Here is a 57,671-nt window from a genome sequence, read left to right on the forward strand (position 1 = left end):
GGCCGCCCGCCGGGATCGAGAGCTGGGCGGGGCTCGCGGTGTAGCCCAGGAATTGCGCCGCGTTGGCGGCGCCGAAGGCGGCGGTGCCGTCGGCACGGGCGGCGCTCATGGAGGCAGCCATGGAGGCGCCCAGCAGCAGCGCGGCAGCCAGGGCCAGGGGAGCGTGCTTCGACATCGGGCGGGCTCTTCGGTGCATGCGGTCTCCGGGCAATCCCGGAACGGGCGGAAGGCTCCCGGAAAGCTCCCACGGGCGGTCGATCGGCTGCGGCCGGGGCGCGGCATCGCACCGGCCATGATGCATCCCGTCGATCGGCGCCGCTCTGGCTCCCGCCGCGGCGCGCGCGCAGCCGTCCCGTCAGAGACCCAGCCCGAGCTGCCGCGGCCCCTCCGGCGCGTCCTGCGCGAACCCCGACAGCGACACCCCGATCAGCCGCGCGCTGCGCCGCAGGGGGAACAGGCCGGCGAGGAGGTCGAGGCCGATCCGCTCCAGCCCGGCCCGGTCGGTGACGGGTGCGGTGAGCGACTTCGCCCGGGTGACCTGGGCGAAATCCGAGAACTTGAGCTTCAGGGTCACGGTCCGGGCGCGCATGCCCTTGGCGTCGGCCCCGGCCCAGACCTTGTCGAACAGCGGCGCCAGCCGGGCGGCCAGGACCTCGAAGGCGGCCGTATCCTCCGAGAAGGTGGTCTCGGCTCCGATCGACTTGCGCACCCGGTGGGCGCGCACCGGCCGCGCGTCGATCCCGCGGGCGACCGCGTGGTAATAGGCGCCCGCGGAGCCGAAGGTCTCGCGCAGGCGCTCCGGCGTCCAGGCGCGCAGATCCGCCCCGGTCTCGATCCCGAGCCGCTTCATCTTCGCCTCGGTGACCGGGCCGACCCCGTGGAACCGGCCGATCGGCAGCGCCGCCACGAAATCCGGCCCCATGGCGGGGGTGATGACGAACAGGGCGTCGGGCTTGCGGTGGTCGGAGGCGACCTTGGCGAGGAACTTGTTGTACGAGACGCCGGCCGAGGCGACGAGCCCGGTGCGCTCCAGGATCTCGGCCCGGATTGCCTTGGCCACGGCCGTCGCCGTCGGAAGGCTCAGGAGATTCTCGGTGACGTCGAGATAGGCCTCGTCGAGGGCCACCGGCTCGATGAGCGGCGTGTGCCGGGCGAAGACCGCCCGAATCTCCTCCGAGACCGCCCGGTAGACTTCGAAGCGCGGCTTCACGAACAGCAGGTCCGGGCAGAGCCGCCTTGCGGTGGCCGACGGCATGGCCGAGCGGACGCCGAACTTGCGCGCCTCGTAGCTCGCCGCCGCCACCACGCCCCGCTCCCGCGAGCCGCCCACGGCCAGCGGCCGGCCGCGCAGGGCGGGATCGTCGCGCTGCTCCACGGAGGCGTAGAACGCGTCCATGTCGATGTGGATGATCTTGCGGAGGGCGACCTCCGGATCCATCGCCGCCTCGGGTCCCGACCAAGTTCCTGATCTGTTCTGAAAGACCGTGCGGGGCGGCCGAGGTCAAGCCGCGCCGGACGCGGCGTCAACAGGAGTCCGGTCCGCGCCCGTCATCGCGAGCGCAGCGAAGCGACCCAGGGCAGCGGGAGGTTTCCGAGCGCCGCGCCTCCCTGGATTGCTTCGCTACGCTCGCAAAGACGGTGTTCCGCCTCAGGCGACGGTGCCGTACAGGTCGTAGGCCTCGGCCCGGTCGATCTTCACGGTGACGATGTCGCCGACCCGCACCGGGCGCCGGAAGGCGGCGTGGACGGTGCCGTCGATCTCCGGCGCGTCGGCCTTGGACCGACCCCTTGCCACCCCGCCCTCGACGGCGTCGATGATCACGGGCAGCCGCTTGCCCACCTTGGCCCGCTGCAGCCGGAGCGCGATCCCGTTCTGCGTCTCCATGAACCGGCGCTTGCGCTCGGCCTTCACCGCCGGCGGCACGAGGTCGCCCAGCGTGTTGGCGGTGGCGCCGGCCACCGGCTCGTACTCGAAGCAGCCGACGCGATCGAGCTTGGCCTCCTGCAGCCACGCCAGCAGCTCCTCGAACTCGGCCTCGGTCTCGCCGGGGAAGCCGACGATGAAGGTCGAGCGGATCGCGAGGTCCGGGCAGATCTGCCGCCAGCCCCGGATCCGGTCGAGCTGCCGCTCCTGGTTGCCGGGCCGGCGCATCCGCTTGAGCACCGAGGGGCTCGCGTGCTGGAGCGGCATGTCGAGATAGGGGAGCACCTTGCCCTCGGCCATCAGCGGGATGACCTCGTCCACGTGCGGGTAGGGGTAGACGTAGTGCAGCCGGACCCAGGCCCCGAGCTCGCCGAGTTCCCGGGTCAGGTCGTAGAACTTCGCCCGGACCTGGCGGTCGCGCCAGGGGCTCTCGGCGTAGCGGATGTCGACGCCGAAGGCGCTGGTGTCCTGGCTGACCACCAGCAGCTCMTTCACGCCGGCTTTGACGAGCTTCTCGGCCTCGCGCAGCACGTCGGCGGCGGGGCGGCTCACGAGATTGCCGCGCAACGACGGGATGATGCAGAAGCTGCAGCGGTTGCTGCACCCTTCCGAGATCTTCAGGTAGGCGTAGTGGCGCGGGGTGAGCTTGATCCCCTGGGGCGGCACGAGGTCGAGGAACGGGTCGTGGGCCGGCGGCACCGCCTCGTGGACGGCGGCCACCACCGATTCGTAGGCCTGCGGCCCGGTCACCGCCAGGAGATCGGGGTATTTCGCGCGGATCTCCTCGGGCTGGGCGCCCATGCAGCCGGTGACGATCACCCGGCCGTTCTCCGCCATGGCCTCGCCGATGGCCGAGAGCGATTCCGCCTTGGCCGAATCCAGGAAGCCGCAGGTGTTGACGATCACCACGTCGGCCCCGTCGTGCCGGCGGGCCAGCTCGTAGCCCTCGGCGCGCAGATGCGTGAGGATCCGCTCGGAATCGACCAGCGCCTTCGGGCAGCCCAGCGACACGAACGAGATCTTGGGAGCCGCGCTGTTGGGGGCCGCGCTCTTGGAGTCGGCTCCGGGAGCGGGGCCGCTTGGGGCAGGTGTGGCGGTCATGACATTCGGGTCGGACAGGCCCGGCGCGGGCAACCGAGGATCGGTCGCCCGGAGCGCCAGGAGGGGAATTCGGGATCGCGCTCCCTATACAGGCTCCCGCGCCGCCGCGCGAGACCGGCCGCCGCAGGGGTGACCGGACTGGCGCGCGACGCTGACGCGGAACCGGAAACTTGGCTGTTCACCAGGACTTTGCGCGTCTGCCCTGACACCCCACATGAAGCTGACAAACGGCGGCCTGCGTGGGGGACACGCCCTGTCTGCCCCCCGGGGCGGCCCCTGCGTGCAACTGCCGCTTCCCCCGCGGCATCGCCTGTGCGACGGCAGCGTGACACGATCTGCCCCGCCCGCGCCCAGGACAACAGCCCCGAACCCGGTCATGTGGACCCGAGAGATCCCCTTCATCGATCCCGTCGCGGCGGCCGCCCGGCTGCGCGCCCTGCCCGGGCTCGCCTTCCTCGACAGTGCCATGCGGCACGACTCCCTGGGGCGCCATTCGATCGTGGCGGCCGAGCCGTTCGCGCGCTTCCGCTACCGCGACGGGCGCGCGACCCTGGACGGGAACCCGGTCCCGGGCGGTCCGTTCGCGGCTTTGCGGGCGTGCCTCGCGCCGTACCGGATCGAACCCGACGCCGAACACCCTTTCCCCGGCGGGGCGATCGGCTACTTCGCCTACGATCTCGGCGCGGCACTGGAGCGGGTCGCGGCGCCGGCGCGGCGGGCGGGGCTCACCGACGACATCGCCCTGAACCTCTACGACACGGCCCTGGTGATCGACCACGCCGCCGGCACCTGCCGGCTCGTCGCCACCGGCTTTCCCGAACGCGTCCCGGAGAACCGGCAGGCCCGCGCGGCGGCGCGGCTCGCCCGCTTCGCGGATCGGCTCGGCACCGCGGAATCATCCCTCGGGGCTTCCGAAGCGCCGTCGGAACCGCTCACTTGGCACTCGAACTTCGACCGACAAGGTTATGAAAACGCTGTCGAAACGGTCCGATCCTATATCCGCGCCGGCGACATCTACCAAGCCAACATCGCCCAGCGCTTCACCGCCGATCTGCCGGCCGGCTTCGACCCGTTCGCCCTCTACCGGCGCCTGCGCGCCACCAACCCGGCGACCTTCGGCGCCTACCTGGAGCTGGAGGGGCTGAGCGTCGCCTCGTCCTCGCCCGAGCGCTTCATCCGCCTCGACGGCCGGCACGTGGAGACGCGGCCGATCAAGGGCACCGCCCGCCGCGCGGACAACCCCTTGGACGATCCGGAGGCCGACCGGGCCGCCGCGGCGGCGCTCCAGGCCAGCGTCAAGGAGCGGGCCGAGAACGTCATGATCGTCGACCTGCTGCGCAACGACCTGTCGCGGGTCTGCAAGCCGGGCAGCGTCGCCGTGCCCACCCTGTGCGGCCTGGAGACCTACGCCAACGTCCACCATCTGGTGTCGGTGGTGACGGGAGACCTCCGCGACGGGCTCGACGCCCTCGACCTCCTGGAAGGGACGTTCCCGGGCGGCTCGATCACGGGCGCCCCGAAGATCCGCGCCATGGACATCATCACCGAGATCGAGGGCGACGCCCGGGAACTCTATTGCGGCGCCATCGGCCGGATCGGCTTCGACGGGGCGCTCGACACCTCGATAGCGATCCGCACGGTGTTCATGGACGACCGACAGGCGGTCCTGCAGGCCGGGGGCGGGGTGACCCTGCTGTCGGAGCCCGGCCCGGAATACGACGAGACCCTCGCCAAGGCCGCCCGCGTGTTCGAGGCCTTCGCATGATCCTCGTCCTCGACAACTACGATTCGTTCGTCTTCAACGTCGTCCGCTACCTGGAGGAGCTGGGCGCGGAGGTCCGGGTCGTGCGCAACGACGCGCTGGACGTGCCCGGCATCCGGGCGCTCGCCCCCGAGGCCCTGGTGGTCTCGCCCGGACCCTGCACCCCCGCGGAGGCCGGCATCTCCCTGCCGGCGATCCGGGAGCTGTCGGGGGCGGTGCCGATCCTCGGCGTCTGCCTCGGCCATCAGGCGATCGGCGCGGCCTTCGGCGGCACGGTCGTGCGGGCGCAGCGCCCCCTGCACGGACAGATGACGCCGATCGCCCACACGGGCGAGCGGCTGTTCTCCGGGCTGCCGGCGCCGATGCCGGTGGGGCGCTACCACTCGCTGGTGGTGACCCCGGGTCCCGAGATGGACCGGCACCTCTCCGTCGACGCGGTCTCGCAGGAGGGGGAGGTGATGGCGCTCTCGCACCGGACCCACCCGACCTACGGCATCCAGTTCCACCCGGAATCGGTCCTGACCGAGGGCGGCCACGCCCTGTTCGCCAACTTTTTGGGCCTGGCCCGCGCGTGGCGCGAGAGGCCGGAGGGACGCCGCGATGCTGTGGCGTGACGGGGTGATCGCGCCCGGTACCACGGCCCCCTTCGACCTCACCGACCGCGGCCTGACGCTGGGCGACGGCCTGTTCGACACGGCGCTGGCGCTGGGCGGCCGCGTGGCCTTCGAGGACGCCCACATCGCTCGGCTCGTGGCCGCCGCGGGGACGCTGGGGATCCCGGTCGCGCCGGAGCGGATCCGCGCCGCCATGCGGGCGCTGGCCGAGGCGGGGGGCGACGATGGCGGGCGGCGCGCGATCCGCACCACCCTCACTCGCGGCTCCGGCCCGCGGGGGCTGAAGCCGCCGGAGGCTCCGAACCCGACCCTGTTCGCCACCGCGGCGCCGAGCGCCAGGAGCGCGGCCTTCGCGCCCCTGCGCCTGTGGCCCACCCCGATCGCCCGCAACGACACCTCCCCGGCCGCCCGGCTGAAGACCCTGGGCTATGGCGACGCGGTGCTGGCCGCCCGCGACGCCGCGGCGGCGGGTTTCGACGAGGCGTTGTTCTGCAACACGCGCGGACGCGTCGCCTGCGGGGGCACCGGCAACCTGTTCGGCCTGTTCGGCGGGATCCTGGTGACGCCGCCGCTTGCCGACGGCGTCCTCGCCGGGATCGTGAGGGCGGAAATCCTGGCGCTCGCCGCCGGATGCGGGCTCGAGGCGGAGGAACGGTCGCTCACCCTGCCCGACCTCCGCGGCGCCGAAGCCGTGTTCCTGACCAACTCTCTGCGGCTCCTCGCCCCCGTGACGGCGGTCGGCGACGCGACCTTCGCGGGCGGCGGACACCCGGCGATCGCCCGCCTGACGGCCGCGCTCCGCGGGTCGGTGGCCCGCTCCTGCGGCGTGTCGGAGGCGGCGGTCGCGTGACCGGGCAAGCGACAGACCGAGCGACCGGCCGAGCGGCCGAGACGGGGCGCCGGCGGCTGCGCTACGCGCTGGCGGCACTCTACGCCGTCATCGGAATCGTGCACCTCGTGGCGGCCGACGCGATGCTGCCGCTGATGCCCGACTGGGTGCCGGAGCCGCGGCACGTCATCCTGGCGACCGGCCTGTGCGAGCTCGCCGGCGCCGCCGGCCTGCTGTTTCCCCCGCTCCGTCGCGCCGCCGCGATCGGCCTCGCCCTCTACGCGGTCTGCGTCTACCCGGCGAACCTCAAGCATGCCTTGGACCACGTCCACGTGGACGGCATTCCCGATTCCTGGTGGTACCATGGCCCGCGTCTGGCGTTTCAGCCGGTCTTCGTCTGGGCGGCGCTCTGGGCCGGCGGCCTGATCGACTGGCCGTTCGGCGGACGCCGGAGATCTGGCGAAACTGCGGGCAAGATCTCCGAGGGTCCACGGCAGCCCGGCCCGGCTCTGCCGACGGCGCCGCCAGCAACCATCCGGGAACCTTGATCACAGGATCCGGGGATCCGAGGATCACGGCAGGCTTTGATCCCGGGATCACGGTCGATACACCGGCCGTCAGCCGCTCCGCGCGCCGGAAGACCGCGCCGCCCGGCTCCGAGACAGGCGGACGACATGCCGAAGCGCCGCGACCCGGACCAGAGACCGCCGCGCCCCGACGCGCCGCCGGACCGCGCCGCGGTCGAGCGCGCCCTGGAGACCATCCTCGACCGCCTGCGTCCGGTAGCGCCCGTCGCCAAGGCGACCGGCAAGGCGAGTGGCAGAGCGACCGGCAATGCTCCCGGACAGCGGGCTGCGCAGGCGGACCGGCGCGGGCGCGCGCCGCGGCCCGGACGTCCGCACGGCGAGGAGACCTGACCACCGAAAGGTTCCTCCCCAGGACGGCGATATCGTCCGGATACCGGCGGCCGGACCGGCGTTCCCAGTGCGGAGGCCGCGGACAGAAACGGCGGCCGTTCAAGGGAGACTGACCGCCATGACCAAGCAGAAGACGCTGCACGACGCCTTCTACGAGACCCTGAAGGACGTCTATTACGCCGAGAAGCAGTCCGTGAAAGCGCTCAAGAAATCCGCCAAGGCGGCCGAGCACGCGGAACTGCGCCAGGCCTTCGAGACCCATGCCGAGGAGAGCGCCCAGCAGGTGGAGCGCCTGACGCAGGTCTTCGAGATCATCGGCAAGCCCGCCCGGGCGAAGACCTGCGAGGCGATGCAGGGCATCGTCTCGGAGATGGAGGAGGATCTCGACGACTTCGAGGGCAGCCCCGCCGCCGACGCGGTGCTGGCCGCCTGCGCCCAGGCGGTGGAGCATTACGAGATCGCCCGCTACGGCACCCTGAAGACCTGGGCCGGCCAGCTCGGCTACGCGGACGCCGCCAAGCTCCTGGACGAGACCCTGCAGGAGGAGAAGAAGACCGACGCGCGGCTGTCCGAGATCGCCGTGTCGATCAACGCCGCGGGCGATCCCGAGGATGCGGAGGGGTCGAAGGGCAAGGGCCGGAAGGCCGCCTGATCACGGACGGATCCGGCGCCCCTTCCGGGCGCCGGATCCGTCCGGACCGTCGCCCAAAAGGCGTCAGTGCGCCGTCTCGATGGCGCTGAGGGGCGTCCAGTAGCAGCTGTCGTGCGAGTCCTTCAGGGCGAGGCAGCCGTAGGTCATCGTCCGGCTCTCCAGGCGGACCTCCTCGCCCTGCTTCCAGGACCGGCACTCGCCGTTGGCGAGGCTGCCCTGCAGCAGCTGGCCGAATCCCGATTCGTCCCCCGCCATGACCAGCTTGAACAGGCGGTCCGTGACCTCCTGGCTGTGGCAGCCGAACCGATCCTGGACGATCGTCTCGGCCCCGGCGGGCCGCGACAGGGCGGCGGTCAAGACGAGGGCGGCGAGGGCGGGGAGGGCAAAGCGCATGCGCGGAACATATCCGCCCGCGTCCAGCTGTCGAGCCCCCGGGGCGGCGGGGCACCGCGGAGGATCGCCGCGCCTACGGTCGGCCCGTCGCCTCGTCGCGCTTGGCCGCCTGCCACGCCGCCTCCATGGCGGCGAGGTCGGACCGGCCGAGGGCGCCCCCGGAGGCCGCGAGATGCCGCGCCATGGCGGCGAAGCGGCGCTCGAACTTGGCGGTCCCGTCGCGCAGCGCGGTCTCCGGGTCGATCCCGGCATGCCGGGCGAGGTTCGCCACCGAGAACAGGAGGTCGCCGATCTCCTCGGACAGGGCCTCCGGATCGCCCGCCGCCAGAGCCTCGGCGACCTCCGCGGTCTCCTCGCGGACCTTGTCGACGACCTGGGCGGCGTCGTCCCAGTCGAAGCCGTAGGCGGCCGCCCGGCGGGAGATCTTCTCCGCGCGGGCGAGGGCCGGCAGCGCCCGGGCGACGCCGCCAAGGTGGTCCGGCTGGGGGTCCGGCTCGGCGTCCGGCTCGGGGGCCGCGGCCCGCCGCTCGGCCCGTTCCTGCGCCTTGATCGCCGCCCACTGGGCCTCGACCTCCGCGGGATCGCGCAGGGGCGAGCCCGCGGGCAGGGGCGCGCCATCCGGGGTGAAGACGTGGGGGTGGCGCCGGACCAGCTTGTCGCCGATGGCGCGGGCCACGTCGTCGAACGCGAAGGCGCCCTGCTCCTCGGCCATGCGGGCCTGGAACACCACCTGGAGGAGCAGGTCGCCGAGTTCGTCGCGCAGGTCGCGCAGGTCGCCCCGCGCCACCGCGTCGGCGACCTCGTAGGCCTCCTCGATCGTGTAGGGCACGATCGAGGCGGGCGTCTGCGCCACGTCCCAGGGGCAGCCGCCGACGGGATCGCGCAGCGTCGCCATCAGGTGCAGGAGCCTGCGCAGGGATGGGGTCTCCCCCGCCTCACCGCCGGTCACGCCGGACCGGGCCGCCTCGTCTGCCTCGCTCATGCGGCTGGCGTTAGAGCATGACGGGGCAAAGGGAAATCCGCCGGCCCGGTGCGGGCGGGCACCGGAGCTCAGACCCGGGCGTCGCGCTCGCGCACCTGCTCGGCCTGCAGCCCGTTGAGGTAGCCGGTCAGCCGGCCGCTGACCGCCGGATCGGCGCATTGCACCCAGAGGGGCGCCGGAAGGGCGCGGGCGGGCAAGCGCAGCAGGAAGGCCTCGGCCGACAGGGCCGCCTCCCGCTCGGACGCGGCCGCCAGCAGGCGAGCCCCCGCCTGCGTGCCGATCAGGATCGCGATCGTGGTCATGGCATCTCCCTCGCGGGACAACGGCGCGCGGGCCGTGGGCGTTGCACCGCGCTCAGCTCGTCGGCCGGACGCAGAGCGGCTCCCGGGCCAGCGCCAGGGAGAACGACCACAGGATCCGGCCGCACGCGTCCGTCAGCACCGCCCCGGTCAGGAGCATGCCGGTCGCGGTCCCGCACAGGGTCCGGGCGGCGCGGATCGCCGCCTCCACGTCGTCCGCCTCCAGCAGGTCGCTGGCGAAGGCGAGGCCGCTGCGGCCGTCCGCGTGCTCCAGGGTGCGTCGGAGGTGATAGGCCGGCATGCTCGGGCCGCCGCGGGACGACACGCCGGGGCCGCCCGCGCCACGGACGGGAGCCGGCGGCGGATGCTAGCGAGGCCGCCGGCCGGGACGACTGATCCAGATCAAGCGGATGCACCTTCGCCGCCCCCGGACCCGGTGTCGCCGGGCGTCGCAGGGCGCCGGGACCGGTTCAGCCGCCCGCTGCGCGAGGTCCGCGCGAGGCCGTGGCGGGTCTTGTTCCAGCGGACCGGTGCGCGGACCAGCTCGATCAGCGCCAGCCACGCGGCCAGGCTGACCAGCAGGAAGTAGAGCGGCATCCACGGGACCGACTGGGCGAGGTCCCCCCAGCCGCGCCGGGCACAGCCGAGCAGGGCCGGGAGGACCAGGGCGGCGAGCCCCGTCCCGAACAGGGTGATGGCGAGCCCCGTGGACAGGTTGTCCAGGAAGACCGGGGCGGCCGGGATCTCCAGGACCAGGAAGCACCAGGCCGCAGCGACGAGGCAGACCGGGTAGGCGAGGGCCGAGGCCACGGTGCCCGGCACCAGGGCGGCGGCGCAGAGGGTCTCCAGCCCGCCGAGGCGGCGCGCGTTGGCGAGGGGACGCCGCCCGTGGGTGAGGCTCGTCTGGAGGAGGCCCTTCAGCCAGCGGGTGCGCTGGGCGAGCCAGGGGCCGAGGCGGGCCGGGGCCTCCTCGAAGGTGGGGCTGGGCAGGTCGCCGACCGTGTAGCCCGCCAGCGCGAGGCGCAGCCCGAGATCGGCATCCTCGGTGACGTTGTGGGCATCCCAGCTGTGGAGCGCCCGCACCACCCCGGTGCGCAGGTGCATCGAGGTACCCCCGAGCGGCACCGGCAGGCGGCATCGGGCGAAGGCCGGGTTCAGCACGTCGAACAGGCCCGCATATTCGAGGGCGAAGGCGCGGGCGAGGCGCGAATCGCCGATGTTGTCGATCACGAGCCGCCCCTGGAGGCAGGCGGTGCGCGCGGGCAGGCGCGCGAACAGGGAAGCTGCCAGCCGCAATTGCCCGGGATCGGGCACGTCCTCGGCGTCGTAGACCGTGAGCAGGTCCCCGCGGGCCAGGGGCAGGGCGGCGTTGAGCGCCCGGGGCTTGGTGCGCGGGCCGCCCGGCGGCACCGTCACGACCTCGAACCGGGCCGGCAGGGTGGCGCGGGCGAGCGCCGCGGCGGTCTCCGGGTCGTCCGCCTCGAGCAGCAGCTTGATGTCGAGCTTGGCCGCCGGATAGTCGAGGGCGGAGAGCGCCCGGAGCAGGTCCGGCACCACCGCCGCCTCGCGGTGGAGGGGGACGAGGATCGTGTAGACCGGCAGGTCCGCATCGGCGAGCGCCGTCGGCGCCTCCGCGGCCACCGGCGCCGCGATGGCGAGCGCCGCGATCCGGAGGCCCGCCATGGCCAGGAACAGGATCTGGCCGACCACCCCCACCGCCCGCGCGAGCGGTGCCGGCAGCGCCGCGCACAGGCAGAGGGCGGCGGTGAGCGCGAGGGCGAGGACCAGCAGCCAGCGGAGGGCGGGCTCGGGCGCGCTCGCCCGCTCGGGGGCCTGCCGCCGCAGGTCGTGCGCCGCGTAATCCGCCACCTGCCCGGGGATGGCGGCGAACACCGCCTCGCGCAGGCGGGTGGGGCTGGTGATCGCCGGCACGGCGGCGCGGGGCGGGGCGTCGAGGAGGTCCGCGATCGTCCGGCCGCGGGGCGCCTGCACCCAGGGCGCCACCGACCCCGGCGCCAGGGGCGCGAGGCCGGCCACGAGGCTGTCGGGGAAGCGCAGCCCCAGGCCGAACGGGATCGGGCCGTCGAGATAGGGGGCGCCGAGCGCCCGGGCCAGGGCCGCGTAATAGGCCGGTTCCGCGATCAGGCCGGCATTCAGGAGCGCCGTCGCCGCGTCGGTCCCGGCCTTGGCCGCGGCGGCGGCGGCCCGGGTCAACAGCCGGACGTCGACCCCTTCGGCCAGCAGGAACGCGATCTCGGGTGGCAGGGCGGCCTGCTCGGCGGGCGAGCGCTGGAACGACACGCCGCGCGCTCCCCCGGCGGCCCCAGGACGTGATAGAGGAGGGGGGTGAGCCAGTCCCCGCCCCCGCGCTCCGAGAGGAGCACCACCCCTTCCCCGTCGTCAAGAGGCGATAGGACCGCCATCCCATCCTGGGCCGCGGCCGCGGTGATCGCTGCGTTGCTCTGTGGCGGTCCACGGGTCGCCAGCGCGGCGGCGCCCCCGGAGGCTCAGGCTCCCGCCGCCCAGCCGGTCGACACCCCCGTCGTCACGGTGCCGGACTTCTGGAACCCGCGCAGCCGGGGTGAGCGGGTCGAGGCGCCCCAGACCGGCCGGGCCGTCCGCTTCCTCACCGACGACGAGTTCCCGCCGCTGCACTTCGCCGGACCGGACGGCAACCCCACCGGCTTCGTGGTCGAACTCGCCCGGGCCGTCTGCGAGAAGCTGTCGATCCCCTGCACGGTGCAGGCGCGCCGCTTCGACACCCTGCTCGATGCCCTCGACGGCAAGCAGGGCGACGTGGTCGCGGCCGCGATCCCCCTGACCGCAGCCCTGCGGCAGAAATTCCTGGCGACGCGGCCGTATTTCCGCTGGCCGGCACGCTTCGCGGCCCGGACCGACAAGGGCCTGCCGGTCCCCTCGGCGGCGGCGCTGGCCGGCCGCAGCGTCGGGGTGATCGGCAACAGCGCCCATGCGGCCTACCTGAAAGCTTTCTTCCCCAAGGCCGTAGGCAAGGACTTCACCGACCTCGCGGCGGCCGAGGGCGCGCTCAAGCGCGGCGAGATCGACTACCTGTTCGCCGACGGCCTCAACCTCGCCCTCTATGTCGGTGGCCAGGACGCGGAAAACTGCTGCGCGCTGATCGGCGGCGACTACCTGGAGAACCGCTATTTCGGGGAGGGGATCGGCCTGATCACCCGCCAGGAGGACGCGGCCCTGTCCCGGGCGCTGGACGACGCGCTCCAGCGGGTCTGGGACGACGGCCGGTACACCGAGCTGTACCTGCGGTTCTTCCCGGTGAGCCCGTTCTGAGGGCTTTCATCGCCCGCGGGAATCGGGAATCCTGCCCGCCGGGCTTCGGTTGCCGGATTGCAACCTGACGGATCTGCGCGAGAAGGCCGTGGCGAAGGCGCGCGACCTGTCCCCGGACCTTCAGGACGCGATCGCCCGCCTCATGCCGGCCTTCGTGGGCGAAGAGGGCTCGGTCTACCGGTTCACCCCAGAGGAAGAGGCGGAGGTCGACGAATCCGAAGCCCGCGGCGATTACGCGACCGAGGCGGAGATCCGCGCCGTCTGGGCCAAGGATCGGCTCCAAGAGCCTGTTTGACTCGGGACTTCCCATCCTCGCCCTCATCCTGAGGTGCCGCGCAACGGCCTCGAAGGAGAGCTCCAGCCAGCGCAGCGGTCTCTGGATGGCTCCTTCGAAGCCTCCGCTGCGCGGCGGCACCTCAGGATGAGGGCGAGATTCGGAGATCCGAAATTCGGGACTCGTCCTGGCACGATCAGGAAGCCGAGCGGATCAGGCGTGCGTCTGCCAAGCCGAGACGAGGTGCGCTGTCACAGGCCTCACGCGCGGGCCGGCGATGGAACCCCGCAATGCACCACCGGGCGTTCCGCTCCGGCGCGAACCGCTCTAGGGTGCGCCCTCCCAAACACGCATCCCCGAAGACATGCCAGCCGCTCCCCCAGCCCTGACCCTCGACGCCGACGTGATCGCGGCCGCCGCCACCGCCGCCGCCTGGCCCTTCGAGGAGGCGCGCAAGCTCTTGGCGCGGATGGAGAAATCCGGCAAGACCGAGGTGCTGTTCGAGACCGGCTACGGCCCCTCGGGCCTGCCGCATATCGGCACGTTCGGCGAGGTCGCCCGCACCTCCATGGTGCGCCACGCCTTCCGGGTGCTCACCCGCGACGCCGTGCCGACCCGGCTGATCGCCTTCTCGGACGACATGGACGGGCTGCGCAAGGTCCCGGACAACGTGCCGAACCGCGCGATGYTGGCCGACCATCTCAACCAGCCGCTCACCCGCGTGCCCGACCCGTTCGGCACCCATGACAGCTTCGGGGCGCACAACAACGCCGAGTTGCGCCGCTTCCTCGACGCCTTCGGGTTCGCTTACGAGTTCCGCTCGGCGACCGAGTGCTACCGCGCGGGGGTGTTCGACGCGACGCTGCTGCGCGTGCTGGAGCGCTACGATTCCGTGATGGAGATCATGCTGCCGTCGCTGCGGGCCGAGCGCTCGGCGAGCTACTCGCCGTTCCTGCCGCTCCACCCGGTCACCGGCCACGTCATGCAGGTGCCGATCGACGAGGTGAAGGCGGAGAGCGGCACGATCGTGTGGCGCGATCCCGCGACGGGCGAGCGCTACGAGACCCCGGTGACCGGTGGCCACGCCAAGCTGCAGTGGAAGCCCGACTGGGCGATGCGCTGGGTGGCGCTCGGTGTCGATTACGAGATGGCCGGCAAGGACCTGATCGATTCGGTCAAGCTCTCGGCCAAGATCGCCCGGGCGCTCGGCGGCGAGCCGCCGGAGGGTTTCAACTACGAGCTGTTCCTCGACGAGAAGGGACAGAAGATCTCGAAGTCGAAGGGCAACGGCCTGACCATCGACGATTGGCTCAAGTACGGCACGCCGGACTCGCTCGCCCTGTTCATGTACAACAAGCCCCGCGAGGCCAAGCGCCTGTTCTTCGACGTGATCCCCCGGCACGTGGACGAGTATATCGGCTTCCTCGACCGCTATGCCGGCCAGGACGCGAAGCTGCGGCTCGGCAACCCGGTCTGGCACCTCCATGCCGGCAACCCGCCGGTGCCGGAGCGGGTCGAGGGCGCGAGCCTGACCTTCGCGATGCTGCTCAACCTCGCCGCGGTGGCCAACACCGAGGATCCGGCGGTGCTGTGGGGCTTCATCCGCCGCTACGCGCCGCAGACCGGGCCGGAGACCCATCCGGGCCTCGACCGGCTGGTGAAGCACGCCCTGACCTACTTCTCGGACTTCGTGCGGCCGGCCAAGACCTACCGGGCGCCGACCCCCGAGGAGCGGGCCGCCCTGGAGGACCTGTCCGAGACCCTCGAGGAGCATGCCGGCTCCACCGACCCGGAGGCCCTGCAGGCGGCGGTCTACGAGGTCGGGCGGCGCCACTTCCCCGACACGTCCGGCAAGGCCAAGAGCCCGGACGGGCGGCCTGGCGTGTCGCAGGCGTGGTTCACGAGCCTCTACAACGTGCTGTTCGGCGAGGCGCGGGGACCCCGCTTCGGCTCCTTCGTGGCGCTCTACGGCGTGGCGGAGACCCGGAGCCTGATCGGCGCGGCCCTGTCGGGCGCCCTGGTGGCCGAGCACGAAGCCTTCGTGGCCGGCAACGCCAAGGTCGCATCCCCGGTCGCGTGAGGGCGCCATGATCGTTGACGATCTCGCCGCGCTGGAGGCGCTCTACAGCACGCCCCCGGCGTCCGCCTCCACGGTGAAGGTGGCGGCCTCGGTCACGCCGGATTACGCGGCGCTGATCGCGGCCTCGCCCTTCGCGGTGCTGGCGACGAGCGGCCCCGAAGGCCTCGATTGCAGTCCCCGCGGGGATCAGCCGGGCTTCGCGCGGGTCGCCGATCCGCGCACGCTGATCCTGCCCGACCGGCGGGGCAACAACCGGATCGACTCGCTCCGCAACATCGTGCGCGACCCGCGGGTGGCGCTGCTGTTCCTGATCCCGGGCTCGGGGACGACGCTGCGGGTGAACGGGCGAGCGGTGATCTCGGCCGATCCGGATCTCCTCGCCACGTTCCGGGTCGACGGCCACGCGCCGCGCACCGCCCTCGTGATCACGGTCGCGGAGATCTACTTCCAGTGCGCGCGGGCGATCATCCGGGCCGGGCTGTGGGATCCGGAAGCCCGCGTCGACCCGGCGACCCTGCCGACGCCGGGGGCGATCCTGGCGGCGCTGACCGCGGGCGAGGTCGGCGGCCAAAGCTACAACGCGCAGTGGCCGGAGCGGGCGGCCAAGACGATGTGGTGAGGGCCGGCCCGCCTGCCGGCGCTACGCGAGACCGAGGAACAGCGCGAGGGACCGCGTCACGGCCAGCAGGGTCGCGTCGTCGAGGCGCCCGATCGGCGGGCCGACCTTCTCCCGCCTCACCGACATGGCCTTGTCGATCTGCACTTGGGACGGCTTGTTCAGGCCGTTCTGAGATGTCGGCTGCAGAGTCGGCCGGATCAGCGGCGCGTCCACCAGCGTCGACGAGAGCAGGAGGACCGTCACCGTGCCGGTCTGGGCGAAGGCGTCGGACTGGATCACGAGCGCCGGCCGCGGCTTTCCGAAATCGCCCGCCCTCGCGACGGTGACGAGATCGCCGCGCGTCACGGCTCGGCCGGATCGTCGAGATCGGTGAGAGCGGCATCGAGGAAGGCATGCAGTTCGCGATCGGCCGCATCGGCCTCGGCCACCAGCAGCGCCTGGCGCCGGCATTCCTCGACGAAGCCCGGCCGGCTCGTGTCCGGAACCCAGATCTGCACAGGTCGGAGCCCGGCGGCGCGGAGAGCGTCCCGACGCTTCCGAACGCGCTCGGCGACAGGGTTGGACATCGCCGTCTCGATTTCTGTTACATGTAACAAATAGGGACTTGGAATGGCGGACGTCAAGACGCGGTGCGTGGGGACCCGGACACCGCCGTCCTGGCGAGCGCCGCGAAGCCTCCCGGGGCAGCGCGACAGCGGCAGGCGATGGGCCGACGCCGCCTCACCCCACCAGCGCGAGGTCCTGCGTCTCGGTGTCGGGGATGACGTCGACCTCGACCTTGAGGCGCTGCTTGCCCGAGCCGCTGACGATGCCGTCCACGGGCGCCACGTCGCCGTAGTCGCGGCCGCGGGCCACCACGATGTGGTCGTCGCGCACCGCGACGCCGTTGGTCGGGTCGAGGCCGCGCCAGCCGTCGCCGCACCAGACCGCCACCCAGGCGTGGCTCGCATCCGCCCCGCGCAGGCGCGGACGGCCCGGCGGCGGCACGGTGCGCAGGTAGCCGCTGACATAGGCCGCCGGCAGCCCCATGCCGCGCAAGCCCGCGATCATCACGTGGGCGAAATCCTGGCAGACCCCGGCCCGCAGGGCGAAGGACTCGGCGAGGGGCGTGTAGACGGTGGTGGCCTTGGAATCGAACCGGAAATCCTGGCCGATGCGCAGCATCAGGTCGTGGGCCGCCCCGTAGGCGCCCCGGCCCGGCGCGAAGCTCGCCCTGGCGTAGTCGGTGACGGCGGGCAGCAGCGGCACCCGGCCGCTCGGGTACAGGAAGTGCACCGGCGCCCGCCCGCCGAGGTCGCGCCCGGCCACCACGGCGTCGCGGACCCGCTCCCAAGGCATCCCGGATTCCGGCGGCGGCGGGGCCTGGCGCTCGACGCGCACGGTGGAGAGCGCCTCGACGCTGAAGGTGGTGTGGGGGGTCTCCAAGGTGATCGCCAGCGCGTCGATCCCGAAGTAGTCGCGCCGGATCACGGCGGTGGCCGGGCTCGGGTCGATCGTCACGGCGCTCGCCAGCACGCTCTGGCCCTCGCCATCCTGCGGCTTGAGCCGCAGGGTGCAGCGGGCGAAGTGCACCGGCTTGCCGTAGCGGTAGGTGGTGCGGTGGCGCAGCGTGTAGATCATCCCGGCGCCCGCCCGTCGCCCGCGGTCGCCGGCAAGAGCGCAGGCGCGCCGCAGCCCAGGCTGCGGATCGTCCTCGAGGCGGGAGCGTCAAGGACACACAGCATCAAGCCAGCCCCATCAGCTTCTCGGGGCGCAGCGCGTTCGGCCCGGTGGGGAAGTAGCGGGCCGCGATGCCGTCGGCGAGCCGCTCCAGGTCGGTCGCGAGCGCGGTGAGGCGCACGGCGTCGAAATCCGCGGCCTCGCCGCTGCGCAGATCCGACAGGATCCGGGTGGCGAGGCGGCAATGGGGCTCGGGAATGCCGTCGGCGGCCAGCGCCGGCAGGTCGGCAAGGTGCCGGGCGATCGCCTCCGCCTGGAAGGCGATCGAGCGGGGATTGTAGGGATCGAGCAGGACCATGTCGCGGACCGGGTCGAGGGCCGCCCCCTGCAGGTAGCGACGGCCGTAGCTGATCTGCGAGTCGCAGAGCGACAGCATCACCCCGAGGCAGCCCGGGGTCGCCTCGTCGTTGGCGAAGGCCAGGGCGAAGGCGCCGGTGTTGATCGCCCGCTCGATGCGCCGGCCGAGTTCGATGAAGTGCCAGCCCTCGGCGCGGCTCATGTTCTCGTGGGTCAGGCCCGCGAGGGCCGCGAGATGGCTCAGCGCCCGCTCGGCCCGGCCCGCGAGCTGCGACTCGGTCAGCGCCCGCTCGGGATCGAGGGACAGGAGTTCGTTCAGGTCGGCCAGGACGCGCCAGGCCTCGCCGGAGAGGCGGGCGCGCAGGGCGGCGGCGTTGCGGCGCGCCGCGATGATGTGCGCGCGGGCCGAACCCGGCCGCTCGCGCCCGGAAAGCGCCTCCTGGGCGAGGCGGGCGGTGGGCAGGTCGGCTGCGCCGGTGGCGCCCCACTCGTGCAGGAGGGCGCGCAGCGCCAGGGCCGCCGGCGTGTCGAGGGCGCCCGAGATGTCGGCCCCGACCGCGTCCCCGATGCTGCGCAGATGAGCGAGCACCAGCCGGATCACCGCCTCGCTGCGCTCGAGGTAGCGGCCGAGCCAGAACAGGCCGTCGGCCGCCCGGGCGGGGAGGTGGCCGCCGACCCGGCGCACCCGCGGGGCCGCGTGCAAGCCGATCAGGGGCGCGGCGACAGGCTTCTCCGACAGGACCCAGACATCGGCGGAGCGGATGCCGAGCCGCAGCTCGATCGGGTCGACGTCCTCGCGCTCCGAGACGCGGCAGAAGCCGCCGGGCATGACCTGCCAGCCGAGGGGCGTCCGGGTGGCGAAGACGCGGACCGCGAAGGGGCGTGGCACCAGGGAGAGGCCGGCCTCGCCGCGCTCCCAGCCCGGCATGGTCGAGAGCGGCGCCGCCTCCTGGGCGACGTAGTCGAAGGGCCGGTCGCGCAGGGCCGCCACGACCCGCGCGCGCTCGGCCGCCAAGACCGGCCCCGCCAGGATCGCGTCGCGCCCCGCCCCGCGCTGGGGCGTGGCGGCCGGGCGCAGGGTCAGGCTGTCGAGGTTGGCCTGGGCATGGGCGAGGCCCTCCAGGTCGCCGCACCACCACGTGCGCGGATGGCCGAGCCGCAGGGGCTCGCCGAGCACCCTGCGGGCGATGCCGTCGAGGTAGGGGGCGAGCGCCGCCGATTCGACGAGGCCCGAACCCGGCATGTTGGCCATCACCAGGGAGCCGTTGCGCAGGGCGTCGAGGATGCCCGGCACGCCGAGCCGCGAGGCCGGGTTCAGTTCCAGAGGGTCGAGGAAGTCGGCGTCGATCCGCCGCCACAGGGCGTCGGCCCGCTTCAGCCCCGCGACGGTGCGCACGTGCAGGCGGCCGTCGCGCATGACGAGGTCGTCCCCCTCCACCAGCATCAGGCCGAGATAGCGGGCCAGCGCCGCCTGCTCGACATAGGTGCTGCTGTAGGGGCCGGAGGTCAGCAGGCAGATCCGCGGGTCGACCCGCTCCGCCCCCAGGGCCAGCCCGTCGCGGAACGCCTGGAAGAAGGCCGGCAGGCGCTCGACGTGGAGGTCCTGGAAGAAGTCCGGGAAGGTCCGGGCCAGGACCATGCGGTTCTCCAGCGCCCAGCCGAGCCCCGAGGGCGCCTGGGTCCGGTCAGCCAGAACCTGCCAGCGCCCGTCCGAGCCCCGGCCGAGATCGGCGGCGTAGAGCTTGAGGTAGTGGCCGCCCGGGGGGGCGACGCCGTGGAGCGGATGCAGGAACTCCGGCGTGCCGGCCACGATCGCGGCGGGCAGGAGCCCCTCGGCGACCAGCCGCCCGTCCCCGTAGACGTCGGCGAGGATCGCCTCCATCAGCTCCGCGCGCTGGACGATCCCGGCGCTGAGCGCCGCCCACTCGGCCCCCTGGATCACCAGGGGCAGGCAGCCGAGCGGCCAGGGATGCTCGCGCTGGTCGCCGGCGATGCGGAAGGAGATGCCGGCGTCCCGGATGTGTCGCTCCGCCGCGACGAAGCGGGCCGTGATCTCCGGCTCGGTGAGGGCGCCGAGACGGTCGAGCAGGCGCGGCCACGCCCCCCGGGGCTGGCCGTCGGAGCCCAGGAACTCGTCCGGCCGGCCGGGTTCGGGGCGATAGCCCGCGACCCAGCGCGCGACGCGCGCCTGCGGGCTCTCCGCGGGCTCTCCGCGGGCGGTGCTGGCCGCGAGCGCGGCGTCCATCACGGGGTTCCGGTCATTGCGGGGCCGGCGTCCGCAGGTCGAGGGTGAGGGGGAACTCGGCGCTCGGTTCCGGAGGCGGCATGTCGATCCGGCCGGGGGTGTGGCCGTTCGGCTGGAACCGGGCGAGGCGGCGCCCCTCCGCCTCGTAGGCGTTGACCGGATGGGTCTCGTAGTTGCGGCCGCCCGGATGGGCGACGTGGTAGCGGCAGCCGCCCAGCGACCGCCCGCTCCAGGCATCGAGGATGTCGAAGGTGAGCGGCGAGTGGGCGGGGATGGTCGGGTGCAGGGAGGAAGCCGGCTGCCACGCCTTGAAGCGCAGCCCCGCCACGGCCTCGCCGCCCCGGCCGGTTCCGGTCATGGGCAGGCGGCGGCCGTTGCAGGCGATGACGTGCCGCTCGGGCACGAAGCCCTCGACCTTGACCTGCAGCCGCTCGACCGAGCTGTCGACGAAGCGCACGGTGCCCCCGCTGGTCCCTTCCTCGCCCATGACGTGCCAGGGCTCCAGCGCCTGGCGCAGCTCCATCCGGACCCCGCCCTGCTCGACCGTGCCGAAGACCGGGAACCGGAACAGGGCCTGCGCCTCGAAGGCGACCGGATCGAAAGCGTACCCCGCCGCCCGGAGATCCTCCAGCACCGAGAGGAAGTCGGACCAGAGGAAATGCGGCAGCATGAACCGATCGTGGAGGTTCGTGCCCCAGCGGACACAGCCCCCGGTCTGCGGCTCCCGCCAGAGCCACGCCACGAGGGCGCGCAGCAGCAGCTGCTGGGCGAGGCTCATCCGCGCGTCCGGCGGCATCTCGAAGGCCCGGAACTCCAGGAGGCCGAGGCGCCCGGTGGGCCCGTCCGGGGAGTAGAGCTTGTCGATGCAGATCTCGGACCGGTGGGTGTTGCCCGTGACGTCCACGAGGATGTTGCGGAACACCCGGTCGACGAGCCAGCGCGGGATGTTGGGCGCGTCCGGGGCCGGGATCTGGGCCAGCGCGATCTCCAGTTCGTAGAGCCCGTCGTGGCGGGCCTCGTCCATGCGCGGGGCCTGGCTCGTGGGTCCGATGTAGAGGCCGGAGAACAGGTACGAGAGCGCCGGATGGCGCTGCCAGTAGAGCACGAGGCTCTTGAGGAGGTCGGGCCGGCGCAGGAACGGCGAATCGTCCGGCGTGACGCCGCCCATGACCACGTGGTTGCCGCCGCCGGTGCCGGTGTGGCGCCCGTCGGTCATGAATTTTTCCGCGCCGAGCCGGGTTTGCCGCGCATCGGCGTACAAGTCGGTGGTGATGGCGACCGCCTCCCGCCAGGAGGCGGCCGGGTGGACGTTCACCTCGATCACGCCCGGATCGGGGGTGACCTTGATCACGCCGATGCGCGGGTCGTAGGGCGGCTCGTAGCCCTCGAGGTGGATCGGCAGGCTCAGGGCCGCGGCCGCGGCCTCGAGATGGCCGGCGAGTTCGAGATACTCGTCCACGCGCTGCACCGGCGGCATGAACACCCGCACCACGCCGTCCCGGGGCTCGATCGACAGGGCCGTGCGCACCGCCACGCCGGTGATGCCGGAGCCGTTGACGGTGGCCGCGCCGGGATGCCCGTCGGGGAGGGGCGGCCGGGGCTCCAGGGGATCCTGCGGCTGATAGTAGGGATAGTGCTCCGGCGGCACGTAGGGCAGGGACGACAGGGGCAGGCGGAAGCCCACCGGAGAGTCACCCGGGACCAGGAAGGCGTCGCCCCGGCGGAATGCCCAGGCCTCCGAGATCCAGACCCGGTCGGAATCGCCGTCCGTGCCGGTGGGCAGGCTCGCGAGCGGCAGGACGTAGCCGGCCGGCTCCCCGAGGCCCCGCTCGTAGACCCGCCTGATCCGGGCGTCGAACTCCACGGAGCCGGACCGGGCCGCGTCGGGCGTGACGTTGACCGGCAGGTCCGCGGCCTTCTTCTCCCAGAGGTCGCCGTCCTCGAAGGCCGGGATGACGTAGTCGACGAGGCCGAGGCGGCGGGCCACGGTGTCGGCGAGGGCCTTGGCCTGCGCGATCGTCGCGGCGCCCGCCTCTCCGGGGGCGGCCTCCGGGGCGATCAGGTCCGGGTTCCGCCAGATCGGCTGGCCGTCCTTGCGCCAGTACAGCGCGAAGGCCCAGCGGGGCAGGCTCTCGCCGGGATACCACTTGCCCTGGCCGTAATGGAGCAGCCCCCCCGGGCCGAACCGGTCGCGCAGGCGCCGGATCAGCTGGTCGGCGAGGCCGCGCTTGGTCGGGCCGACGGCGGCGATGTTCCACTCGGGCGATTCGAAATCGTCCACCGACACGAAGGTCGGCTCGCCGCCCATGGTGAGCCGCACGTCCTGCGCGGCGAGGTCGGCGTCGACCCGCTCGCCCAGCGCGTCCATGGACGCCCAGACCGCCTCCGAGAACGGCTTGGTGATCCGCGGCGTCTCGGCGACGCGGGTGATGCTCATCCCGAAATCGAAGGTGGTCTCGGCGGGCTCCATCGCCCCCGAGATCGGCGCGGCCGAACGGTAATGCGGCGTCGCGGCCAGCGGGATGTGGCCCTCGCCGGTGAGCAGACCCGAGGTCGCGTCCATGCCGATCCAGCCGGCGCCCGGCAGGTAGACCTCGGCCCAGGCATGCAGGTCGGTGAAGTCCGACGCGGTCCCGGCGGGGCCGTCGACCGCGGTGGTGTCGGGCACGAGCTGGATCAGGTAGCCGGAGACGAACCGGGCGGCGAACCCGATCCGGCGCAGCACCTGCACGAGCAGCCACGCCGAGTCGCGGCAGGAACCACTCTTGAGCCGAAGGGTCTCGGCGGGCGTCTGGACGCCGGGCTCCAGGCGCACGCCGTAGGCGGTCTCCCGGGCGATCTGGGCGTTCAGCGCCACCAGGAACTGCACGGTACTGGGTTCGTCCGGAAGGCGCGCGAGCAGCGCCTCCATCTCCGGACAATCCGCGTCGACCGGCGCCCGGTAGGGGGCCAGTTCCTCCGCGAGGTCCGGGTCGTACGCGAAGGGGTGGGTCTGGGCGTAATCCTCGACGAAGAAATCGAACGGGTTGATCACCGCCATGTCGGCGGTGAGGTCGACCTCGATCTTCAACTCGTCGGTCTTCTCCGGGAAGACGAGGCGGGCGAGCCAGTTGCCGCTCGGATCCTGCTGCCAGTTCAGGAAGTGGTTGGCCGGCGTCACCGTGAGCGCGTAGGCCGGCACCTTGGTGCGCGCATGCGGGGCCGGACGCAGGCGGATCACCTGGGGGCCGAGGCTGATCGGCCGGTCGTAGCGGTAATGCGTGACGTGGTGCAGGGCGGCTTTGATCGACACGATGGCTCCGTCTGAAGGATCGAATGCGGCCTCGTAGCCGGTACCGGACATCGCGGCAGGTCGAACGTCGGCCCCCACCGCGCGGTTATGCGACACAGATCGGGCCACAAGCAATTTTCGTGCGGCGGCGCGCGCCCGTCGGGCGTATGGCAGGAACTTTGCCGCCCGGCCCCGCTTGATCGCCAGATGGGTCGGCCGCCGGCCCGGGACCGCACGATGAAGATCTTCCAGTGCCAAGCCTGCGACCAGCCGGTCACCTTCGAGGCGACCGGCTGCGAGAGCTGCGCGCGGCAGCTGGGCTATACCTGCGCGGTCCACGAGGTCTCGGCCCTGGAGCCGCAGGGTCTCTCGGCCCATCCGCGGATGGGCGGGGCGCAGGTCTTCCACGCCTACGCGGATCCCGGCCAGCGCTACCGCCTGTGCAACAACGCCCTCTCGGAAGCCTGCAACTGGCTGGTGCCGGAGGACAGCCCGGACATCTACTGCACCGCCTGCCGCCACAACCGCGTGGTGCCGGACCTGTCGCAGCCCTGGAACCTCGCCCGCTGGCGGCAGATCGAGGCGGCCAAGCACCGGCTGTTCTACTCGCTGCTGCGCCTGGAGCTGCCGCTGGCCACCCGCGCCCAGTACACGGACGGGCTGGCCTTCGATTTCCTGGTCGATCCCTCCGAGAGCTTTTCCGGGGGCGTGCCGGTGCTCACGGGCCACATCAACGGCCTGATCACCATGAACATCGCCGAGGCCGACGACGTCGAGCGGGAGCGCCGCCGGATCCTGTTCGGCGAGCATTACCGCACCCTGCTCGGCCATTTCCGGCACGAGATCGGGCATTACTTCTGGTACCTGCTGGTGATGAACAGCCCCACCATGGACTCGTTCCGGGCGCTGTTCGGCGACGAGCGCCTGAACTACGTCCAGGCCCTGCAGGCCCATTACGCGCGGGGTGCGCCCGCCGACTGGGGCGAGGCCTACGTCTCGGCCTACGCCACGGCCCATCCGTGGGAGGACTTCGCCGAGACCTTCGCGCATTACCTGCACATCGTCGACACGGTGGAGACCGCCTCGACCTTCGAGCTGCACGTGCGCCCGCGCCTGCGCCACGGGCAGGCCGCGCCGACCGTGATCGACTTCGACCCCTACAACACCCTGGATCTCGACCGGCTGATCGCGGCGTGGCTGCCGCTGACCTACGCGATCAATTCGCTCTCCCACAGCATGGGCCAGCCGGCGCTCTACCCGTTCAAGCTGACCCCGACGGTGATCGCCAAGCTCGCCTTCGTGCACGAGCGGATCTACGCCTCCCGCACCGGCCTCCTGCCGGATGCCGGCGAGGCGGGCGCCGAGATGCTCCGGGCGGTGATCATGGGCCTGCGCCAGAAGGTGCCGGCGCCGACGGTGTGAGGGCAGGACGGGCGACGCCGACAGCCCGCCTCTGCGAGCCGAGCGACGCAATACCCGTTGCGCGGCGCTGATCGCGGTGGCCGCGCTGGGTCGCTTCGCTGCGCGCGCGATGACGGGAGGTCGGTCGGACGGGCGCCTCACGCCCCCCCGTGCCGCTCCGCGAAGGCGCGGAACGCCGCCAGGGTCTCGGCGCTGACATGGTGCTCGATCCCCTCGGCGTCGCGCCGGGCCGTCTCGGGGCTCACCCCCAGCGCGCACAGGAAGCGCTCGACGATCCGGTGGCGCTCCCGCGCCTGGGCGGCGAGCTGGCGCCCCGCCTCGGTCAGGAACACGCCGCGATACGGCCGCTGCTGGACGAAGCCGTCCTCGCACAGGCGCTTGAGCATCTTGGCGACGGTCGGCTGCGCCACGCCGAGGCGGGCCGCGATATCCACCTGCCGCGCCTCGCCGCCGTCGCCGATCAGGTCGTCGATCAGCTCGACGTAATCCTCGACCAGCTCGGAGCGCCGCGCCTCGCGGGCCTGGCGGAAGCTCTCCACGTGGCGCTCGGGATCGACCAGCACGGTCTCGGGCGAGCCCTGCTCGGACGGTTCCTGCATCGGCTCTCCCCCTCGGCACGCACACGCCGCCCCGCCCCTCTCTAGCAAAGTCCACCCCTGGGAGGGGAGTCCCGTACGGTCCGCGCCACCCCCTTGAATCCGGCGGGCGATGCCCTGAATATAGCTCGGGCTATATCTTTGAGGAGACGCTGAGCATGGTGGCGCCGAACGCCGCGACGGTCCCGGGGAGCGCCGCGCCCGGGGCGATGAGCCGGCGGACGGAGGACGCCATCCGCGACGTCCTCGACGGGCGGAGGGGCGGACGAGGCCGGTTCCTGCTGTTTGCAGGCCCCGCCGTGACGGCGTCGATCGCCTACATGGACCCGGGCAACTTCGCCACCAACATCCAGGCCGGCGCCCGCTACGGCTACGGGCTGCTCTGGGTGGTGCTGCTCGCCAACCTGACGGCGATGCTGTTCCAGGCGCTGTCGGCCAAGCTCGGGATTGTGACCGGCAAGAACCTCGCCGAGCATTGCCGGGACGCGACGACGCGCCCGGTGCGCCTCGGCCTCTGGGGCATCAGCGAGGTCGCCGCGATGGCCACCGACCTCGCGGAATTCCTCGGCGGCGCCATCGGCCTGTCGCTGCTCACCGGCATGCCGCTCATGGCCGGCATGGCGGTCACCGCCATTGTGACCTACGCGATCCTGCTCCTGGAGCACGAGGGCTTCCGGCCCCTGGAGATCGCCATCGGCGCGATGGTGGGCACGATCGGCCTCTGTTACGCAGTCGAGCTGCTGATCGCCCCGGTGGCCTGGGGCGAGGCCGCCAAGGGCCTCGTCACACCGCGAATCCCGGACGCGGAGGCGCTGACCATCGCGGTGGGGATCATCGGCGCCACCGTCATGCCGCACGCGCTGTTCCTGCATTCCGGCCTGACCCAGGGGCGGGGCAGTCCCCGGACCGAGGCCGACCGGCGCCTGCTGGTGCGCTACTCGAACCGCGAGGTGGTGGTGGCGCTGCTGCTGGCGGGCCTCGTCAACATCGCGATGGTGATCATGGCGGCGGCGGCCTTCCATGCCGGCCACAGCGGGGTCGCCGAGATCGGCGAGGCCTACCGCACCCTGACGCCGCTCCTCGGCCCGGCGGCCGGGGCGGCCTTCCTGGTGTCGCTGCTCGCCTCCGGGATCTCGTCCTCGGTGGTTGGGACCCTCGCCGGGCAGCTGGTGATGCAGGGCTTCACCGGCTGGCGCATCCCGCTCCTCGTCCGGCGGCTCGTGACCATGCTGCCGGCCTTCGTGGTGGTGGCGATCGGAGTCGACCCGACCCGGGCGCTGGTCCTGTCGCAGGTGGTGCTGTCCCTCGCCCTGCCGGTGCCCATGGTGGCTCTGGTGGTGTTCACCCGGCGCCGGAGCGTGATGGGACCCTTCGCCAACGGGCCGCTCACCCAGGCGGCCGCCGTGGCGGGGGCCGCCCTGGTGCTCGCGCTCAACGCGGTGCTGCTGGCGGCGGCCTTCGGGGTGCCGGTGCCGGGGCTGGCGTGAGCCCGCGAGGCCGGTCGGCGTGACCGGCCCGCGGGAGCGGCTTCGATCCTAGAAGAGCGCGACGAGGGCGACACCGGCGATCATCAGCACCCCGCCGAGGATGCGCCAGAGACTGGCGGGGTGGCGCTCGAAGCCGACCCAGCCGAAATTGTCCAGCACGATCGATGTGGCGACCCCGGCCGTGACGAGGAGGCCCAGGAACGGGGCGGCCCCGATCTGGCGGGCCACGACGAACTGCGCCAGGATGATGCCTCCACCCAGGACCCCGCCGAACCAGGCCCACCAGGGCATGGCGAGGGCTTGCGCGGCCGTCGGCCAAGCGAGCTTCCCGGAGAGGAGCCCGACCGCGAGGATGCAGGTCGCCGTCCCGGCGGCGACCACGAGGCCGGCGGACAGCGATTCGGCCAGCCCCTTCGACAGCGTCCCGTTCTGTCCGGCCTGGACGGCGTTGGCCACGCCGGCCAGCAGCGCGAAACCGTAGAGGTACCACATGGCTGAGATCCCGCCCGGTCAAACCGATCCCTAGGGGAGCCCGGACCGGACGTTCGTGTTCCTCGGCGGCCGCTGTGTCCGAACGCCGCGACGGCCCTCAGGGCCGCGCCCCTCGGCGGCCGGCGGAGGGGCGTTCCCTCACGTCGCCCGCACCACCACCTCGACCAGGTTGGCCCCGCCCGAACGGATCCCGGCCTCGATCGCCGGGGCGATGTCGGCCGCGGCCGTCACCCGCCGCGCCGGGACCCCCATCGAGGCGGCGAGCGCCAAAAAATCGATCCGCGGGTCGGTGAGGTCCATGGCGATGAAGCGGTTGGCGCGCACCGAGGCGTAGTGCGCCTGGCCCCTCATGAAGGTCTTGAGGATGTTGTACTCGGCGTTGTTGATCACCACGAAGGTGACCGGCAGCTTTTCATGCGCAGCGGTCCAGAGCGCCTGCGGCGAGTAGAGGGCGGCCCCGTCGCCCACGACGCAGACCACGGGCGCCCGGTCGAGTCCCAAGGAAAAGCCCACCGCGGCCGGCATGCCCCAGCCCAGCACGCCGCCGCGCATCGCCGCGTATTGATGTGCCGAGGGGCTGTCGAGGAAGGTGCGCAGGTGGGTGAGCGTCGCGGGCGCCTCGTCCACGATGGTGGTCTCGGCCCCGACCGCGCGGGCCACCTCCCGGGCGGCGACCAGGGGCGCGATCACCGGATCCGCGAAGGCCGCGTCCGCCGCGGCGGCGAGCTTCGCCCGCCGCTCGGCCCGGGCGGTCACGGCTGCGCCGCGCAGCCGCGCGAAGGCCTCGGCCCGGTCGGCGAGGCGGGGGCCGAGCAGCGGCAGCAGGGCGTCCAGCGAGGCGCGGATGTCGCCCACCGTCGACAGGCTGGTGGCGTAGGTGCGCCCGAGGTCGCGCACGTCCGCCGAGAGCTGGAAGACCTGCACCCCCGGCGGCACCGCCGAGACCTCCGAGTAGAGCACGGTGATCAGCGACTTGCCGCCGAGCGCGAACACCGCGTCGTAGCGCCCGAGAATGTCGGCGATGGCGTCGGCCCGGGTCGGCAGGTTGCCGGCCCAGAGGGGATGCGCGGTCGGGAAGGGGATGTGGGCCGGCCAGGACGAGCCGTAGACCGGCGCCGCCAGCAGGTCGGCGAGCGCCACCATCTGGGCCGAGGCGTCCGAGGCGTCGATCTCGTCGCCGGCGATCAGGGCGAGGCGGCCCGGCGCGATGGCGGCGAGCGCCTCCGCCAGCCGGTCCAGGGAGCCCGCCACCGCCCGCTGGTCGATGGTGGAGGTCTCGCCCGCGGGGACCGCGCTCATCGCCTCCATCACGTCCATGGGCAGGGACAGGAAGACCGGGCCGGAGGGGGCGGCCCCTGCATCGTGGAAGGCCCGGCGGAGCAGGATCGGGATCTGATCCGGGCTCGTCACCTCGCGCGCCCACTTCATCACCGGGTCGGCGATGGCCACGAGGTCGCCCATCAGCAGCGGGTCGGTCAGCGCGTGGCGGAGATCCTGCTGCCCGGCGGTGACCACCAGCGGCGTGCCCGAGACCTGGGAATTCACCAGCCCGCCCATGGCGTGGCCGAGGCCGCCCGCCGTGTGCAGGTTGAGGAAGGCGGGCCGCCGCGCCCCTTGCGCGTAGCCGTCCGCCATGGCCACGGCGGTGGCCTCCTGCAGGGCGAGCACGTAGGCGATGTCCGGCGCCTCGGTCAGGGCGTCGATGAGCGGCAGTTCGGTGGTGCCGGGATTGCCGAAGATGTAGCGCACCCCCTCCGAGCGCAGCACCTCCACCAGGAGATCGGCGCCCCTCCGGCGGCCGGCGGCCTCCACGGTCTCGATCGGCATCATCCCAGTCCCCTCCGGCGGAATCAGCGGGAGGCTAAACCATGGGCGGGCCGGGGCAATGCCGCACCGCCGCCCGCAGCCCGAGGGGCCGACCCGCGCCGGCACGCCGCGGGCGACGGGCGCGACACCGGAGCCGGCCCCCGCGGCCGCCGTGCCGGCTCCGGACGGCAACCCATCGGCAGCCTTTCCCGTCGTATCATCCTGCGGCCGGGATGCTCCCGCGCCCTCAGGCACAGGCCTGAAGGTCCATGCCACCAACCGGGACGATACCCATGCGGATCGCGGCTCCTCTTGCGCTCCTGGCCACGCTGGGCCTTGCCGCCATCGCCCAGGCGCAAGGGTTGGAGCGCGGGGCTCAGGAGGGCGCCTCGCGCGGCGCGGAGATGGCGGGACCCCTGGGTGCGATCGTCGGCGGCGCGATCGGTGCGGCCGTGGGCACGGCCAACGGCATCCTCGGCGTCGACCGGCGGGAGCGGTTCCGCATCTACGCCCTCGGCGAGCGCCGCCCGTCCTTCGCCCTCGCGGGTCCCGTGCAGGTCGGAACCGTGCTACCCGAGGAGGGTGTCGTGTATTACGATGTCCCGCGCGAGTTCGCCTTGCCGGAGTACAGCTACACGATCGTCAACGGCCATCCGGTCCTCGTCGAACCGCGATCGCGCCGCATCGTGGAGGTGATCGACTGACGGTCCCCTGCCGGTGGGTGCTCGACCGAGGGCGTCGGCGCGATGGCGCGGGCGATCCGCTGCGGAGAACAGAGGTGGTTGAGACCGCGATCCTGTCGGCACCCCCGGTGACGGAATGAGCGCGCGCAACGCCGCAGAGGCCGATCGGCGGCACTGGTTCTACGACAACCGGCTCCTGGTCTGCGCGTTCTGCTTGATCGCGGTCATGGTCATCTTCTGGCAGGTGAGCCGATTCGAAGGCTTCCAGCCGATCTTCACCTGCGCCCGGGATCAGGACGTCGATCGCGGCCTGCTCTCCCTCGGGATGCGGGCTTGCATGGGCGACGCGACCTCGCAGGCCGCCCAGGCCCGCTGCATGCACGTCGTCTACGTGCTGGCCTGCACGGAGGAGCGCTGGCGCTGACGGCGCCGCGTCAGGGCGCACACCCGGCGCCCTACGGCCCCAGGGCGAGGCCGAGCACCAGGGACGCGGCCGCCCGGGGTCCGTCCTCGGCGAGGCGGATCGCCGTGTGGGCGATGCGGTTGCGCAGGCGCCGGGCTTGCCAGAGGACGCCGGTCTCCACCGCGAGGCCGCGGGCGTAGTGGCTGGCGCGCAGGCTGCGGGCGTCGCTGGCCCGCTTGACCGGGTCGGCATAGAAGGCCGCGATCTTGTCCCGGCCCATGCCGGGCGTGGCGAGCCAGGCCGGCACGTGGACGCGGGCGAGCCGGTCCGCGTCGACGAGGAGCTTGCCGAGTCCGGTGCCGGGGATCGGGCAGGCGGTCTGGAAGGCGTCCCCGATCACCGCCAGCCCGTCACGCTCCACCCCTTCGACCCGGACGAGGTCGATCGGCCGGACCGCCAGGGGGCCGGCGACCGCGAGTTCGGGGCAGGCGGCGGGCAGGCGGGGCATCATCGCCCGCAGCGTGGCCTCCGGATCCCGGCGCAGCGCCGCGACCCAGGCCTCGCCGGGATCGCGGTAGCAGAACAGGTTGGCCCGCATGACCGCCCCGAGGGGAAACAGGGTCAGGTAGGCGTCGCGGCCCCCGAACCGCTCGGAGAAGTAGGTGAGGGCGCCGAACGGGAAGCGGTCGCGCGGCGCCGCCATGTCGAACCCCACCGCCAGCGAGTGGCCGGGACTGAGGACGCGCCGGCGGAGGCCGGTCTTGGCGTGCAGCCCCTGCCCGAGCCCCGTGGCGAGGACGACGAGACGCGCCGTGAGCCGGCTCCCGTCGCCGAGGGTGATCACCTGGCGCGCCGGCCCGAAGGCGAGATCGGCGACCCGGCCCGGCCGCAGCAGTGCCGCGGGCAGGGCGTCCCGGACCGCACGGACCAGCACGGGGTAGGGGGCACCCCATTCGCGGGTCGCCTGCCGGTGGGTGAGCCGGCCGTAGCGGACCACGGCGACCTCCTCGGTGGCGGTGGTGCAGGCCGCGAGCGCGGGACCGAAGCCGAGCCCCTCGAACAGCGCCATCTGGGCGGCCCCGAACTTTTCCGCCCGGAAGTCCCGCCGCGCTCCGTCGCGGCCGGCCTGCGCGTCGATCAGCGTCACCCGGATTCCGGTGCGGGCGAGGGCGCCGGCGAGGCAGCTTCCGGCCAGTCCGGCCCCGATCACCGCGACGTCGACGTCGTCCACGCGTGCCACCACCTCCGGTTCCGGCCCGCTCCTGCGCGTCCTGCGGCGGAGGACCGTGGGGCACCGCGGCCGGGAGTCCGGTGCTCGACGCGGCAGATCTATCACGCAAGGACCGCGGCGGGGAACAGACAGGCCCGGTCGCAAGACAGTCACGCCCGGTCGCAAGCGGCGGCCCAATGCAGACCCCGGCCGCGGAAGGGCACGCTGCGGGGTGGCGAACATTGACGCGTTGCGCAGGCGCCGCGCGGTGCGTTCGTCCGACCGGGCGCCCGAAGGCCCTCAGCCGCGCAGCTGCGCCACGAAGGCCCGGATGAACGGCGGCAGCCCGTCGAGGTCGCGCAGGCACAGGGTCAGGTCGCGCCGCGCCCACGGGTCGGCGAGGGGTACCACCGCGAGGGCGAGCCCCTGCGCGGCGCGGGCGGCGGCGCTCTCGGGAAGGACCGCCAGCCCGACCCGAGCCTCCACGAGCCGGCAGACGGCGTCGAAGTCCCGCAGCTGCACCCGCAGGCGCATCGGCCGCCCCTCCCGCACCGCCTGGGCGACGAGGAACCGGCTGATGGCGCTGCGCCGATCGAGGCCGACGAGGTCGTGGCCCAGCACCTCCGCGAAGGGAATCGCGGCGCGCGCCGCCAGGGGATGGTCCCGGGCCGCCACCAGCACGAAGCGATCCTCCCGGAACGGGAAGGCCTGGAGCGAGCCGGTATCCACCGTGCCGGACAGGATGCCGAGATCAGCCGCTCCCTCGGCCACCAGCCCGACGATCTCCTCGGAGGTGCGCTCATCGATCTCGACCCCGATCCCGGGATGGGCCGCCAGGAAGGCCGAGAGCGCGTCCGGCAGGAACTCGGTCAGGGCATTGGTGTTGGCCAGCACCCGGATCTGGCCGAAGGCCCCGCCCGAGAAGGCCGACATCTCCTCGCGCAGGCGCTCGACCCCGGCCAGGACCTCCCGGGCATGGACGAGGAGCGCGCGCCCGGCCGGGGTCGGGCTGACGCCCAGCCGACCCCGGGTCAAGAGGGCGGCGCCCAGGGACTCCTCCATGAGCCGGATCCGTGTCGAGGCGGCCGCCAGGGCGAGGTTCGCCCGCGCCGCCCCGTGGGTGATCGAGCCGGCCTCGACCACGTGCCGGAACAGGCCGAGATCGGTGAGATCGAACCGCATCATCGCCCCGGCGCCTCCCGACACGCCGCCGGCACCGACGCCGGCGGCGGTGCGGGGCAGGGCGCCCGCCGTCCGTCCGTCGGCCGCGTCGCGCCGTCGCCCGACCGTAGTCTCGGGCGGCCCAGGAGTCTCGGGCGGCCGAGATGTCAGCGTCTCGTCGCGCCGGCGCCGAAGCCGGGCCGGCGCGACCCCGAAACCGCGGCGATCCGTTCGGTCGCCGCGATCCGGCTCGGAATCCGGCAAACTAATCGCGGCAGACGCCATCCTTATTGGAAATCCTGATCATCGCGAATGACCGATTTGACGTTCTAGATATCCATACAAAACTAGCAAATATCCATGAATAATCAAGATCTGTAGATCCAAGATTCGGCGGGAAGTTATATGCATTGTTTACTAACTTTTAACTGGCAGCCATTCATTATGGAGACAGAATTACTGAAGTCATGAACATGGCGACCGCCTCTATCCCTTTGCCGGCCGGCGCGCCGAACCGCGCGCCGGCACGTCTCCGGGGCGGCCCGCCTGACCGTGCCGCCCGTGCCCGCGATGCGATCCGAGAGCCCATGATGGACGCGCTCCTCGTTGACGACAGCCCGACCATGCGCCTGCGGCTGCGCCGGCTGCTGGAGGCCAAGCCGGACGTGAGCGTGACCGATCACGGCGAGACGGCCGCGGCGCTCGTGGAGGCGCAGATGCGCGCCTTCGACCTCGTTCTGGTCGATTGCCACAGGCCAGCCAGGGACGGGATCGCCTTCATCCGGTGCCTCCGCTCCATCCCGCACTACGCCCAGGTGCCCATCGTGATGGTCACCAGCGACATCTCGGACGCGGTGCGGCTCGCCGCCTTGGAGGCGGGAGCCACCGACCTCCTCGACAAGGCCATGCGGAGCGTCGAGCTGACGGTGCGGCTGCGCAACGTGATCCGGCTCGCCAAGGCGGTGCGCCGGCTGGCCGAGCAGGCGGCGTGGCTCGACGGCGCGGCGGAGGCCGCCCTGCGCCAGATGCGCGAGCGCGAGGAGGAGATCATCTTCCGCCTGGCGCTCGCCGTCGAGTACCGCGACAACGATACCGGCGATCACACATGGCGGGTGGCGCGCTACAGCCAGATCGTGGCCGAGGGGCTCGGGCTGGGGCCGGAGGCCTGTCGCAACCTCTATCTCGCGGCGCCGCTGCACGATGTCGGCAAGGTCGGCATCCCGGACGGCATCCTGCTCAAGCCCGGGCGGCTCGACACGGAGGAGTTCGACCGGGTCAAGACGCATCCGATGATCGGCCGGCGCATCCTGGGCGGCAGTGCCTCCGAGCTGATCCGCCTCGCCGCTGAGATCGCCGAGTTCCATCACGAGAAATGGGACGGCGGCGGCTACCCGCATGGGCTCGCCGGCGCCGCGATTCCCCTGTCGGCCCGGATCGTCGCGGTGGCGGACGTGTTCGACGCCCTGACCACGGCGCGGCCCTACAAGGACGCGATGTCCTTCGCGGAGGCGCTGGCGTGCATCCGCGCCGACAGCGGCCGCCATTTCGACCCGGCCTGCGTCGCGGCCTTCTGCGCGCGCTTCCCCGACATCCGCGTCGCCGGCGGCCAGAACCGGGCCGCGGTCCGGCCGAACGCCGGACCGGTCACGGAGCCCTGGGCGCGGGTCCCGACCCTGCTGCGCGAGGTCGCCGCCCCGTCGGCGGCCCCTGCGGGATGGCGCGTCAGCAGTCCCGAAGCGCTCCTGACGCCGTCGGCGAACCCGGACCCGACTGCGCCGTTGACCCCGGACGCGCACGGATCACGGACGGAGCCGCACCATGACCTCGACCTGGAAGACGCTGCCGGAGATCGCCCTGACCCGCCGGATCTCCCTGGACGCGGCCCGGCGCCTGGTAGACGGGGCGAACTGCCCCAAGGTGTTCCGCGCGGACGGCACCGTCTACCTCATCTGAGGGCGTGCCGGGCGGATGACGCGTCCCCCGGGAGGCCCTAACCTTCCGGCATGCGCATCTTCCACACGCCCGATTCAGGCCGGCACGATCCCGAACGCTACATGCGGCGCGGCGCGCCGATCCCGCATCCCGAGCAGGCGGCCCGCTACGCGATCCTGCGCGACGCGGCCCTCGGGGGCGGCCACGACCTCGCCGAACCGGCCGATCACGGCCTCGACCCGATCCGGGCGGTGCACGATCCCGATTACGTGGCGTTCCTGGCCGAGGCCTGGGCGCGCCGGGGCGAGATCCCCGACCTCGGCGACGAGATCCTGACCGGGTCCTTCGCCCGGCCGCAGATGCACCGGAAGCCCGCAGGCCTCCTCGGCCGCGTCGGCCTCTACACCGCCGACACCTCGACGCCGATCCGCGCCGGCACCTGGGCGGCGGTCTACGGCGCGGCGCAATGTGCGGTCGTGGCCGCCGACGCGGCGCTGGCGGCGGGGCACGCCTACGCCCTGTGCCGGCCGCCCGGCCACCACGCCTACGCGGACTCCGCCGGCGGCTTCTGCTTCCTCAACAACAGCGCGATCGCGGCCGAACGGATGCGCGCCGCCACCGGCGGCCCGGTGGCGATCCTCGACATCGACGTCCATCACGGCAACGGCACGCAGGGGATCTTCTACGCCCGCGCCGACGTGCTGACCGTCTCAGTCCACGCCGACCCGTCCGACTACTTCCCGTTCTTCGCCGGCTATGCCGACGAGACCGGGACCGGGGCGGGCACGGGCTTCAACCGCAACCTGCCGCTGCCGCCGGGCTCGGGCGACGCCCCCTGGCTCGCCGCCGTGGAGGCGGGGCTCGCGGCGATCGCCGCCCGAAAGCCCCGCGCCCTCGTGGTGGCCCTGGGCCTCGATGCCGCCGCGGACGATCCGATCGGCGCCCTCGCGGTGACCCGGGCGGGCTTTGCCGGGGCGGCGGAGCGGATCGCCCGGGCCGGGCTGCCCACGGCCCTGGTCCAGGAGGGCGGCTACCTCTGCGCGGCCCTGCCGGAGAACCTCGCGACATTCCTGGCCGCCTTCGACGCCGCGCGCTGAGGTCCGCTGCGCCGCGACCGGCGGGGTGCGCGGGCGGGGTGAGACGTGATCGCCGCCCCGCGCACGACACCCGGCCGGATGCAGTCGACCTGATACCACGACGGGCCTATCAGAGCGGGGCGGGCGCCGCAGACGCGTTCCGGACGGGAGGAACGGACGATGGGCGCGGGTGACGTCGGGCTGGGCGAGGCGGCCAGCGCGCCGTGGTACGCGGGTCTCACCCCGCGGCACTGGCGGATCCTCTGGGGCAGCTATCTCGGCTGGATCTTCGACGGCTACGAGGCGGTGGCGCTCGTCTACGCGCTGCGGCCGGCACTGAATACCATCCTCACCCCTGAGCAGGCCCAGACGCCGGCCTTCTACGTGGGGGCGGCCATCGGCATCACGCTGCTCGGCTGGGGGCTCGGCGGGCTGCTCGGCGGGATTGCGGCCGACTATATCGGCCGCAAGCGCATGATGATGCTCTCGATCCTCGGCTACGCGGTCTTCACGGGGCTGACCGCCTTCGCCGGGAGCTTCACGCAGCTCGCGCTCCTGCGCTTCATCACCGGGCTCGCCATCGGCTCGGAATGGTCCACCGGTATCGCCCTGGTGGCCGAGACCTGGCCGAACCGGGCGCGGCCGAAGGGCTGCGGCTTCCTGCAATCGGGCTTCGGCGGCGGCGCGGTGCTCGCCGCCATCGTCTGGGCGGTGCTGGCCGCCACCAACCCCCTGGGCGACCAGTCCTGGCGGATCATGTTCGCGCTGGGCGCCCTGCCGGCCTTCGTCTGCCTCTACCTGCGGCGGGCGCTGGAAGAATCCGAGCAGTGGCTGCAGGCGCTCAAGGCGCAGCGTTGGGCCGCGACCGCGGAGGATGCCGGCCACGCCCCGCGGGCCGCGCAGCGCCCCTTCACCCTGGCGGAGATCTTCCGGGAGCCGGAGAGCCGGCGGCGGGTGCTGCTGGCCACCGCCATGTCGTTCGCCACCACGGTGGGCTGGTGGGCGGTCTCGTCCTGGCTGCCGGCCTATACGGAGGGGCTGGCCAAGGCCGCGGGCGAGCCGGCCAATGTCTGGGGCCCGCGCATGGGCATCATCTACAATGTCGGGGCGATCACCGCCTACCTGATCTCGGGCTTCGTGGCGGACGCGATCGGCCGCCGCGCCTTCTTGCTCGTCACCTATGTCGGCTGCATCGCCACCTCGCTGGCCTGCTATCTCTGGACCGGCGGGCTCRTACCGTTCATGGGGCTCGCCTTCCTGAACGGGTTCTTCACCCTGGGCTTCGCCTTCTCGTGGATGGCGATCTACCTCGTCGAGCTGTTCACCCCGGCGGTCCGGGCGACGGCGGCGAGCTTCGTGTTCAACGGCGCGCGGCTGATCGCCTGGGTCTTCCCGATCATCGCCGGGCAGATCGTGACCGCCTTCGGGGGCGTCGCCGCGGCGGCGCTGACCCTGTCGGGCGTCTACGTGATCGGCCTCGTCGTGCCGTGGTTCATGCCGGAGACGACGGGCAAGCCCCTGCCGGAATAGGTCGATCGGGGTTCCGCCCGCCGGCGGGCGCTCTCAGGGCCGGCCAGACGCGAAGCGGCCCCCGACTCCGATGGAGTGGGGGGCCAAGCCCGCGCGGAGCGTGTCCCGTGGCCCCCGCCCGGCCGGAGCCGGGTGGGGCCGGCCGGAGTCCTAGTCCTCGTCGTCCTCGTCCTGGTGCCGGCCCTTGAGCTTGGCGAAGACCGAATCGGCGTCGATCCGCTCCTCGCGGCCGCCGTGATCGTCCGCGTGCTCCCGCTCGTCGGCGTCGCGGGCCGTCGAGACCTCCGTCGGCAGCAGCGAGGCGCCGGATTCGGCCGCCACCGCGGCCGGGCGGTCGGCCGCAGCGCGCTGGACCTCGAAATCGAGGTTGATCTGGGTGGTGAGCCCCAGGGTCACCGGGTCCATCGGCTGGAGCGAGCCCGAGTTCCAGTGGGTGCGCTCGCGGATCTGCTGGATCGTCGACTTGGTGGTGCCCACGAGCCGGATGATCTGCGAATCCTTCAGCTCCGGGTGGTTGCGCAGCAGCCACAGGATGGCGTTCGGCCGGTCCTGGCGGCGGGACAGCGGGGTGTAGCGCGGGCCCTTGGTGGTGCGCTTCACTTCCGGCAGCTTCACCTTCGAGACGGCGGGCTTAAGCTTGTAGTGCGGCGCCTTCTGGGCCTTCTCGATCTCGTCGCGGGTGAGCTGGCCGGTGGAGACCGGGTCGAGTCCCTTGATGCCGGCCGCGACCTCGCCGTCGGCGATGCCCTTCACCTCCAGCGGGTGCAGCTTGCAGAAATCGGCGATCTGCTCGAAGGCGAGCGAAGTGTTCTCGACCAGCCAGACGGCGGTCGCCTTGGGCATCAGCGGACCCTGGGACATGTCTTCTCGTGCTCCGGCCTGGCGGGACGGGGGCCGGGCATCGGGCCGCGGGCTCCGGATGGTGGATCCGGATGTCCCGTCTCACGCTGTCGAATGGGGATGGGGCACTATAGGCCGGGGCCGGAAGGGGCGCAATCGCGGCTTCGGGGCGCCGACGCGGTTTCTCCAGCGCCCGGAGATACGGCTAAGCTGATGTCGTGAGCATGACCGACTCACCCGCGAAGGCCGCACGCGGCCGGGAGTGTGGAGAGATGGTCTTGTCTCTTGCAGTCTCACGAAACGGAAATGGCGCGTGGAAGGTAAGCTCCGACTTGCCATCCACCCGGTGTTCTTGAGTTGGCTAAACTCTAACGGGTCATTGCCTGGGATCGGCGGTGGCAACCCGTCGATCCCACTCCCGAATAGTGCGCGGCCCGGGTGCACCCACAACAATCCGGGTCGGCCCGTCAGCGCGGGCGGACCCCGTCGAGGAACAGCCGCACCGCCGCCTGCCGCCGCCGCTCCTGCGCCTCCGGGTCGGTGGCAATGCCGTAGAGGGTCGCCTGGGACGACCGGCCGAGGACGAGGCTGAGGAACAGGTCGGCCGCGATCTCGGGATCCGTCACCGCGATCCGCCCGCGCCGCGCGAAGGCGTCGAGCATCTGCGCCACGGCGCGCACGCCCCGCAGCCAGCCCTCCTCGTGGGCGAGGCGGGCGAGTTCGGGAAACTGCAGCGCCTGGGCCACGAGGTTGCGCTTGAGCATTGCCGCCCCGGGCGACTGCCCGTGGGCCAGCAGGGTGCGGCTCAGGTCGTGAAGGGCGGCCTCGACGTCGTCGGTCCCGGCATCGGTCCCGGCCTGGGTTCCGGCCTGGGTCCCGGCCTCGGCGGCCTGGGCCTCGGCGGCGGCGGCGAGGGGTGCCAGCCACGCGGCGATTCGCTCGCGCAGGACCGCCTCGAACAGGGCGCGCTTGTCGCGGTAGCGGGCGTAGACCGTCGGCTTGCTCATCCCGGCGGCCTCGGCCACCGCGTCGATGGAGGTCGCGTCGAAGCCGCGCTCCAGGAACAGGGTGGTCGCCACGGCGATCAGGTGCGCCTCGCGCCGGACCGCCTCCGCGCGGGTGGGCCGGCCGCCCCGCCGCGGCCCCGCCTCCGCCCCCTCGATCTCCGTGACCGTCACCCGCAATTCTCCTTGCCCGAAGCCGTCTCGCGCATTATTAAAACGATACCGTACCGTTTTGATCCTGGCCAGACCCGATGGACGCACGTCGCAGCGACAGCTTCAAGAGTGCCGGCCCAGTCGCGGGTGCCTCAGTCACCGCGCCGGTACGGCGCCGGGGCCGCGCGCGGATCGTACTGTCCCTCGCCGGACTGCTCGCCCTCGGCGGGGCCGGAACCTATGGCTGGCACTGGTGGACCGTCGGCCGCTTCCTCGAGGTGACCGACGACGCCTATCTCCAGTCCGACAAGGTGACGGTGGCACCGCGCATCGCCGGCACCGTCGTGGAGGTGGGGGTCGGCGACAACCAGCCGGTGAAGGCCGGCGACGTGATCGCCCGCCTCGACGACCGGTCCTACCGGGTCCAGCTCAAGCAGGCCGAGGCCGAGGTCGAGAAGGACAGGGCGCAGATCCTGGGCGTCGCATCCGCGATCATCCAGCAGCGGGCGCAGGTCGCCTCGTCGCGGGCCGACCTCGCCAATGCCGAGGCCGCGCTGACCTTCGCGCAGCAGGAATACACCCGCTACCAGAACCTGCTGCAGACCGGCTCCGGCACGGTGCAGCGCCAGCAGCAGGCGGATGCCGACCTCCGCCAGCGCCACGCCGCCCGCGACAAGGCCGCCGCGTCGCTCGACGCCGCGCAGAAGCAGATCGACAGCCTGAAGGCGCTCGAGGCCAGCACCCGGGCGAGCCTGGAGGGTGCGCAGGCCAAGGTCGAGGGGGTGAGGCTCGACCTCAGCTACGCCACCATCGTGGCACCGATCGACGGCGTGGCCGGCGACCGGGCGCTGCGGATCGGCCAGGTCGTCTCCCCCGGCACGGGGCTCCTGACCCTCGTGCCCATGGGCCGCGACATCTACCTCGTGGCGAACTTCAAGGAGACCCAGACCGGGCACATGGTCGAGGGCCAGCGCGTCACCGTCACGGTCGATGCCTTCGGCGACCATGCCTTCGAGGGCCGGATCGAGAGCTTCTCCCCGGGCACCGGCTCGCAATTCGCCCTGCTGCCGCCGGAGAACGCCACCGGCAACTTCACCAAGGTGGTGCAGCGCGTGCCCGTGCGCGTCGCCCTCGATCCCACCGACCCCCTCGTCGGCCGCCTGCGCCCCGGCCTGTCCGTGGAGGCGACGGTCCACACCGCCGACCCGACGGAGCCGGCGGATCCGGCCCGGGGCCGGCCGAAGCCCGCCCCGGCGGCCCTCGTCAGCGAGGCCCTGCCCCGATGAGCCCGGTGCCGGCCATGACCAGGCCCTTGGCCGTGCCCGAGGCGAAGGCGAGCGCCCGGGACTGGCTCGCCGTGTTCGGCGCGATCCTCGGCGCCTTCACGGCGATCCTCGACATCCAGATCACCAACGCGTCGCTCGCCGACATCCAGGGGGCGCTCGGCGCCTCCACCGAGGAGGGAAGCTGGATCTCCACCGCCTACCTGATGGCCGAGATCATCGTGATCCCGCTCACCGGCTGGCTGTCCTCGGTGATCGGCCTGCGCCGCTACCTCGCGGTGAACACGATGCTGTTCACCGCCTTCTCGCTGGCCTGTGCGCTCTCGACCACCTTGAGCCAGATGATCCTGTTCCGGGCCGGTCAGGGCTTCACCGGCGGCGTGCTGATCCCCACCGCCATCGTGATCGTGCGCACGCGGCTGCCGAAGAGCCAACAGGCGGTAGGCATCGCCCTGTTCGGCCTGACCGCGACCTTCGCGCCGGCGATCGGGCCCACGGTCGGCGGCTGGCTCACCGACAACCTGTCCTGGCACTACATCTTCTACTTGAACCTGATCTTCGGGCCGATCGCGGCCGCGATTCAGCTCGGCGCCTTCGAGAAGGCCCCCGCGCGCTGGGCCGAGCTGCTCGAGGGCGACTGGATCGGCATCGGCCTGATGGCGACCGGCCTGCCGGCCCTGACCTTCGTGCTGGAGGAGGGGCAGCGCAAGGACTGGTTCGGTTCGCCCGTGATCGTCGAGGCGAGCTGGCTGGCGGCGGCCGGCATCACCGGCTTCATCGTGCGCGAGCTGACGGCCGCCAAGCCCTTCATCAACCTGCGGGTTCTGGCCAACCGCTCGGTCGGGGGCGCCTGCGTGCTGATGACCGTGCTGGGCGCCGTGTCGTTCGGATCGATCTACATCATCCCGGTCTACTGCGCGCAGATCCAGGGCTACAACGCCGAGCAGATCGGCACCGTGGTGATGTGGTCGGGCCTGCCGCAGCTGGTCCTGTTCCCGCTGATGCCCCTGCTCATGCGCGTCGTCGATGCCCGGCTGCTCGTGGTCACCGGGACCCTATTCTTCATCGCGAGCTGCTGGATCAATGTCGGCCTGACCCACGACGTCGGCGCCGACCAGCTGATCCTGCCGCAGCTCATGCGGGCGATCGGCCAGCCGCTGTTCACGATCCCGCTCTCGCAGCTCTCCACGGCCGGCCTCGCGCCCCGCGACACCGCCGACGCCTCGGCGCTGTCGAACATGATGCGCAACCTCGGCGGCTCGATCGGCATCGCCATGCTCTCGACCATGATCGACCGGCGGGAGCACTTCCACTTCTCGATGCTGGCCGAGGCGATCACCGTCAACGCGACCCGGACCCAGGACCGGCTCGCGACCATGGCCGCCGGGATGCATGCCCGCATCGCCGACCCGCTGGCCGCCAAGGGCGTCGCGCTCGGCCAGCTCGCCGCCCAGGTCCGCCGCGAGGCCTACGTCATGGCCTACGCGGACGGGTTCTGGCTGGTTGGCGTGAGCCTCGTGGCGAGCCTCGCCGTGGTGGCGATCCTCAGGAAGCCCCCGCGCGCCACCGGGCCCGTGGAGGCGCACTGAGCGGCCGGGGGCCTACTTTCCCGGCAGGTTGTGGACGATCGGGAAGAACGTGTCCTTCCAGTCCTTGGGCTCGGCCTTGATGGTCTTCATCGCGTAGAAGTGCCGGGCCTGGAGCATGATGCCGTAGGGGGTGGTGGAGAAGTTGGTCCCCGGCTCCTTCATGATCGCGACCAGCGTCTCGGGCGGGGTCTTCTCGTTGGTGGCTGCCACGTAGTCCTTGGCGGCCTGGAGCGGGTCCCTGGCGATCTCGGCATTGGCCTCGTCGATGGCGGCGACGATGGCGGCGGCAAGCTTCGGGTTGCGGTTGAACCAGCCGGTCCGGGCGTAGAAGATCGCGTTGCTCACCGGCTCGCCGACCAGCTCGTAGGAGTTGAGCACCTTGTGGATCGCCGGATCCTGCAGCTCGCGCTGCTGGAACGGCGGCAGCGAGAAGTGGCTGTTGACGTCGTTGTGCGGGCTCGCCAGCGCCGCCACGGCGTCGGGATGGCCGAGCTGGACGGTGAGCGGGTCGAGCTTGGTGGCGCTCTCCGGCCCGAAGGCCTTCTTGGCGGCGATCTGGAGCAGCACCGCCTGGGACGAGACCTTCACGGAGGGGAGGGCGATCTTGTCCTTGGACGAGAAGTCCTTGAGCTCCTTCACGTCCGGGTTGCGGGTGAGCAGCATCATCGGCGTGGTGCCGACGCCGCACAGGCCCTTCACGTCGCCCCGCGTCCGGTCGTTGAGCAAGAGCATGTTGGTGGAGCCGCTGTCGACGATGTCGATGTTGCCCGAGAGCAGCGCGTCGTTGCCGGCGGCGCCGCTCGTCAGGTTGACCCACTCCACGCTGACGTCCCCGAGCCCCGCGGCCTTGGCGTGCTTCTCGATCAGCTTGTGCTGCTCGGCGAGGACGGCCGGCAGGTAGACGAAGCCCGGCTGCCGGCTGATCCGCACCCTGGCATCGTCGGCCCGGGCAGGGATGGCGAGCGCCAGCCCGGCCAGCAGCAGGGCCGGCCCCGCCCCCAGGAACCGGCGGCAGCCCAACAGCAACGCGGCCGTCCGCGACGTACGCACCATGACGCTTCTCCCTGTGGTCCGGCGGTTTCGTGCCCGCGTCGGACTTGTCGTTGGCGGCGAGTGGACAGAATCGGGCCGGCGCGCGCAAGGCCCTGCCGTCACGGTCGACTGACGCAGCGGCCTCAAAGTTCGGCGACCGGGCTCGGAGCCAAGATCAACGCGATCAAGATGCACACGATCACGGCCGCCGCGCCGGTCGGCATCGTCGGCCGGACATCACCGGTCGAGCCGGACCGGATGGCCGACGCCCCTGCCGAAGCACACCCGCGGGCGGGGCTCTGCGCCCTGTGGCCGGGTGATCGGATGCCAGAGATCCCATGCGCGCGACTCACGCATGGGCGCGCCCTCGAATCTCGAACAGGACAAGATCTTTTAGCAGATCAAGATTTTTGACATACCGACTTTGGCCGATTTGCCAATATTCATTCATTCGTTTTGTCATTATTCCGCATCGCGAGTGCGACGCAGCGGCGGAAACAAATATTTATCGGCCTATCCCGGGATGATGAGGTCAGTGAAAACGTGCCCCTCACTAACTCAGCCGCATCGGTTGGTCGATCGAAGATTTTTGAGCCGTTGAATATTTTCCGAAGTGGCGAGGGGGAGGAAGTTCCATGAGATCGCTATTCTCGCTCCTGAAAAGCATTATGCCGAACGGCGTGAGCCTCAGGCTTCGTCTTCTCAAGGCGAAGATGGTTGATTCGGATACCGCGGCATTTGCGAAATTCGTCCGTCAGGTCGTGGATAGAAACGCGATTGCGATCGACGTTGGAGCAAATTCCGGCTTGTACAGCGCTATATTATCAAAACACTTCAACAAGATAGTCACCATAGAACCGAACCCGGATTGCGTCCGATATATGCAGGATGCACTGCCCCCCAACTGTCAGATTTTCCAATGCGCCGCCTCCGACCAATCCGGACACGCCGTTCTGCGTATTCCGATGTTTGGCGGAACCGTCGAAACGACGCGCGCCACGATCTCCGATGACAACACCTTCTCGTCCGAGCCACCGACCGGATTTTCAAATATTGAAGTTCGAACCGAAACTGTCGATAATATATCGAAAGACATGGCCGATGATAAGTCCGTCGCCATTCTGAAGATCGACACTGAGGGACACGAGCTTGCGGCTTTGCTGGGCGCCGAAAAAACAGTCACTGAACACAAGCCCGCTCTGTGTATCGAAATCGAGGGGCATCACGGCGCGCAAGCCGTGAAAATATTGAGCAAGATTGCCGACCTCGGCTATATCGGCATCATTCTTCGAGAGAATAAGTTTCAGAATGATTCCAGATTTTCGGACGGTCGCTTCCAAGACATCCTAGCGGATACGTCCACCGCCAACAGATACTTTGTTCACCGAAATAAAATAGGAATTTTTCCTGGCATCGAATTGCGACGGACTGCTGAAACGAGGCTTGCAGTGTGAGCTGTGTCTACAAGAGCGTGACGGGCCGGCGCGCGCCCTGAAGCCCGGGTCTGATGCCAAAATCCCGTCGGACCGGGCAAGCCGGTTCCGGCCGGACAGGTCGTCGTTCGGGTGGTCGCTCAAGAACGATCTTGCACAGCGGGCCGCGGGGACGGGGACAGGCGGACGATGTCTCAACCTCTCCGCCCGGCGCGGCGGACGTGGAGTCGGACATAGGCGGTCACCGGCAGGCCGACGGGGTGGGACCGCTCCGTCCAGGCCCGTCCCTCGACGGCGTCGAGGTCGCGGATCGCCCCTCTGCCGATGCGAACGGTCAAGGCGTCAGGATGCCTGGATCCGTCCCGCCCGGGGGGCGAACAGCGCTCCGGTCGGACCGCTCGGGAGGCAGGCCCTTCACGCGTTTGCGGCGCCGGCATCGCGCGCCCGGCGGATCGCGTCCCTGCTGTGATCGGCATCCACCGGGTTGCTCGGCGGATCGGGGCGCGGCGCGACCCGAACGGCCGGCTGCCGTTCGCGGCCCGCGCCAAGGGGCGGATCCCGACCGCTAACCCTGCGCGAACCCCCGGACCGCCGCCCGCACCAGGGCGTCGATCATCGGCCGCACGTCATCCACGCCCAGCGGCCCGAGGCTGCCGAGATCGGCCAGGTAGGTCATGCCGTGGACGCTGGACCAGAGCGCCCGCGCCATCACGGGGATCGCCGCTTCGGCGAGCCGGCCGCCGTCGCGCAGAACCCCCTCCAGGATCGCGAACAGGGCGGCGATGTCGGCCTGCACCGCCTCCGGCGCCGCCACGGTGCGGCGCTCGAAGATCGCCGCCCAGGCCGCGTGGTTCTCCCCCGCGAAGGCGAGGTAGGCATCGGCCAGGCAGAGGAGCCGCGCCTCCGTCTCCCGCGCGGGACAGGCCGCCAGCGCGGCCGCCAGGGTGTCCCGAAGCTGCCGCAGGGTGACCGCGTTGGCCTCCAGCCGCAGCAGCTCCAGGCTGTCGAACTGCGTGTAGACCGAGCCGACCGCCGTGCCGGCCCGCTCCGCGACGTTGCGGGCGGTCAGCGCCGCCGCGCCGCCCGCGTTCAGGATCGCCACGGCGGCGTCGATCAGCGCCCGGCGATCCGCCTCGCGGTCGACCGTTCCCTTCCGCGGACGGCCTCGCCCTTTTTTCTGAACTTCGTTCATTTTATCCCTTGCAGCGGCGGCGGCGCCGTGATTATCTCTTTCTTGAACGACGTTCAATCAATTCCGGACCGGGTCCGGGCCGTCGTCTCCGCGAGGTGACCGTGATGAGGACCCTGTCCTTCCTGATGCGCGGCGTGATCGCCGACCATGCCCAGGCGATCCACGATGCGCACGCCGTGACGATCCTGCGCCAGCAGATCCGGGACGCCGCCGGCGCCCTGGCGACCGCCCGGCGGGAACTCGCCGTGGCCATGGCCTACCACGCCGCCGAGACGCGTGCCCTCGACGCCATCGGCACCCGTATCGAGACCCTGTCGGACGGGGCGCGGCGCGCGCTGGCGGACGGCCGGGCGGATCTCGGGACCGAGGCGGCGATCCACATCGCGGCCCTGGAGGACGAGCGGGCCGACCGCCGGACCGCCGCGGAGCGCTTCGCCGCCGAGGTCGAGCGGCTGAAGCGCCGCGTCGGCCAGGGGAGCGAGCGGCTGCGGGATCTCGACCGCGGGCTCCAGACCGMCCGCACCACCGAGGCCCTGMGCCGGGCGGGGCTGGAGGGCCGCCGGGCCACGACCCTCTCGGCCGGCGCGCTGGGCGAGGCCGAGCGGACGCTGGAGCGCCTGCGGGCGCGGCAGGCGGCCGAGGCGGACGTCGCCACCGCGCTGACCGAGCTGGAGGCGGATGCCGCGGGCGGGATCGAAGCCGAGCTCGAAGCGGCCGGCTACGGCCGTCCCCGCACGGACCCGCGGGCGGTGCTCGACCGTCTCCGGTCCGAGGCCTGACCGGATCTGCAGCGCCCCCGATCAAACCCTATCCACGGAGACCGCACCATGACCCCGCAGATGCCCCATACCGGCGCCTGGAAGACCTTCACCCTGGTCAGCTTCGCCGCCGCCGCCGCCATGCTGACGATCGGGATCTTCTTCCTGCCCGCGGATATCTGGATCAAGGGCTACCTCGCCATGGCATCGCTGTTCCTCACGGGCACGACCTTCACCCTGGCCAAGACCTTGCGYGACGAGCACGAGGCGAACCGGCTGATCAACAAGATCGAGGACGCCGCCGCCGAGCGCGTCCTGCGCGAGGCGGTGCCGGGCCGGCTCTGAGGCGGCCCGGCTCAGCCCGGCGCGCCCAGGAACCCGGCCACGGCCTTCGAGAATTCCGGGGTCCGCAGGTAGCCGTAGGACTTGTGCCGGTTCTCGGCGCCGTCCGGCCTCCGGTAGGCGTTGATCACCGGCACGTCCCGCACCCGCACCCCGGCGGCGTTCGGGGCGTAGAGCGCCGCGAGATCGTCGCCCACGGTGGCGATGTCCCGGCGGTCCATCAGGTTGGTCCAGGCGGTGAGCGCCGCCGGCACCCGCAGGGGGCCGTGCTCGTCGGCGAGCTTCAGCTTGAGGTCGGCGAGCCCCAGGGGCGCGCCGAGGGTGACCAGGGCGCAGCGGGGCAGGGGCGTCCCGTCCGCCTCGGCGGCGCGCAGCACGTCGTAGGCGATCAGGCCGCCCATCGAATGCGCGGCGATCAGCACCTCATCCGCCACGGCGTCGGCCAGGGCAGCGCGCAGGCGCGCCCTGGCGTTGGCCCGGAACGCCGCATCCTCGCAGTAGCCCCAGAGATCGTCGAGGCGGTATTCCAGGATCAGGTCGTCCACCGGGGTCAGCCCTGTGGCCTCCTGCAGGTGCGACAGGCCGCGATAGATCCGGTCGGTGAGGGTCGGCTCGGCGCGGTCGGGCTCCCCCGCCGGGGAGGGGAACGGCCCGAGGCCGTGATCGGGGCGGTAGGGCTCGCGGTTGCAGTCGCCCGAGAGCGGCTGCGGGTAGCGCAGATCCGCCCAGTAGACGAAGGCGAAGGGCAGGTCGGCCTCGGCCACCTGCCATCCGAGATTGCGGTCGAGACCCTCACGGATCGCCGCACGCCACCAGCCGGCCTTCTCGTCGCGCGGCGGCTTGTTGGCGAGTCCGTGGATGCCGATGATGCGTGCCCGACCCAGTGTCCGCTCCCGCGCCGACGAGACTGCCGGACCGTCGAGATAGGGCCGTCCCCCGCGGACGGCACTGCGGCTTAGTTTCCAGGGGGCGTCCCGTTGGCACCAAGAGGGCGGGCTGCGTCCGGCACGCGCGGTCCCCGGAGGCGCGGGTTACGGCGCCCGTCACCCCCATTGCCACGCGGCCTTGCCGCCATAGCTGCGCTGCGGGAACCGGATCGAGCCCGGGGCCTTCTCCCACGACGGATGATCCTGCCGCGCTTGCGTCCCGGTGCGCGCGGCCAATGACAAGGACGGTGGCCCGATGCGGCGCGCCCACAGCATGGATTTCGGGGCCGAGATGGTCGGGGGCGGCGTCCGCTTCGCCCTCTGGGCGCCCACCGCGCAGAGCGTCGAACTCGTCGTCGACGGCGTCGCTCACCCGCTGCCCGAATCCGGTGGCGGCTGGCGCCGCACCGCCCTGCCCGGCGTGAAGCCCGGCGCGCGCTACGGCTTCCGCATCGACGGCGACCTCATCGCCCCCGATCCCGCCTCCCGCTTTCAGCCCGACGACGTCTCGGGCCTGAGCGAGGTGGTCGATCCCCGCGCCTTCGCGTGGTCCGATGCGGGCTGGACCGGGCGGCCCTTCGCGGAGGCCGTGATCTACGAGTGCCACGTCGGCACCGCGACGCCGGAGGGCACCTATGCCGGCCTGCAGGCGCGGCTGCCGGACCTCAAGGCGCTGGGCGTCACCGCCATCGAGCTGCTGCCGCTCGCCGACTTCAAGGGCGCGCGCAACTGGGGCTACGACGGTGTCCAGCCCTACGCCCCCGACGGCGCCTACGGCCGCCCCGACGACCTCAAGCGCCTGATCGACGCCGCCCACGGGCTCGGCCTGATGGTCTATCTCGACGCGGTCTACAACCACTTCGGACCGGCCGGGAACTACCTCCACGCCTACGCCAAGACGTTCTTCACCGAGCGCCACCAGACCCCCTGGGGCGCGGGCATCAACTTCGACGGCAAGGAGAGCGGCGCCACGGTGCGGCAGTTCTTCATCCAGAACGCCCTGTACTGGCTGGAGGAATACCGGTTCGACGGCCTGCGCTTCGACGCCGTCCACGCGATCCTCGACGATTCGCCCCGCCACTTCCTGGCCGAGCTCGGCGAGACGGTCCGCAGGACGTTTCCGGACCGGCAGATCCACCTGATGCTGGAGAACGAGGCCAACCAGGCCCGCTGGCTGGAGCGGGACGCCGCCGGGCGCCCGAAGATGCACGACGCCCAGTGGGCCGACGACCTGCACCATTGCTGGCACGTCCTGCTGACGGGCGAGGATGCCGGCTACTATAAGAGCTTTGCCGACAAACCGGTCGCCCACCTCGCCCGCTGCCTCGCGGAGGGCTTCGCCTATCAGGGCGAGCCGTTTTCCACGCTCGACAACCATCCGCGGGGCGAGCCGTCCGCGCACCTGCCGCCCTCCGCCTTCGTGACCTTCCTCCAGAACCACGATCAGGTCGGCAACCGGGCGCTCGGCGAACGGCTCAATCACTTGGCCGACCCGAAGAAGCTGGACCTCGCCCGGGCCGGGTTCCTGCTGGCGCCGCAGATCCCGATGCTCTGGATGGGCGAGGAATGGTCGGCCTCCGCGCCGTTCCTGTTCTTCGTCGACTTCGCCCCGGACGATGAGCTGAACAAGGCGGTGCGCGACGGCCGCCGCCGGGAGTTCAAGAGCTTTGCGGCGTTTGCGGACGACACCTCGACGATCCCCGATCCTACGGAACGGGAGACGTTCGAGGCCTCGAAGCTCGACTGGTCCGAGCGGGAGCGCTCGCCCCACCGCGAGGTGCTGGCCGAGACGACGCGGCTCCTCGGGCTGCGCCGCGACGTGGTCGTGCCCCTGGCGAAATCCGGCTATGACGGTGCCGCCGCCACCCTGCCGCGGTCGGACGTGGTCGATTGCACGTGGCGCTTCGGGGCCGGCACCCTGCGCTTCGTCGCCAATGTCGGGGACGCCCCCTTCCCGGTGGATCCGGCAGGCGCCCGGGTGGTCTGGACCAACGCCCCGGACGGGGCCGGACGCGACCTGCCCGCCTGGACCGGCATCTTCCTGACGGAGCCCCGCTCGTGAGCGCCCTGGAACAGCTCGCCGACTTGGTCGGCGTCGCCGCCGGCTACACCGATGCCTTCGGCAAGCCCGTCGAGACGCCCCTGGAGGTCCGCCGCGGCCTGCTCGCGGCGCTCGGCTTCGCGGTCGATGACGAGGCGGCGGTGACCGAGAGCCTCGAACGGGTCGAGCGCCTGCGCCGCGGCCTGATCCCGCCGCTCCTGCCCGTGGAGGCCCGCCGCGCCGCACGCGTCCCGGTGCGGCTCGGGAACGGCGCGCCCCACACCCTGGTCTGGCGCCTCGTGGACGAGCGCGGCACCGCCCGCGAGGGGCGGGCCAACCCGCACGGGTCCGAGCCGGGCTTCGAGCTGCCGCCGCTGACTCCGGGCTACCACCGCCTCACCGTGCAGGCCGGCCAGACCCGCACCGAATCCTGGGTGATCGCCGCGCCGCAGCGCTGCTGGCGCCCGCGCCCCTACACGGAGGAGGGCGCCTCCGACTGGGGCATGGCCGCCCAGCTGTACGGCCTGCGCTCGGCCACCAATATCGGCATCGGCACCTACGCGGATGCCGGTGAGGCCGCCCGCGAGGCGGCCTTGCGCGGGGCGGCGTTCCTGGGCTTGAGCCCGGTCCACGCCCTGTTCGGCTCCGATCGGACCAAGATCTCCCCCTACTCGCCCTCCTCGCGCCTGTTCCTCGAGACGCTGTTCATCGCCCCGCGCAGCCTGCCGGGGCTCGCCGGGTCCCGGGCCGAGGCGCTGCTGGACGCGCGCGCCGACGCAATCACCGCCCTGCGGGAGGCGGCGCTGGTCGACCACCAGGGCGTGCACGACGTGCTCGACCCGGTGCTGCGCGCCCTCTGGGCGGAGTCCGCCGCTCGGGCCGGCACCGATGCGGGCTTCGCGCGCTTCCGTCAGGACGGCGGCGAGGATCTCGAATCCCACGCCGTGTTCGAGGCGCTCTCCGAGCATTTCCGCCAGCAGGGCGCCCACTGGCTGGGCGACTGGCCGGAGGCGTTCCGTCGCGCGGGCACAGGGGCGGTGCGGGCCTTCGCGGCGGAGAACGCCGAGCGGGTCGGCTACCATGCGTGGCTGCAATACCTCGCCGACCGGCAGCTCGCCGAGGCCTCCGCGGCGGCGCTCGGCGCCGGGATGCGGGTCGGCCTCTACCGGGACCTCGCGGTCGGCGCCGACCGGGGCGGCTCCGAGATCTGGTCCCATCCGGAGCGCTTCGCCGACCGGGTGTCGATCGGCGCGCCGCCGGATCTCCTCGCCCCGAAGGGCCAGAACTGGGGCCTGCCGGCCTTCGACCCGCTGGCGATGGAGCGCGACGGGCTCGCGGCCTTCCGCGCCCTGGTCCAGGCCAACATGCGCCACGCCGGCGCGATCCGGATCGACCACGCCTTCCAGCTCGCCCGCCTGTTCCTGATCCCGCTGGGCGCGGGCGCCCAGGCCGGCGCCTACGTGGCCATGCCGTTCGAGCCGATGCTGGCGGTGCTGCGGCTGGAGAGCCACCGCAACAAGTGCCTCGTCATCGCGGAGGATCTCGGCACCGCTCCGGAGGGGTTTTCTGACGCGCTGATGCGGGCCGGGGTGCTGAGCTACCGGATCCTCGCCTTCGAGCGCGAGGCCGACGGCCGGTTCAAGCCGCCCTCGGCCTACCCGCGTGACGCCCTCACCGCCATCACCACCCACGACCTGCCGACCTTCGTCGGCTGGTGGCGCGGGGTCGACACCGACACCCGCCAGTCGCTCGGCCTCTACGACCAGGAGCGGGCCGAGGCGGAGCGGGGCGAGCGGGTCGTCGAGCGCCGCCGCCTCGCCGAGGCGCTGGCCGGGGAGCAGCTGCTCCCCTCCACCGAGCCGCCGGAGGCCGCGCCCTTCGAGGCGGCGGCCCGCTACCTCGCCCGGGCGCCCGCGATGCTCACCGCCGTCCAGTACGAGGACGTGGTCTCGGAACTCGCCCAGGCCAACGTGCCGGGCTCGACGGAGGGCTACCCGAACTGGCGGCGCAAGCTCGACCGCGAGTTGACCGACATCGCCGCGCCCGGCGGCCCCCTCGCCAAGCTGGCGGCCTCCCTCTCCGCCGAGGCCCGGGGGCCCCGCTCGGGGGCCGCGCGGCTCGCCGCGCCGCCGCCGCGGTCGACTTACCGGCTGCAGTTCCACAAGGACTTCACCTTCGCGGATGCGGGCCGGATCGTCCCCTACCTGCACCGGCTCGGGATCAGCCACGTCTACGCCTCGCCCCTCCAGACGGCGCGGCCCGGCTCGACCCACGGCTACGACATCGTCGACCACGGCGCGATCAACCCGGAACTCGGCGGCGAGGACGGCTTCATCCGGCTCTCCGAGACGCTCCACGCCCACGGGCTGAAGCTGCTGCTCGACATCGTCCCGAACCACATGGGCGTCGGCGGGTCCGACAACCCGTGGTGGCTCTCGGTCCTGGAATGGGGCTCCCTGTCGCCCTTCGCCGACGCCTTCGACATCGACTGGCAGCGGCTCGGGGCCGGGCGCAACCTCGTGATCCCGTTCCTCGGCGACCGCTACGGCGAGGCCCTGGAGAAGGGCACCCTGGAGCTGAGGTTCGACCCCGACAAGGGTGCCTTCAGCGTCTGGCACTACGAGCACCAGCTGCCGATCCGGCCGCTCAGCTACCCGACGATCCTGAACCGGGTGATCGCCGCCATCGGGGCCGTGGACGACGACACCACCGCGGAGCTGCTCGCCATCTCCGAGCGCCTGCGGGCCATGGCGATCGACACCGACGAGACTCGCCGCCAGGGCTTCCCCGAGGAGGCCGAGGGACTGAAGCGCCGGCTCGCCGAGATCTACGGCGTGTCGCCGCTGATCCAGGAGGCCACCGCCAGCACGCTGGCGCTGCTCAACGGCTTCAAGGGCCGCCCGGACAGCTTCGGGCCCCTGCACCGGCTGCTGGAGTCGCAGGCCTACCGGCTGGCCCATTGGCGGGTGGCATCGAGCGACATCAACTACCGCCGCTTCTTCGACGTGAACTCCCTGGCGGGGTTGCGGGTCGAGCTGTCCGACATCTTCCACCGCTCGCACGAGACCGTGTTCCGGCTCGTCCGCGAGGGCCGGATCGACGGTTTGCGCATCGACCACATCGACGGGCTCGCCGACCCGCTGGGCTACGCGCGGGCGCTCCAGGCCGCCGTGGGACCGGGCTTCTACGTGGTGGTGGAAAAGATCCTCGAGCCGGGCGAGCGGCTGCGGCCCTGGCCGGTGGCCGGGACCACGGGCTACGACGTGCTCAACCAGCTCGACGGGATCCTGGTCGACAAGACCCGGCGGGGGAAGGTCGAGCGCCTCTACACCTGGGCCACGGGCTTCGACGAGCCCTACGGCTTCCAGCTCCGCGCCGCCAAGGCCGAGATCCTGGAGATCAGCTTCGCCAGCGAGCTGGAGGTGCTGACCACCGACCTCAAGGAGGTCGCCGATGCCGACCGGCGCACCCGCGACTTCACCGTCAACGCCCTGCGCCGAGCGCTGATCGAGATCATCGCGCGCTTTCCGACCTATCGGAGCTACCTGCCGCCGGAGCTAGAGGAGGGGGATGTCGAGCCCGAAGACGTGCGCCTGATCGAGGGGGCGGTCGCCAAGGCCAAGCGCTGGTCGAGCCTGCCGGACCGCTCGGTCCACGACTTCGCCGCCGAGGTGCTGCTCGGGCGGATCGAGACCACGGGACCGGGCCGGCCGGATCCGCGGGTGGCCTTGCGCTTCCGCCGCCGGTTCCAGCAGCTCACCGGCCCGGTCATGGCCAAGAGCCTGGAGGACACGCTGTTCTATCGCTACGCGTGCCTCCTCGGCCTCAACGAGGTCGGCGGCGATCCGGGCGAGTACGGGATCGACGCGGAGCATTTCCACGACCTCCAGATCGCCCGCGCCCGGGACTGGCCGAGCGCCATGATCACCACGGCGACCCACGACACCAAGCGGGGCGAGGATGCCCGCACCCGGCTGCTCGCCCTCTCGGAGATCCCGGAGGAATGGGCGAAGGCCTGGGACCTGTGGCAGCGCACCGCCGGCCCGCACCTCGCCCGGATCGACGGCGAGCCGGCCCCCGATGCCAACGACCAGTGGATGTTCTTCCAAGCGATCCTGGGCGCCTGGCCCCTGGAGCTGCTGGATCAGGACGAGGCCGGAATCGTCGCGGAGTTCCGGGATCGGCTCATCGCCTATGGCGAGAAGGCCATGCGCGAGGGCAAGCGCCGGTCGAGCTGGGTCAATGTCGATGCGGTCTACGAGGGCGCGGTCCGGAAGCTGTTCACGGCGCTGATCGCGCCCGGCTCGGATTTCCTGAGCGCACTCCGGCCCTTCGCCCGGCGGCTCGCCCATCTCGGCATGCTGGCGAGCCTCGGCCGCACGGTCCTGAAATGCACCCTGCCGGGGCTGCCTGACACCTACCAGGGGACGGAGGTCTGGGACTTCTCCTTCGTCGATCCCGACAACCGCCGCCCGGTGGACTACCCGGCGCTTGAGCGGATACTGGAAGAGGGCGGCGCGCCGGCGGAGCTGCTGGCGCACTGGACGGACGGGCGGGTGAAGCAGGCGACCCTCACGCGGCTGCTCGCCGAGCGGGCCGCGCGTCCGGACTTCTACGCCAGCGCCGCCTACGAGCCCGTGGCGGCCACCGGCACCCGGGCCGACCACGTGATCGCCTACCGGCGGACCGATCCCGGCCAGGAGGGCGGAGACCTGTTCGTGGCGGTGCCGCGGCTGGTGGCGGGCTTCGTCGGGGAGGCGGTCTGGTCGGGCGAGGCCTTCGCGGGCACCCGGGTGGATCTCGGGGCGGGGACCCGCTGGCGGGACCTCGCCTCGGGGCGGGTCATCGAAGGGCAGGGGGCGGGCGAAGGGGTCGATCTCGGCACCCTCCTGCGCGACCTGCCCTACGCGGTGCTGCGGCGGGACTCTTGAGCCCTCCGTCATCGCGCGCGAAGCGCAGCGACCCAGGGCAGCTCGACTGGGTGAGCGTGGCGTTGCCTGGATTGCTGCGCTCCGCTCGCGAAGACGGCGACGCGTCCGGACATGTCGAGCGGAAGCGGCCGAAGGGCTTCTCCGCAGCCTTGTCATGCAACTCTGCTGAGACACGTCGGACCGGATCGCGCGGCACACCCGCGCGGTTCGGACGTTACGACACAGGGAACGGGAGCCGAGAGGCAGCATGAACGCACCGACCAAAGCCGCTGCGACGTCAGGGGCCGAAGCCGTCCTGCCGGCCGCCCTGGCCCCCAGGGCCGAGGGGCCGCGGATCTACAACCTGTTCCCCCTCCTGGTCGGGCGCGTGTCGGACTGGACCGCCGAGCTGCCGCGGATCGCGGGTCTCGGCTTCGACTGGATCTACCTCAACCCGTTCCATCAGACCGGCGGCTCGAAGAGCCTCTACGCGGTGGCCGACCCGGAGCGCCTCGACGAGCGCTTCCGCGATCCTGACGGCACGGCGGACGACGCGCAGATCGAGCGCTTCTGCGCCGCCGCCGAGGCGGCCGGCCTGTCGGTGATGACCGACCTCGTCATCAATCACACCGCCGACAACGCACGGCTGGCCATCGAGCGGCCCGACCTGTTCCTGAAGGAGCCCGACGGCTCGATCATGCACCCGGCCGCCGTCGATCCGGACGATCCGTCGATCCGCACGGTCTGGGGCGACCTGGCCGAACTCGACTACCATACGCCGGCGGCCCGGGACGAGCTGACCCGGATCTGGGGCGCCTACGTCGCCCGGCTCCAGGGTCTCGGCGTGGCGGGCTTCCGCTGCGACGCGGCCTACAAGGTGCCGCCGGAGACCTGGCGCGTTCTGATCGGGGAGGCCAAGGCCCGCGATCCCGCCTGCCTGTTCGCCGCAGAGACCCTCGGCTGCACCTTCGAGGAGGCGCGGGCCACGGCGGGCGCCGGCTTCGACTACCTGTTCAACTCCTTCGCGTGGTGGGACCTGAAGAAGCCCTGGGCGCTGGAGCAGTACGAGCGCCTGCGGGTGCTGGCGCCCTCCATCGCCTTCCCGGAAAACCACGACATGACGCGGCTCGCCGCCGGGATCGGCGGCGGCCCCGAGGCGGTGGCGGCCCATCTGCGCACCCGCTACGCGCTCGCCGCCTTCTTCTCGGCCGGCGTGCTGATGCCGATCGGCTACGAATGGGGCTACCGCCGGGCGCTGCACGTGGTCGACACCACCCCGCGCGACCGCGAGAACGACACCGGCCTCGACATCTCCGGCTCGATCCGGGCGATCAACGCCCTGCGGGCAGAGCTGCCGGCCGCCAATGTCGAGGGCGCGCAGATGCGCCTCTCGTCCCCCGACAGCGACCTGGTGGCGCTCGCCCGCTTCGACACCGGCCATCCGGCCTCGGCGCGGCACGCGCTGATCGTGCTCTACAACCCCACCGACCGGCCGGTGCCGGTGGAGGCCGGGACGCTCATCGCGCGGACCGGCGGCATGCTCGGCGCCTTCGTCGACCGGACCCCGGAGGCCGAGCCGATCGCCTTCCATCCCGGCAGCGCCATCGACCTGCGCCCCGGGGAATTGCGCATCCTGGCGGCCGGCGCCCAGCAGGTCGCCCGGCAGCCGGCGCGCGGCACGCCCGACGGCACCGGACGGGTGGTGATCGAGGCCGTGGCGCCTGAGATCGACGGCGGCCGCTCGCCGGTGAAGCGGATCGTCGGCGAGTCCCTGCGGGTCGAGGCCGACATCTTCTCCGACGGCCACGAAATCATCGACGCCGCGATCCTGTCGCGGGTCGTCGGCACCGAGGCGTCTGGAGGCGAGACTTGGCGCGAGGACCCGATGGTCTTCGTCGACAACGACCGCTGGGCCGGGCAATTCCCCCTGGAGCGGAACGCCCGCTACGAGTTCACCCTGATCGCGTGGCGCGATGCCTTCTCGTCCTGGGTGCGCGACACCCTGAAGAAGCGCGCCGCCGGCGTCGATGTCCGCCTGGAGACGATCGAGGGCGTGGCTTTGGTCGAGACCGCTGCGTCCCTCGCCCGCACCCGCGGCGGCCGTGACGCGGAGCGCCTCGCCGCCCTGGTGGCGGCGCTCGCCGCCGAGGAGACGGGCTCGGCCGCCCAGCTCGACCGGATCCTCGAGCCCGAGGCGTCCCGCCTCGTGCGCCGGAACGCCGAGCGGGTGAACCTGACCCGCTATCCCGTGACCCTGCCGGTGATCGCCGACCGTCTCGCGGCCCGGTTCTCGGCCTGGTACGAGATCTTCCCGCGCTCGCAGTCGATGGACGTCAACCGCCACGGCACCTTCGACGACGTCATCCGGCGCCTGCCCGAGATCCGCGAACTCGGCTTCGACGTCCTCTACTTCACGCCGATCCACCCCGTGGGCCGCACCAACCGCAAGGGCAAGAACAACACCCTCACGGCCCAGCCCGGCGATGTCGGCTCGGTCTACGCGGTGGGCGCGGCGGAGGGCGGCCACGAGGCCGTGCATCCCGACCTCGGCACGCTGGCCGATTTCGAGCGGCTGGTGGCGGCGAGCCACGCCTACGGCATGGAGATCGCCCTCGACTTCGCGATCCAGTGCTCGCCGGACCACCCCTGGATCAAGGACCACCCGGAATGGTTCGAGTGGCGCCCGGACGGCACGCTGAAATTCGCCGAGAACCCCCCGAAGAAGTACGAGGACATCTCGAACGTCCACTTCTACGGCGGCGCCCTGCCCGGGCTCTGGATCGAGCTGCGCGACATCCTCCTCGGCTGGTGCGCCCGCGGCGTGCGCATCTTCCGGGTCGACAACCCGCACACCAAGCCGATCCCGTTCTGGGAATGGGTGATCGGCGAGGTCAACGGCCAGTATCCGGACGCGATCTTCCTCGCCGAGGCCTTCACCCGGCCGAAGATGATGAAGAAGCTCGCCAAGGCCGGCTACCAGCAGAGCTACACCTACTTCACGTGGCGCAACACCAAGCAGGAGCTGACCGACTACGCCCTGGAGCTGGCCGGCGAGATGGGCGAGTACTACCGCCCAAACTTCT

Annotated in this window: 46 protein-coding genes and 1 pseudogene (1 of these 47 running past the window's edge); 25 read left to right on the forward strand and 22 right to left on the reverse strand. The window is 72.1% G+C overall.

Going from position 1 to position 57,671, the window contains the following annotated elements; all coding sequences use genetic code 11:
- Nucleotides 1-355: 355 nt before the first annotated feature.
- A complete protein-coding gene (gene dinB, locus AC1DXK_RS08670; protein ID WP_457108531.1) occupies nt 356-1,438 on the reverse strand; it encodes a DNA polymerase IV in 1,083 nt (360 codons plus the stop codon).
- A 210-nt stretch (nt 1,439-1,648) separates the two neighbouring features.
- Nucleotides 1,649-3,025 carry a 30S ribosomal protein S12 methylthiotransferase RimO gene (gene rimO, locus AC1DXK_RS08675; RefSeq protein WP_477297456.1) on the reverse strand — a complete coding sequence of 459 codons (1,377 nt, stop codon included), beginning with the start codon at nt 3,023-3,025 and terminating at the stop codon, nt 1,649-1,651.
- Nucleotides 3,026-3,401: 376 nt separating this feature from the next.
- Here rimO and pabB point away from each other — a divergent pair, with 376 nt between their 5' ends.
- The 6 genes from pabB (at nt 3,402) to AC1DXK_RS08705 (ending at nt 7,799) form a co-directional block, all read left to right on the forward strand.
- Nucleotides 3,402-4,790: an aminodeoxychorismate synthase component I gene (gene pabB, locus AC1DXK_RS08680; RefSeq protein WP_457108529.1), complete on the forward strand. Its 1,389-nt coding sequence runs from the start codon at nt 3,402-3,404 to the stop codon at nt 4,788-4,790.
- Nucleotides 4,787-5,401 carry an anthranilate synthase component II gene (locus AC1DXK_RS08685; protein ID WP_457108528.1) on the forward strand — a complete coding sequence of 205 codons (615 nt, stop codon included), beginning with the start codon at nt 4,787-4,789 and terminating at the stop codon, nt 5,399-5,401. The genes pabB and AC1DXK_RS08685 overlap by 4 nt, the downstream gene beginning before the upstream one ends.
- Nucleotides 5,388-6,251: an aminotransferase class IV gene (locus AC1DXK_RS08690; protein ID WP_457108527.1), complete on the forward strand. Its 864-nt coding sequence runs from the start codon at nt 5,388-5,390 to the stop codon at nt 6,249-6,251. Before AC1DXK_RS08685 ends, AC1DXK_RS08690 begins: the two co-directional genes overlap by 14 nt.
- Nucleotides 6,248-6,778, forward strand: coding sequence for a DoxX family protein (locus AC1DXK_RS08695; RefSeq protein WP_457108526.1), 531 nt, complete (start codon nt 6,248-6,250; stop codon nt 6,776-6,778). Before AC1DXK_RS08690 ends, AC1DXK_RS08695 begins: the two co-directional genes overlap by 4 nt.
- 126 nt (nt 6,779-6,904) lie before the next feature.
- Nucleotides 6,905-7,147, forward strand: a complete 243-nt coding sequence (locus tag AC1DXK_RS08700) for a hypothetical protein (protein WP_477297460.1) — start codon at nt 6,905-6,907, stop codon at nt 7,145-7,147.
- A gap of 118 nt (nt 7,148-7,265) precedes the next feature.
- Nucleotides 7,266-7,799 carry a YciE/YciF ferroxidase family protein gene (locus AC1DXK_RS08705; protein ID WP_457108524.1) on the forward strand — a complete coding sequence of 178 codons (534 nt, stop codon included), beginning with the start codon at nt 7,266-7,268 and terminating at the stop codon, nt 7,797-7,799.
- Between the two features lie 63 nt (nt 7,800-7,862).
- On the opposite strand, the gene AC1DXK_RS08710 is transcribed toward AC1DXK_RS08705, so the two are convergent.
- The 5 genes from AC1DXK_RS08710 to AC1DXK_RS08730 all read right to left on the reverse strand — a co-directional run bounded on the left by AC1DXK_RS08710 (nt 7,863) and on the right by AC1DXK_RS08730 (nt 11,774).
- Nucleotides 7,863-8,192, reverse strand: a complete 330-nt coding sequence (locus AC1DXK_RS08710; RefSeq protein WP_457108523.1) for a hypothetical protein — start codon at nt 8,190-8,192, stop codon at nt 7,863-7,865.
- A 73-nt stretch (nt 8,193-8,265) separates the two neighbouring features.
- On the reverse strand, nt 8,266-9,174 hold the full coding sequence (gene mazG, locus AC1DXK_RS08715) for a nucleoside triphosphate pyrophosphohydrolase (protein WP_457108522.1): 909 nt from the start codon (nt 9,172-9,174) through the stop codon (nt 8,266-8,268).
- 68 nt (nt 9,175-9,242) lie between these two features.
- Entirely contained in the window at nt 9,243-9,476 is a 234-nt protein-coding gene (locus tag AC1DXK_RS08720) for a hypothetical protein (RefSeq protein ID WP_457108521.1), read from the reverse strand.
- 52 nt (nt 9,477-9,528) lie between these two features.
- The gene (locus tag AC1DXK_RS08725; protein ID WP_457108520.1) at nt 9,529-9,774 is read right to left on the reverse strand and encodes a hypothetical protein; all 246 of its coding nucleotides are present in this window, start codon (nt 9,772-9,774) and stop codon (nt 9,529-9,531) included.
- Nucleotides 9,775-9,875: 101 nt separating this feature from the next.
- Nucleotides 9,876-11,774 (reverse strand): glycosyltransferase family 2 protein, encoded by a 1,899-nt coding sequence (locus AC1DXK_RS08730; RefSeq protein WP_477297463.1) that lies wholly within the window; start codon nt 11,772-11,774, stop codon nt 9,876-9,878.
- A 156-nt stretch (nt 11,775-11,930) separates the two neighbouring features.
- Between AC1DXK_RS08730 and AC1DXK_RS08735 the strand changes: the two genes are divergently transcribed.
- From AC1DXK_RS08735 to AC1DXK_RS08750, 4 genes are all read left to right on the forward strand, one after another.
- Nucleotides 11,931-12,782 (forward strand): transporter substrate-binding domain-containing protein, encoded by an 852-nt coding sequence (locus AC1DXK_RS08735; protein WP_457106691.1) that lies wholly within the window; start codon nt 11,931-11,933, stop codon nt 12,780-12,782.
- Between the two features lie 88 nt (nt 12,783-12,870).
- Nucleotides 12,871-13,077 carry a hypothetical protein gene (locus AC1DXK_RS08740; RefSeq protein ID WP_457106655.1) on the forward strand — a complete coding sequence of 69 codons (207 nt, stop codon included), beginning with the start codon at nt 12,871-12,873 and terminating at the stop codon, nt 13,075-13,077.
- 343 nt (nt 13,078-13,420) lie between these two features.
- Complete coding sequence (locus AC1DXK_RS08745; RefSeq protein WP_457106656.1) at nt 13,421-15,136, forward strand: lysine--tRNA ligase; 1,716 nt, start codon at nt 13,421-13,423, stop codon at nt 15,134-15,136.
- Between the two features lie 7 nt (nt 15,137-15,143).
- Entirely contained in the window at nt 15,144-15,755 is a 612-nt protein-coding gene (locus AC1DXK_RS08750; protein ID WP_457106657.1) for a pyridoxamine 5'-phosphate oxidase family protein, read from the forward strand.
- 21 nt (nt 15,756-15,776) lie between these two features.
- Here AC1DXK_RS08750 and AC1DXK_RS08755 read toward each other — a convergent pair whose 3' ends face one another.
- The 5 genes from AC1DXK_RS08755 to AC1DXK_RS08775 all read right to left on the reverse strand — a co-directional run bounded on the left by AC1DXK_RS08755 (nt 15,777) and on the right by AC1DXK_RS08775 (nt 23,308).
- Nucleotides 15,777-16,100 carry a type II toxin-antitoxin system PemK/MazF family toxin gene (locus AC1DXK_RS08755; protein WP_457106658.1) on the reverse strand — a complete coding sequence of 108 codons (324 nt, stop codon included), beginning with the start codon at nt 16,098-16,100 and terminating at the stop codon, nt 15,777-15,779.
- On the reverse strand, nt 16,097-16,321 hold the full coding sequence (locus AC1DXK_RS08760) for an antitoxin MazE family protein (RefSeq protein WP_457106659.1): 225 nt from the start codon (nt 16,319-16,321) through the stop codon (nt 16,097-16,099). Before AC1DXK_RS08760 ends, AC1DXK_RS08755 begins: the two co-directional genes overlap by 4 nt.
- A gap of 154 nt (nt 16,322-16,475) precedes the next feature.
- Nucleotides 16,476-17,375 carry a transglutaminase family protein gene (locus AC1DXK_RS08765; protein ID WP_457106660.1) on the reverse strand — a complete coding sequence of 300 codons (900 nt, stop codon included), beginning with the start codon at nt 17,373-17,375 and terminating at the stop codon, nt 16,476-16,478.
- A gap of 103 nt (nt 17,376-17,478) precedes the next feature.
- Entirely contained in the window at nt 17,479-20,016 is a 2,538-nt protein-coding gene (locus AC1DXK_RS08770) for a circularly permuted type 2 ATP-grasp protein (RefSeq protein WP_457106661.1), read from the reverse strand.
- Between the two features lie 13 nt (nt 20,017-20,029).
- Nucleotides 20,030-23,308 carry a transglutaminase family protein gene (locus AC1DXK_RS08775; RefSeq protein WP_457106662.1) on the reverse strand — a complete coding sequence of 1,093 codons (3,279 nt, stop codon included), beginning with the start codon at nt 23,306-23,308 and terminating at the stop codon, nt 20,030-20,032.
- A 216-nt stretch (nt 23,309-23,524) separates the two neighbouring features.
- On the opposite strand from AC1DXK_RS08775, the gene AC1DXK_RS08780 reads away from it, so the two are divergent.
- Entirely contained in the window at nt 23,525-24,709 is a 1,185-nt protein-coding gene (locus AC1DXK_RS08780) for a zinc-binding metallopeptidase family protein (RefSeq protein WP_457106663.1), read from the forward strand.
- A gap of 137 nt (nt 24,710-24,846) precedes the next feature.
- Here the strand turns inward: AC1DXK_RS08780 and mntR are convergent, their stop codons facing one another.
- The gene (mntR, locus tag AC1DXK_RS08785) at nt 24,847-25,308 is read right to left on the reverse strand and encodes a manganese-binding transcriptional regulator MntR (protein ID WP_457106664.1); all 462 of its coding nucleotides are present in this window, start codon (nt 25,306-25,308) and stop codon (nt 24,847-24,849) included.
- Nucleotides 25,309-25,463: 155 nt separating this feature from the next.
- Between mntR and AC1DXK_RS08790 the strand changes: the two genes are divergently transcribed.
- Nucleotides 25,464-26,792 (forward strand): Nramp family divalent metal transporter, encoded by a 1,329-nt coding sequence (locus AC1DXK_RS08790; RefSeq protein WP_457106665.1) that lies wholly within the window; start codon nt 25,464-25,466, stop codon nt 26,790-26,792.
- Between the two features lie 48 nt (nt 26,793-26,840).
- On the opposite strand, the gene AC1DXK_RS08795 is transcribed toward AC1DXK_RS08790, so the two are convergent.
- Both AC1DXK_RS08795 and AC1DXK_RS08800 read right to left on the reverse strand, forming a co-directional pair.
- The gene (locus AC1DXK_RS08795; RefSeq protein WP_457106666.1) at nt 26,841-27,284 is read right to left on the reverse strand and encodes a DMT family transporter; all 444 of its coding nucleotides are present in this window, start codon (nt 27,282-27,284) and stop codon (nt 26,841-26,843) included.
- 138 nt (nt 27,285-27,422) lie between these two features.
- Nucleotides 27,423-29,111 (reverse strand): thiamine pyrophosphate-binding protein, encoded by a 1,689-nt coding sequence (locus AC1DXK_RS08800; protein WP_457106692.1) that lies wholly within the window; start codon nt 29,109-29,111, stop codon nt 27,423-27,425.
- A gap of 272 nt (nt 29,112-29,383) precedes the next feature.
- Here AC1DXK_RS08800 and AC1DXK_RS08805 point away from each other — a divergent pair, with 272 nt between their 5' ends.
- Both AC1DXK_RS08805 and AC1DXK_RS08810 read left to right on the forward strand, forming a co-directional pair.
- Nucleotides 29,384-29,794, forward strand: coding sequence for a DUF1236 domain-containing protein (locus tag AC1DXK_RS08805; protein WP_477297469.1), 411 nt, complete (start codon nt 29,384-29,386; stop codon nt 29,792-29,794).
- 115 nt (nt 29,795-29,909) lie between these two features.
- Nucleotides 29,910-30,197, forward strand: coding sequence for a hypothetical protein (locus AC1DXK_RS08810; RefSeq protein ID WP_457106668.1), 288 nt, complete (start codon nt 29,910-29,912; stop codon nt 30,195-30,197).
- 31 nt (nt 30,198-30,228) lie between these two features.
- Here AC1DXK_RS08810 and AC1DXK_RS08815 read toward each other — a convergent pair whose 3' ends face one another.
- Entirely contained in the window at nt 30,229-31,407 is a 1,179-nt protein-coding gene (locus AC1DXK_RS08815; protein ID WP_457106669.1) for an FAD-dependent oxidoreductase, read from the reverse strand.
- A gap of 279 nt (nt 31,408-31,686) precedes the next feature.
- Nucleotides 31,687-32,571 carry a LysR family transcriptional regulator gene (locus tag AC1DXK_RS08820; protein ID WP_457106693.1) on the reverse strand — a complete coding sequence of 295 codons (885 nt, stop codon included), beginning with the start codon at nt 32,569-32,571 and terminating at the stop codon, nt 31,687-31,689.
- Nucleotides 32,572-33,137: 566 nt separating this feature from the next.
- Here AC1DXK_RS08820 and AC1DXK_RS08825 point away from each other — a divergent pair.
- The 3 genes and pseudogenes from AC1DXK_RS08825 to AC1DXK_RS08835 all read left to right on the forward strand — a co-directional run.
- A pseudogene (locus AC1DXK_RS08825) lies at nt 33,138-34,238 on the forward strand (HD-GYP domain-containing protein); the annotation flags it as partial.
- A 312-nt stretch (nt 34,239-34,550) separates the two neighbouring features.
- On the forward strand, nt 34,551-35,576 hold the full coding sequence (locus tag AC1DXK_RS08830) for a histone deacetylase family protein (protein ID WP_457106670.1): 1,026 nt from the start codon (nt 34,551-34,553) through the stop codon (nt 35,574-35,576).
- 159 nt (nt 35,577-35,735) lie between these two features.
- Complete coding sequence (locus tag AC1DXK_RS08835; protein ID WP_477297472.1) at nt 35,736-37,085, forward strand: MFS transporter; 1,350 nt, start codon at nt 35,736-35,738, stop codon at nt 37,083-37,085.
- Nucleotides 37,086-37,235: 150 nt separating this feature from the next.
- Here AC1DXK_RS08835 and AC1DXK_RS08840 read toward each other — a convergent pair whose 3' ends face one another.
- Nucleotides 37,236-37,946, reverse strand: coding sequence for a DUF1013 domain-containing protein (locus AC1DXK_RS08840; RefSeq protein WP_457106672.1), 711 nt, complete (start codon nt 37,944-37,946; stop codon nt 37,236-37,238).
- Between the two features lie 446 nt (nt 37,947-38,392).
- Nucleotides 38,393-39,103, reverse strand: a complete 711-nt coding sequence (locus tag AC1DXK_RS08845; protein WP_457106673.1) for a TetR/AcrR family transcriptional regulator — start codon at nt 39,101-39,103, stop codon at nt 38,393-38,395.
- A 77-nt stretch (nt 39,104-39,180) separates the two neighbouring features.
- On the opposite strand from AC1DXK_RS08845, the gene AC1DXK_RS08850 reads away from it, so the two are divergent.
- Together AC1DXK_RS08850 and AC1DXK_RS08855 are read left to right on the forward strand one after the other, a co-directional pair.
- Nucleotides 39,181-40,368, forward strand: a complete 1,188-nt coding sequence (locus AC1DXK_RS08850) for an HlyD family secretion protein (protein ID WP_457106674.1) — start codon at nt 39,181-39,183, stop codon at nt 40,366-40,368.
- A gap of 14 nt (nt 40,369-40,382) precedes the next feature.
- Nucleotides 40,383-41,954: a DHA2 family efflux MFS transporter permease subunit gene (locus tag AC1DXK_RS08855; protein ID WP_457106675.1), complete on the forward strand. Its 1,572-nt coding sequence runs from the start codon at nt 40,383-40,385 to the stop codon at nt 41,952-41,954.
- A 12-nt stretch (nt 41,955-41,966) separates the two neighbouring features.
- Here the strand turns inward: AC1DXK_RS08855 and AC1DXK_RS08860 are convergent, their stop codons facing one another.
- Nucleotides 41,967-43,007 carry an ABC transporter substrate-binding protein gene (locus tag AC1DXK_RS08860; protein WP_457106676.1) on the reverse strand — a complete coding sequence of 347 codons (1,041 nt, stop codon included), beginning with the start codon at nt 43,005-43,007 and terminating at the stop codon, nt 41,967-41,969.
- A gap of 614 nt (nt 43,008-43,621) precedes the next feature.
- Here AC1DXK_RS08860 and AC1DXK_RS08865 point away from each other — a divergent pair.
- The gene (locus AC1DXK_RS08865) at nt 43,622-44,440 is read left to right on the forward strand and encodes an FkbM family methyltransferase (RefSeq protein WP_457106677.1); all 819 of its coding nucleotides are present in this window, start codon (nt 43,622-43,624) and stop codon (nt 44,438-44,440) included.
- 544 nt (nt 44,441-44,984) lie between these two features.
- Here the strand turns inward: AC1DXK_RS08865 and AC1DXK_RS08870 are convergent.
- On the reverse strand, nt 44,985-45,611 hold the full coding sequence (locus tag AC1DXK_RS08870; protein ID WP_457106678.1) for a TetR/AcrR family transcriptional regulator: 627 nt from the start codon (nt 45,609-45,611) through the stop codon (nt 44,985-44,987).
- A gap of 104 nt (nt 45,612-45,715) precedes the next feature.
- Between AC1DXK_RS08870 and AC1DXK_RS08875 the strand changes: the two genes are divergently transcribed.
- Together AC1DXK_RS08875 and AC1DXK_RS08880 are read left to right on the forward strand one after the other, a co-directional pair.
- Nucleotides 45,716-46,390, forward strand: a complete 675-nt coding sequence (locus AC1DXK_RS08875) for a PspA/IM30 family protein (protein ID WP_477297476.1) — start codon at nt 45,716-45,718, stop codon at nt 46,388-46,390.
- A gap of 48 nt (nt 46,391-46,438) precedes the next feature.
- On the forward strand, nt 46,439-46,714 hold the full coding sequence (locus AC1DXK_RS08880; protein WP_091788466.1) for a YiaA/YiaB family inner membrane protein: 276 nt from the start codon (nt 46,439-46,441) through the stop codon (nt 46,712-46,714).
- Nucleotides 46,715-46,725: 11 nt separating this feature from the next.
- Here the strand turns inward: AC1DXK_RS08880 and AC1DXK_RS08885 are convergent, their stop codons facing one another.
- Nucleotides 46,726-47,595: a hypothetical protein gene (locus tag AC1DXK_RS08885; protein ID WP_457106694.1), complete on the reverse strand. Its 870-nt coding sequence runs from the start codon at nt 47,593-47,595 to the stop codon at nt 46,726-46,728.
- 298 nt (nt 47,596-47,893) lie between these two features.
- Between AC1DXK_RS08885 and treZ the strand changes: the two genes are divergently transcribed.
- From treZ to AC1DXK_RS08900, 3 genes are all read left to right on the forward strand, one after another.
- Nucleotides 47,894-49,699, forward strand: coding sequence for a malto-oligosyltrehalose trehalohydrolase (gene treZ, locus AC1DXK_RS08890; protein ID WP_457106680.1), 1,806 nt, complete (start codon nt 47,894-47,896; stop codon nt 49,697-49,699).
- Complete coding sequence (locus tag AC1DXK_RS08895) at nt 49,696-54,609, forward strand: malto-oligosyltrehalose synthase (RefSeq protein ID WP_457106681.1); 4,914 nt, start codon at nt 49,696-49,698, stop codon at nt 54,607-54,609. Before treZ ends, AC1DXK_RS08895 begins: the two co-directional genes overlap by 4 nt.
- A gap of 247 nt (nt 54,610-54,856) precedes the next feature.
- A protein-coding gene (locus AC1DXK_RS08900) for a maltotransferase domain-containing protein (protein ID WP_457106682.1) crosses the window boundary here: on the forward strand, nt 54,857-57,671 show its 5' portion. It continues 581 nt past the right edge of the window; only the first 2,815 of its 3,396 coding nucleotides appear in the window; the start codon lies at nt 54,857-54,859; its stop codon lies off the right edge, out of view.

It is taken from the genome of Methylobacterium sp. P3_A11 (assembly GCF_056403155.1).

Coding starts and splice junctions, on each gene's coding strand:
- AC1DXK_RS08690 (WP_457108527.1), top strand. CDS start 5,388: ATGCTGTGGCGTGACGGGGTGATCGCGCCCGGTACCACGGCCCCCTTC.
- AC1DXK_RS08840 (WP_457106672.1), bottom strand. CDS start 37,946: ATGTCCCAGGGTCCGCTGATGCCCAAGGCGACCGCCGTCTGGCTGGTC.
- AC1DXK_RS08725 (WP_457108520.1), bottom strand. CDS start 9,774: ATGCCGGCCTATCACCTCCGACGCACCCTGGAGCACGCGGACGGCCGC.
- AC1DXK_RS08860 (WP_457106676.1), bottom strand. CDS start 43,007: ATGGTGCGTACGTCGCGGACGGCCGCGTTGCTGTTGGGCTGCCGCCGG.
- AC1DXK_RS08810 (WP_457106668.1), top strand. CDS start 29,910: ATGAGCGCGCGCAACGCCGCAGAGGCCGATCGGCGGCACTGGTTCTAC.
- AC1DXK_RS08765 (WP_457106660.1), bottom strand. CDS start 17,375: ATGATCTACACGCTGCGCCACCGCACCACCTACCGCTACGGCAAGCCG.
- AC1DXK_RS08780 (WP_457106663.1), top strand. CDS start 23,525: ATGAAGATCTTCCAGTGCCAAGCCTGCGACCAGCCGGTCACCTTCGAG.
- AC1DXK_RS08790 (WP_457106665.1), top strand. CDS start 25,464: ATGGTGGCGCCGAACGCCGCGACGGTCCCGGGGAGCGCCGCGCCCGGG.
- AC1DXK_RS08720 (WP_457108521.1), bottom strand. CDS start 9,476: ATGACCACGATCGCGATCCTGATCGGCACGCAGGCGGGGGCTCGCCTG.
- mazG (WP_457108522.1), bottom strand. CDS start 9,174: ATGAGCGAGGCAGACGAGGCGGCCCGGTCCGGCGTGACCGGCGGTGAG.
- AC1DXK_RS08710 (WP_457108523.1), bottom strand. CDS start 8,192: ATGCGCTTTGCCCTCCCCGCCCTCGCCGCCCTCGTCTTGACCGCCGCC.
- AC1DXK_RS08805 (WP_477297469.1), top strand. CDS start 29,384: ATGCGGATCGCGGCTCCTCTTGCGCTCCTGGCCACGCTGGGCCTTGCC.
- AC1DXK_RS08850 (WP_457106674.1), top strand. CDS start 39,181: ATGGACGCACGTCGCAGCGACAGCTTCAAGAGTGCCGGCCCAGTCGCG.
- dinB (WP_457108531.1), bottom strand. CDS start 1,438: ATGGATCCGGAGGTCGCCCTCCGCAAGATCATCCACATCGACATGGAC.
- AC1DXK_RS08760 (WP_457106659.1), bottom strand. CDS start 16,321: ATGTCCAACCCTGTCGCCGAGCGCGTTCGGAAGCGTCGGGACGCTCTC.
- treZ (WP_457106680.1), top strand. CDS start 47,894: ATGCGGCGCGCCCACAGCATGGATTTCGGGGCCGAGATGGTCGGGGGC.
- AC1DXK_RS08865 (WP_457106677.1), top strand. CDS start 43,622: ATGAGATCGCTATTCTCGCTCCTGAAAAGCATTATGCCGAACGGCGTG.
- AC1DXK_RS08870 (WP_457106678.1), bottom strand. CDS start 45,611: ATGAACGAAGTTCAGAAAAAAGGGCGAGGCCGTCCGCGGAAGGGAACG.
- AC1DXK_RS08855 (WP_457106675.1), top strand. CDS start 40,383: ATGACCAGGCCCTTGGCCGTGCCCGAGGCGAAGGCGAGCGCCCGGGAC.
- AC1DXK_RS08830 (WP_457106670.1), top strand. CDS start 34,551: ATGCGCATCTTCCACACGCCCGATTCAGGCCGGCACGATCCCGAACGC.
- pabB (WP_457108529.1), top strand. CDS start 3,402: ATGTGGACCCGAGAGATCCCCTTCATCGATCCCGTCGCGGCGGCCGCC.
- AC1DXK_RS08750 (WP_457106657.1), top strand. CDS start 15,144: ATGATCGTTGACGATCTCGCCGCGCTGGAGGCGCTCTACAGCACGCCC.
- AC1DXK_RS08700 (WP_477297460.1), top strand. CDS start 6,905: ATGCCGAAGCGCCGCGACCCGGACCAGAGACCGCCGCGCCCCGACGCG.
- AC1DXK_RS08770 (WP_457106661.1), bottom strand. CDS start 20,016: ATGGACGCCGCGCTCGCGGCCAGCACCGCCCGCGGAGAGCCCGCGGAG.
- AC1DXK_RS08820 (WP_457106693.1), bottom strand. CDS start 32,571: ATGATGCGGTTCGATCTCACCGATCTCGGCCTGTTCCGGCACGTGGTC.
- AC1DXK_RS08705 (WP_457108524.1), top strand. CDS start 7,266: ATGACCAAGCAGAAGACGCTGCACGACGCCTTCTACGAGACCCTGAAG.
- AC1DXK_RS08685 (WP_457108528.1), top strand. CDS start 4,787: ATGATCCTCGTCCTCGACAACTACGATTCGTTCGTCTTCAACGTCGTC.
- AC1DXK_RS08795 (WP_457106666.1), bottom strand. CDS start 27,284: ATGTGGTACCTCTACGGTTTCGCGCTGCTGGCCGGCGTGGCCAACGCC.
- AC1DXK_RS08800 (WP_457106692.1), bottom strand. CDS start 29,111: ATGCCGATCGAGACCGTGGAGGCCGCCGGCCGCCGGAGGGGCGCCGAT.
- mntR (WP_457106664.1), bottom strand. CDS start 25,308: ATGCAGGAACCGTCCGAGCAGGGCTCGCCCGAGACCGTGCTGGTCGAT.